Annotated in this window: 52 protein-coding genes (1 of these 52 cut by a window edge); 11 read left to right on the top strand and 41 right to left on the bottom strand. The window is 54.5% G+C overall.

The window, feature by feature from the left end; genetic code table 11:
• The first annotated feature begins 249 nt into the window (after positions 1-249).
• From MKY74_RS17340 to MKY74_RS17330, 3 genes are all read left to right on the top strand, one after another.
• Positions 250-1,299 (top strand): permease, encoded by a 1,050-nt coding sequence (locus MKY74_RS17340; protein ID WP_076167328.1) that lies wholly within the window; start codon positions 250-252, stop codon positions 1,297-1,299.
• A 245-nt stretch (positions 1,300-1,544) separates the two neighbouring features.
• Positions 1,545-2,426: a haloalkane dehalogenase gene (locus MKY74_RS17335; protein ID WP_076167331.1), complete on the top strand. Its 882-nt coding sequence runs from the start codon at positions 1,545-1,547 to the stop codon at positions 2,424-2,426.
• A 42-nt stretch (positions 2,427-2,468) separates the two neighbouring features.
• Positions 2,469-2,819 (top strand): luciferase domain-containing protein, encoded by a 351-nt coding sequence (locus tag MKY74_RS17330; protein ID WP_432206590.1) that lies wholly within the window; start codon positions 2,469-2,471, stop codon positions 2,817-2,819.
• Between the two features lie 81 nt (positions 2,820-2,900).
• Here the strand turns inward: MKY74_RS17330 and MKY74_RS17325 are convergent, their stop codons facing one another.
• From MKY74_RS17325 to MKY74_RS17305, 5 genes are all read right to left on the bottom strand, one after another.
• Positions 2,901-3,665, bottom strand: coding sequence for a glucose 1-dehydrogenase (locus MKY74_RS17325; RefSeq protein ID WP_076167334.1), 765 nt, complete (start codon positions 3,663-3,665; stop codon positions 2,901-2,903).
• A 112-nt stretch (positions 3,666-3,777) separates the two neighbouring features.
• Positions 3,778-4,617 carry a MerR family transcriptional regulator gene (locus MKY74_RS17320; RefSeq protein ID WP_076169443.1) on the bottom strand — a complete coding sequence of 280 codons (840 nt, stop codon included), beginning with the start codon at positions 4,615-4,617 and terminating at the stop codon, positions 3,778-3,780.
• 180 nt (positions 4,618-4,797) lie between these two features.
• Positions 4,798-6,315 (bottom strand): MDR family MFS transporter, encoded by a 1,518-nt coding sequence (locus tag MKY74_RS17315; RefSeq protein WP_244169231.1) that lies wholly within the window; start codon positions 6,313-6,315, stop codon positions 4,798-4,800.
• Between the two features lie 142 nt (positions 6,316-6,457).
• The gene (locus MKY74_RS17310; protein ID WP_076169444.1) at positions 6,458-7,378 is read right to left on the bottom strand and encodes a helix-turn-helix transcriptional regulator; all 921 of its coding nucleotides are present in this window, start codon (positions 7,376-7,378) and stop codon (positions 6,458-6,460) included.
• A gap of 138 nt (positions 7,379-7,516) precedes the next feature.
• The gene (locus MKY74_RS17305) at positions 7,517-8,722 is read right to left on the bottom strand and encodes a YhgE/Pip domain-containing protein (RefSeq protein ID WP_076169445.1); all 1,206 of its coding nucleotides are present in this window, start codon (positions 8,720-8,722) and stop codon (positions 7,517-7,519) included.
• A gap of 186 nt (positions 8,723-8,908) precedes the next feature.
• On the opposite strand from MKY74_RS17305, the gene MKY74_RS17300 reads away from it, so the two are divergent.
• Complete coding sequence (locus MKY74_RS17300; protein WP_076167339.1) at positions 8,909-9,529, top strand: TetR/AcrR family transcriptional regulator; 621 nt, start codon at positions 8,909-8,911, stop codon at positions 9,527-9,529.
• Here MKY74_RS17300 and MKY74_RS17295 read toward each other — a convergent pair.
• From MKY74_RS17295 to MKY74_RS17265, 7 genes are all read right to left on the bottom strand, one after another.
• Positions 9,519-10,337: a methyltransferase domain-containing protein gene (locus MKY74_RS17295; RefSeq protein ID WP_076167341.1), complete on the bottom strand. Its 819-nt coding sequence runs from the start codon at positions 10,335-10,337 to the stop codon at positions 9,519-9,521. The two genes, MKY74_RS17300 and MKY74_RS17295, sit on opposite strands and share 11 nt — an antisense overlap.
• A 281-nt stretch (positions 10,338-10,618) precedes the next feature.
• A complete protein-coding gene (locus tag MKY74_RS17290; RefSeq protein ID WP_076167343.1) occupies positions 10,619-11,143 on the bottom strand; it encodes a cysteine hydrolase family protein in 525 nt (174 codons plus the stop codon).
• Between the two features lie 108 nt (positions 11,144-11,251).
• Positions 11,252-12,220: an acetylxylan esterase gene (locus tag MKY74_RS17285; protein WP_076167345.1), complete on the bottom strand. Its 969-nt coding sequence runs from the start codon at positions 12,218-12,220 to the stop codon at positions 11,252-11,254.
• Between the two features lie 251 nt (positions 12,221-12,471).
• Positions 12,472-12,774, bottom strand: a complete 303-nt coding sequence (locus MKY74_RS17280) for a YciI family protein (protein ID WP_076167347.1) — start codon at positions 12,772-12,774, stop codon at positions 12,472-12,474.
• A gap of 83 nt (positions 12,775-12,857) precedes the next feature.
• On the bottom strand, positions 12,858-13,340 hold the full coding sequence (locus tag MKY74_RS17275; RefSeq protein WP_076169448.1) for a DinB family protein: 483 nt from the start codon (positions 13,338-13,340) through the stop codon (positions 12,858-12,860).
• Positions 13,341-13,516: 176 nt separating this feature from the next.
• Positions 13,517-14,026 (bottom strand): hypothetical protein, encoded by a 510-nt coding sequence (locus tag MKY74_RS17270; protein ID WP_076167350.1) that lies wholly within the window; start codon positions 14,024-14,026, stop codon positions 13,517-13,519.
• A 77-nt stretch (positions 14,027-14,103) separates the two neighbouring features.
• Positions 14,104-14,385 (bottom strand): hypothetical protein, encoded by a 282-nt coding sequence (locus tag MKY74_RS17265; RefSeq protein WP_076167353.1) that lies wholly within the window; start codon positions 14,383-14,385, stop codon positions 14,104-14,106.
• Positions 14,386-14,739: 354 nt separating this feature from the next.
• Between MKY74_RS17265 and MKY74_RS17260 the strand changes: the two genes are divergently transcribed.
• On the top strand, positions 14,740-16,176 hold the full coding sequence (locus tag MKY74_RS17260) for an MFS transporter (RefSeq protein WP_076167355.1): 1,437 nt from the start codon (positions 14,740-14,742) through the stop codon (positions 16,174-16,176).
• A 59-nt stretch (positions 16,177-16,235) separates the two neighbouring features.
• Here MKY74_RS17260 and MKY74_RS17255 read toward each other — a convergent pair whose 3' ends face one another.
• The 17 genes from MKY74_RS17255 to MKY74_RS17175 all read right to left on the bottom strand — a co-directional run bounded on the left by MKY74_RS17255 (position 16,236) and on the right by MKY74_RS17175 (position 36,270).
• Positions 16,236-17,504 (bottom strand): S8 family peptidase, encoded by a 1,269-nt coding sequence (locus MKY74_RS17255; protein WP_076167358.1) that lies wholly within the window; start codon positions 17,502-17,504, stop codon positions 16,236-16,238.
• A 389-nt stretch (positions 17,505-17,893) separates the two neighbouring features.
• Positions 17,894-18,817, bottom strand: a complete 924-nt coding sequence (rbsB, locus tag MKY74_RS17250) for a ribose ABC transporter substrate-binding protein RbsB (RefSeq protein ID WP_076167360.1) — start codon at positions 18,815-18,817, stop codon at positions 17,894-17,896.
• Positions 18,818-18,833: 16 nt separating this feature from the next.
• Positions 18,834-19,802: a ribose ABC transporter permease RbsC gene (rbsC, locus tag MKY74_RS17245; protein WP_076167363.1), complete on the bottom strand. Its 969-nt coding sequence runs from the start codon at positions 19,800-19,802 to the stop codon at positions 18,834-18,836.
• Position 19,803: 1 nt separating this feature from the next.
• A complete protein-coding gene (locus MKY74_RS17240) occupies positions 19,804-21,285 on the bottom strand; it encodes a sugar ABC transporter ATP-binding protein (RefSeq protein WP_076167366.1) in 1,482 nt (493 codons plus the stop codon).
• A 15-nt stretch (positions 21,286-21,300) separates the two neighbouring features.
• The gene (gene rbsD, locus MKY74_RS17235; protein ID WP_076167369.1) at positions 21,301-21,699 is read right to left on the bottom strand and encodes a D-ribose pyranase; all 399 of its coding nucleotides are present in this window, start codon (positions 21,697-21,699) and stop codon (positions 21,301-21,303) included.
• The gene (rbsK, locus tag MKY74_RS17230) at positions 21,699-22,577 is read right to left on the bottom strand and encodes a ribokinase (protein WP_076167372.1); all 879 of its coding nucleotides are present in this window, start codon (positions 22,575-22,577) and stop codon (positions 21,699-21,701) included. Before rbsK ends, rbsD begins: the two co-directional genes overlap by 1 nt.
• A 1-nt stretch (position 22,578) precedes the next feature.
• Positions 22,579-23,559: a LacI family DNA-binding transcriptional regulator gene (locus tag MKY74_RS17225; RefSeq protein ID WP_076167374.1), complete on the bottom strand. Its 981-nt coding sequence runs from the start codon at positions 23,557-23,559 to the stop codon at positions 22,579-22,581.
• 529 nt (positions 23,560-24,088) lie between these two features.
• Positions 24,089-24,988: a YitT family protein gene (locus MKY74_RS17220; RefSeq protein ID WP_076169451.1), complete on the bottom strand. Its 900-nt coding sequence runs from the start codon at positions 24,986-24,988 to the stop codon at positions 24,089-24,091.
• Positions 24,989-25,151: 163 nt separating this feature from the next.
• Positions 25,152-26,378 (bottom strand): cation:proton antiporter, encoded by a 1,227-nt coding sequence (locus MKY74_RS17215; RefSeq protein ID WP_076167377.1) that lies wholly within the window; start codon positions 26,376-26,378, stop codon positions 25,152-25,154.
• A gap of 4 nt (positions 26,379-26,382) precedes the next feature.
• Positions 26,383-26,877, bottom strand: coding sequence for a cation:proton antiporter regulatory subunit (locus tag MKY74_RS17210; RefSeq protein WP_076167379.1), 495 nt, complete (start codon positions 26,875-26,877; stop codon positions 26,383-26,385).
• A 540-nt stretch (positions 26,878-27,417) separates the two neighbouring features.
• Positions 27,418-27,777 (bottom strand): hypothetical protein, encoded by a 360-nt coding sequence (locus tag MKY74_RS17205; protein ID WP_076167381.1) that lies wholly within the window; start codon positions 27,775-27,777, stop codon positions 27,418-27,420.
• Positions 27,778-28,049: 272 nt separating this feature from the next.
• On the bottom strand, positions 28,050-30,248 hold the full coding sequence (locus MKY74_RS17200) for a hypothetical protein (RefSeq protein WP_084203740.1): 2,199 nt from the start codon (positions 30,246-30,248) through the stop codon (positions 28,050-28,052).
• Between the two features lie 14 nt (positions 30,249-30,262).
• Positions 30,263-31,921, bottom strand: coding sequence for an extracellular solute-binding protein (locus tag MKY74_RS17195; RefSeq protein ID WP_076167383.1), 1,659 nt, complete (start codon positions 31,919-31,921; stop codon positions 30,263-30,265).
• A 61-nt stretch (positions 31,922-31,982) separates the two neighbouring features.
• On the bottom strand, positions 31,983-32,879 hold the full coding sequence (locus tag MKY74_RS17190; RefSeq protein ID WP_076167385.1) for a carbohydrate ABC transporter permease: 897 nt from the start codon (positions 32,877-32,879) through the stop codon (positions 31,983-31,985).
• 13 nt (positions 32,880-32,892) lie between these two features.
• Positions 32,893-33,804: an ABC transporter permease gene (locus MKY74_RS17185; protein WP_076167387.1), complete on the bottom strand. Its 912-nt coding sequence runs from the start codon at positions 33,802-33,804 to the stop codon at positions 32,893-32,895.
• 286 nt (positions 33,805-34,090) lie between these two features.
• Entirely contained in the window at positions 34,091-35,254 is a 1,164-nt protein-coding gene (locus tag MKY74_RS17180) for a GntR family transcriptional regulator (protein ID WP_432206591.1), read from the bottom strand.
• Between the two features lie 239 nt (positions 35,255-35,493).
• Positions 35,494-36,270 carry a phytanoyl-CoA dioxygenase family protein gene (locus MKY74_RS17175; RefSeq protein WP_076167391.1) on the bottom strand — a complete coding sequence of 259 codons (777 nt, stop codon included), beginning with the start codon at positions 36,268-36,270 and terminating at the stop codon, positions 35,494-35,496.
• 140 nt (positions 36,271-36,410) lie between these two features.
• Here MKY74_RS17175 and MKY74_RS17170 point away from each other — a divergent pair, with 140 nt between their 5' ends.
• Entirely contained in the window at positions 36,411-37,310 is a 900-nt protein-coding gene (locus tag MKY74_RS17170) for an AraC family transcriptional regulator (protein WP_076167393.1), read from the top strand.
• 50 nt (positions 37,311-37,360) lie between these two features.
• Here the strand turns inward: MKY74_RS17170 and MKY74_RS17165 are convergent, their stop codons facing one another.
• A complete protein-coding gene (locus tag MKY74_RS17165) occupies positions 37,361-38,803 on the bottom strand; it encodes a serine hydrolase domain-containing protein (protein ID WP_076167396.1) in 1,443 nt (480 codons plus the stop codon).
• A 161-nt stretch (positions 38,804-38,964) separates the two neighbouring features.
• Between MKY74_RS17165 and MKY74_RS17160 the strand changes: the two genes are divergently transcribed.
• Positions 38,965-39,942: an aldo/keto reductase gene (locus MKY74_RS17160; RefSeq protein ID WP_076167398.1), complete on the top strand. Its 978-nt coding sequence runs from the start codon at positions 38,965-38,967 to the stop codon at positions 39,940-39,942.
• 198 nt (positions 39,943-40,140) lie between these two features.
• On the opposite strand, the gene MKY74_RS17155 is transcribed toward MKY74_RS17160, so the two are convergent.
• Positions 40,141-40,665 carry a PCYCGC motif-containing (lipo)protein gene (locus MKY74_RS17155; RefSeq protein WP_432206592.1) on the bottom strand — a complete coding sequence of 175 codons (525 nt, stop codon included), beginning with the start codon at positions 40,663-40,665 and terminating at the stop codon, positions 40,141-40,143.
• A 227-nt stretch (positions 40,666-40,892) separates the two neighbouring features.
• Between MKY74_RS17155 and MKY74_RS17150 the strand changes: the two genes are divergently transcribed.
• Positions 40,893-41,264, top strand: coding sequence for an ArsR/SmtB family transcription factor (locus MKY74_RS17150; protein WP_076167400.1), 372 nt, complete (start codon positions 40,893-40,895; stop codon positions 41,262-41,264).
• A 181-nt stretch (positions 41,265-41,445) separates the two neighbouring features.
• Positions 41,446-42,321, top strand: a complete 876-nt coding sequence (locus MKY74_RS17145; protein WP_076167402.1) for a hypothetical protein — start codon at positions 41,446-41,448, stop codon at positions 42,319-42,321.
• An 85-nt stretch (positions 42,322-42,406) separates the two neighbouring features.
• Here MKY74_RS17145 and MKY74_RS17140 read toward each other — a convergent pair whose 3' ends face one another.
• The 8 genes from MKY74_RS17140 to MKY74_RS17105 form a co-directional block, all read right to left on the bottom strand.
• Complete coding sequence (locus MKY74_RS17140; RefSeq protein ID WP_076167405.1) at positions 42,407-44,656, bottom strand: heavy metal translocating P-type ATPase; 2,250 nt, start codon at positions 44,654-44,656, stop codon at positions 42,407-42,409.
• Positions 44,657-44,833: 177 nt separating this feature from the next.
• Positions 44,834-47,224 carry a helix-turn-helix domain-containing protein gene (locus tag MKY74_RS17135; RefSeq protein ID WP_244169185.1) on the bottom strand — a complete coding sequence of 797 codons (2,391 nt, stop codon included), beginning with the start codon at positions 47,222-47,224 and terminating at the stop codon, positions 44,834-44,836.
• 99 nt (positions 47,225-47,323) lie between these two features.
• Complete coding sequence (locus MKY74_RS17130) at positions 47,324-48,202, bottom strand: carbohydrate ABC transporter permease (RefSeq protein ID WP_076167408.1); 879 nt, start codon at positions 48,200-48,202, stop codon at positions 47,324-47,326.
• Between the two features lie 13 nt (positions 48,203-48,215).
• Positions 48,216-49,160 carry an ABC transporter permease gene (locus tag MKY74_RS17125; protein WP_076169462.1) on the bottom strand — a complete coding sequence of 315 codons (945 nt, stop codon included), beginning with the start codon at positions 49,158-49,160 and terminating at the stop codon, positions 48,216-48,218.
• Between the two features lie 128 nt (positions 49,161-49,288).
• Positions 49,289-50,914 carry an extracellular solute-binding protein gene (locus MKY74_RS17120; RefSeq protein ID WP_076167410.1) on the bottom strand — a complete coding sequence of 542 codons (1,626 nt, stop codon included), beginning with the start codon at positions 50,912-50,914 and terminating at the stop codon, positions 49,289-49,291.
• A 186-nt stretch (positions 50,915-51,100) separates the two neighbouring features.
• Positions 51,101-52,834: an alpha-L-fucosidase gene (locus MKY74_RS17115; RefSeq protein WP_076167413.1), complete on the bottom strand. Its 1,734-nt coding sequence runs from the start codon at positions 52,832-52,834 to the stop codon at positions 51,101-51,103.
• 15 nt (positions 52,835-52,849) lie between these two features.
• Positions 52,850-54,037, bottom strand: a complete 1,188-nt coding sequence (locus MKY74_RS17110) for a glycoside hydrolase family 88 protein (protein WP_076167416.1) — start codon at positions 54,035-54,037, stop codon at positions 52,850-52,852.
• Positions 54,038-54,338: 301 nt separating this feature from the next.
• Positions 54,339-55,028, bottom strand: a complete 690-nt coding sequence (locus MKY74_RS17105) for an ArsR/SmtB family transcription factor (protein ID WP_076167418.1) — start codon at positions 55,026-55,028, stop codon at positions 54,339-54,341.
• 96 nt (positions 55,029-55,124) lie between these two features.
• On the opposite strand from MKY74_RS17105, the gene MKY74_RS17100 reads away from it, so the two are divergent.
• The gene (locus MKY74_RS17100) at positions 55,125-55,739 is read left to right on the top strand and encodes a flavin reductase family protein (RefSeq protein WP_076167420.1); all 615 of its coding nucleotides are present in this window, start codon (positions 55,125-55,127) and stop codon (positions 55,737-55,739) included.
• 129 nt (positions 55,740-55,868) lie between these two features.
• Here the strand turns inward: MKY74_RS17100 and MKY74_RS17095 are convergent, their stop codons facing one another.
• Positions 55,869-56,282, bottom strand: coding sequence for a rhodanese-like domain-containing protein (locus tag MKY74_RS17095; protein WP_076167422.1), 414 nt, complete (start codon positions 56,280-56,282; stop codon positions 55,869-55,871).
• 180 nt (positions 56,283-56,462) lie between these two features.
• On the bottom strand, positions 56,463-57,296 hold the full coding sequence (locus MKY74_RS17090; protein WP_076167425.1) for an AraC family transcriptional regulator: 834 nt from the start codon (positions 57,294-57,296) through the stop codon (positions 56,463-56,465).
• A gap of 148 nt (positions 57,297-57,444) precedes the next feature.
• Here MKY74_RS17090 and MKY74_RS17085 point away from each other — a divergent pair, with 148 nt between their 5' ends.
• A protein-coding gene (locus MKY74_RS17085; RefSeq protein ID WP_084203741.1) for a glycoside hydrolase family 88/105 protein crosses the window boundary here: on the top strand, positions 57,445-57,671 show its 5' end (the start). It continues 901 nt past the right edge of the window; 227 of the gene's 1,128 nt are visible here — the first part of the coding sequence; it begins with the start codon at positions 57,445-57,447; the stop codon falls past the right edge of the window.

Here is a 57,671-nt window from a genome sequence, read left to right as displayed (position 1 = left end):
GCATACTCAAAAAACTTACTTTTTTCGATAAAATTCTCGCTTTTTCCCCTGAACAATAATTCAGCAAAAACAGTCCACATCCTTCTTCGGTTCCCCTTCGGGATGATAAATGTCCTCCGTCCGGCCAAACCCGCGGACCTTTACCCCGTTTTGTCCTGTTTTATGATATAATGGATTGCTTGCAACTTAGGTTGATATGCAGGAATGGCTTCATCTCACATTTTAAATACGCTTGGAGGATAGATCGCCATGTCACCCGCTAGTCCAAATATTCATCGTCAGAATCACAGAAAAACGATTTGGCTCGTGGTTCTGTTTATTCTTATCGCCGCCATCGGCTTGTCTTATGTCAAATGGTGGCCGTACTATCAAAAAGCATTTAAAGCCGCAGCCGAGCACAGCATCGGATCGTCCATTCTAGGAGCGGGCGGATCGGCGCCTTCCTGGCACTCGGCGGTTTCCTATGCGGAGACGTACTTCAAGTCGGTGTGGAAAGCGGCCGTTCTCGGCATTCTGCTTGGTTCGCTGGTCCAGGTGCTGCTGCCCGTCCAGTGGCTATATAAGCTGCTTGGCAAAACGACGTTTAAGAGCACCCTGATCGGCGGGGTCGCCTCCCTGCCCGGCATGATGTGCACCTGCTGTGCCGCCCCGATTGCGAGCGGCCTGCGCAAGCGCAACGTGTCCGTCGGGGCGGCGCTCGCTTTCTGGCTCGGCAACCCGCTGCTGAATCCGGCAACGCTTATCTTCATGGCTTTCGTGCTGTCCTGGAAATTCACATTGCTGCGCATTGTTCTGGGACTGGCCCTGACGTTCGGCGTGAGCTACTTCGCGAACCGCTTTGCCGGTTCCTCCGATGTACCGGAACCGCTTGAGGAAGCAACGGCCGTCAAGGAAACGGACCGCGGACCTTTCCTCGTCCGCTGGGCCAAGAGCCTCGGCTTGATGATTTTGAGCGTCGTTCCTGCATACCTGATTGCCGTCCTGCTGCTGGGTGCTTTCCAGTCCACCCTGTTCCCGGTATGGGTAGGCGGCGGGATCGCTGCTATTATCCTGTTCGCCGTCGTCGGCACGCTGTTTGTCATTCCGACGGCTGCCGAAATTCCGATCATCCAGTCCTTTCTGTCCCTGGGCGTCGGTTCGGGCCCAGCCGCAGCGCTCCTCGTGACGCTCCCGGCAGTCAGCCTGCCGTCCATGCTGATCGTGGCCAAGTCGTTCCCGCGGAAAGTGATGCTGTTCGTGTTCGGTGCGGTCATCGTGACCGGACTAATCAGCGGCCTGCTGGGCGCTTGGCTGCTGTAATTGCGGTGATACGCATATAAAATCAAAGCAATCCATCCACAGGAATTTCGTGGATGGATTGCTTTTTTTCTTTGGGCTGGATAAATGAATGGGAGGCAAAGAAAAATATAGGCGATTTTTAGTTGACTACTCAACTTAATTGCGTTATCATTTTCGTAGATTAAGTTTACAAGTCAACTAAATAAAAATCAAAACGCACACTCGTTGCCCAACAGCAGCGGTGTGAGCAGAAGGGTGAGATACGTATGGTTAGCGGAGCATTTCCTTACGAAAAAAAGCGTCAACGGGTTTTTGATTTAGAGATGGCCTATGTAGAGGTCGGCAGTGGTGATCCGATCGTTTTCCTGCATGGTAACCCTTCCTCCTCTTATCTATGGCGCAACATTATTCCTTACGCACAAAACGCCGGGCGCTGCATTGCCCCCGATTTAGTCGGGATGGGAGATTCCGATAAACTGCCGGTTAGTGGTCCGGACGCCTACACCTTCACCCAGCACCGGGAATACCTCGACGAGCTTCTTAACAAACTTGGGATTTATGAGAAGATCACCTTCGTCGTACACGACTGGGGCTCTGCTTTGGGATTTGATTGGGCGCGGCGGCATCCTGGCGCTGTGGACGGTATCGTGTATATGGAAGCGATTATCAAACCCAGCAGCTGGAGCGAAATGCCGGAACAGGGGCGTAAAATATTTCAAGCGCTGCGGTCTGAAGAAGGTGAACAGATGATACTGGAACAAAACTCATTCCTGAATGTCAATCTCCCCGTTAATGTCATCCGTCAGTTAACGAAGGAAGAGCAGGAGGAGTATCACCGCCCCTTTGTCGAACCAGGGGAAGGTCGTCGTCCGATGCTCTCCTGGGCCAGGCAGCTTCCTTTTGACGACGGGTCAACGGCGGAGGTGAATGAAATTGTCGCGGCTTATGGCCACTGGCTGGCACACAGCCCCGTCCCCAAATTATTCATCCATGCCGAACCGGGAAGGACTTCGCCATCCCAATTGGATTTTTGCCGCAGTTGGCCCGAGCAGACCGAAGTGACGGTGCCAGGGCTTCATTACCCGATGGAAGATGCCCCCGATATGGTTGGGGAGGCCCTTGCCTCTTGGTTGAAAAGGCTGAAATAGAGCTTGGACCAAATCTGCTTGTGGAGAGGAGAACTTGATCAGATGACCATTTCTCGAAGGGAAGTCCTATCGGATGAATTGCTGTCATGGACAGGTGTAACGGTTAGCCCCCACCGATTCGGTGGAATTGAGTTTCTTTATGGGGGAAAAGAAATAGGTCATATACATGGGGACCATCTGGTTGATCTGCTCTTGCCCAAATCGAAACGGGATGACGTGGTAGCCACCGGTTTTGCCAACCCGCATCATATGTTCCCTCATTCGGGTTGGGTATCTATTCATTTGAAGTCTGAAAGGGACATGACCAACGCAGTTGAACTTTTGCGCTTCAAGTATGAATATTTGGTGAACAAGATAGATAGCATCCGTTCGGAAAAAGGAACAAGCGGCTAAAATCCAGCCGCTTGTTTTTTTGATGTTCTGGGTTGTTTGTGGCAACCATGGTCCGAACGGAGAACGATGACCGCGGGTCACTTATAAATGCGAACCTCCGGTCGCATCGAGCATTTGCCCCGTCACCCAGCGGCCGTCCGGTGAAGCCAGGAAAGCGACGGCATCCGCAACATCCGCGGCCTCTCCGATTCGTCCAAGAGCGGACATTTCCGCCGCTCCCTGACGGGCTTCCGGCGTGTTCAGCCAAGAGGCGTTCACATCGGTGTCGATAATGCCGGGGAGCACGGCGTTGACGGTAATGCTGCGCGGACCCAGCAGCTTCGCAAGGTGCAGCGTAAAGGTATTCACCGCCCCCTTGGTCATGTTGTAGGACATGATATGCGGAAATGCGATTCGGGTCACACCTGAAGAAATATTGATAATCCGTCCTCCGTCCCGCAGCCGATCCATCGACTGCTGCACGAGAAAGAACGGCGCTTTCACATTCACGGCAAACACCTCGTCAAAGTCTGCCTCCGTTGTTTCTTCCATCGTTTTCGATGTTCCGATACCGGCATTGTTCACCAGAATGTCATACTGGCGGCTGCCTGTCCGCCGGGTCAGTTCGGCATCCAGTGATTCAAGCAGACGATGGACACCTTGGATATCCTGAAGATCGGCACCGATGGCAAACGCCCGGCCTCCCTGTTCCTCAATCATCTGTACGACCTCGTCCGCTGCATCCCTGCGGCTGCCGTAGTGGACCGCAACAAGCGCACCTTCAGAGGCAAGACGCAGTGCAATGCCCCTTCCTATTCCCCGGCTGCCTCCGGTCACGAGAGCTGTTTTTCCTTCCAATCTTTTCATCCCTGCTCACTCCTTCTTCTCTTCTGTGGTTTGTAAACCCACTGTACACCCTCCCCTTAAGGGGAGAGTCAACACTTGGAGTGAGCTTTTTCTAAAAATAATGAATCAAGAGCTAAAGAGTACCGCGCAGCGGGAGGAAGACTTCGGACCTGCGGAATTTTCCGTACATGTCTCGTTCGGCGGCAATATAGACTTCACGGACCGGCTCACCGGGTAACGGTTCATATCCCTGCGAAGCGGCCCATTCCATGACATGCGCTGCTGCAGGACAGTGGGCGGCATAGGGGTTGCAGTCATGAATCAGAGATGCGGCGGTTTCATAGCCGGGCAGTTCTACAATGCGGACGCGACCGCGCTCTGGCGTCGGTTCCTCAAGAGGAAATGCCACTTCGATGTCAATGACTTCCCTTTCGCCGTTCCCGCCCGCGTCATGCCAGAGAAGAATCAACGGTCCGTCCGCTGTTCCGCAGCCGTTAGCCATGACATAGTCCCTGACCTCATTAACCAGCAGGCAGAGGTCCTGCCGCGGGATCGTATCCCTGACCGAGGCGGCCCATTGCGGCTGCAGCTCGCGGAGCGTTACGGCTTCGGATCCATCCACCGCAGCCGCCCCGACTTGTTCCAGCCGCTGCATTCTCCGGTCGATTTCTTCCAGCTGACGCTGTGCTTCCTCGATGGCGGTCTCCAGATCAGCCCGCTTCATAGCGAGCGTATCCGCAGCCGTACCGGGCGTTCCCTCCTCCTGAAGCAGCGGAGCGATCTGCTCCAGTGTCAGCCCAAGCTCTTTAAAAGCTCGAATGCGTTCCACCGTCAGCAAATGATCGGCGGAATAATACCGATAGCCGGAGCTCTCGTCCACAGCGGACGGTTTCAGAATCCCCAGCTCATCGTAATAACGCAGCGTTTTGATCGATATCCCGCTCATTTTGGCAAAAGCGCTGATTTTAAACATGCTCTTCCGTTCCCTTCCCTGGTAATATCCTAGCTTCATTGTATGGAGGTACTGCAGCTGCGTCAATTGGGGACTGGCAAACACCTAACCATGCTGCACTCCCAAAAAATAAGACTGCAGTCCAGGGCATCCATAATGCCTCCAGATTGCAGCCGTGGTGATCTTAGCTCAATTTTTTACTTAGTGAACCGGAGAATATTCCTTCCCTTCGCCGCCTGCGGGAGCAACCTCCGCTGTATGATCCAGCTTCTTACTGCCCATAAACAGTGCCGCAAGCAGGGCCAGAATCGCAGGCACGCAGGCCCATGCGAACGTCTGGACGATTGAAGAAGCGAGCATCTCGGAAATGTTATGCAGCACTTCAGGCGGAATGAGCGAGCGTGTCTCCGGAGCCAGCAGCGCATGCGGGTCCTTGATATCGAGCCCCGCCGGCATTGCCGCTGCTCCTCCCGCGTTTGCTGCGCCAGCCCCCGCAGAGCCGAACCTTTTCGTCATTTCATGTGTAAACGAGTGGCTCTGAATCAATCCGAAAGTCGTGATCCCGATGGTCATGCCGAGCGAGCGCAGGAAGTTCAGCGTCGAGCTCGCCGTACCCCTTTGCCGGTAGTCCAAACCATGAATGGCTGCGTTTCCGAGCACCGAAAACGACGCGCCGATTCCAAGCCCGATCAGAATCATATAGATCGTCACGATCAGCCGGGTCGAGTTCACCGATAAGGTGGCGACCAAGGCCGTGCCGACCAGGAATAACAGCAGCGTCGGAATCAAAATGTTCCGGTACGGCATTTTGTTCATCAGACTGCCGCCCAGCGTCGCCGTGACGACCGAGCCGACCATCATCGGCAGCAGCACCAGCCCCGAATTAGTGGCCGAACCGCCCAGCACACCCTGGATAAAAATCGGGATATACACCGAAGCCGCAATAAATGCCGCGCCGCTGAACAGGCCGACCAGGACGCTGGTAGCGTACAACCGGTTTTTAAACAATCCGAACGAAATAACCGGCTCTTTCGCTTTGGTCTCGGCATACAGGAAGGCGATCAGCAGCACCGCAAATCCTCCGAACAAGGAGAGGATCTCCCAGGAATCCCAGGCGATTTCCTTGCCGCCCAGCTCCAGGGCGAACATGAGGCAGATCACCGCTCCCAGCAGCGTAAAGGCACCGAACCAGTCGATCGGCTGCTTGGAATGCTCATGCGACTCCTTGTAGAAAAACGCCACCATGATGAAGGCGATGACGCCCAGCGGCAGGTTGATGTAGAAAATCCACTCCCAGGCGATATGATCCGTTATGTACGCCCCGAGAAGCGGTCCGAAAATGCTGGACATGCCGAACACGGCGCCGAACAAACCGCCGAGGCTGCCGCGCTTCTCCAGCGGGACCGCATCGAACATGATCGTAAACGCGATCGGGACCAGCGCTCCGCCGCCAATACCCTGAACCGCCCGGTACAAGGCCAGTTCCGTGATCGTGGTCGCCGTGCCGCACAGCGCGGACCCCAGCATGAACAGAATAATCCCGAAGACAAAAAACTTTTTGCGGCCGTACATATCCGACAGCTTTCCGAAGATCGGCATCCCGGCCATTTCCGCCACCATGTAGGCCGAGGTGACCCATACAAACTTATCCATGCCGCCGAGCTCACCCACGATATTTCCCATGGCCGTGGCGACGATGGTGTTATCCATCGAGGCCATCAGGATGCCCAGCAGCAGGCCGGCGATGACGACCGGAAGACTGCTTTTTTGTGCAGGTTTCACGTTCTCAAACACTCCTTTAAATTTCTGATTTCTCTGTAACCGATTCTGAGTGTAAACAAAAAAGTATGACAACTGTATGTCATACTTCTGAGTATTTCTGAATCATTTTTTTTAATTTGGCGTGGACAGCCTCCCGAAGCTCCGGGGGCTCCTTCACCTCGGCCCCGTCACCGAAGCTGAGCAGCATCGGGATGAGCCACTGCGTTCGCTCCATATGCTCCAGGGTAATGCTAAGCAGGAACGAGCCGTCGTCGAGATACGTTTTCTCCGCTCCATAGAAATAGTCCATCGCTCTCGCCAAGCAGTCGGCGGAAAAATGAATTACCGCATGCACCGGGTTTCCTTGGTTGTGCAGCTGCTTAAACGTCACTTCCTCGGGAGCCGCATGCTTGTGCTTCGTAAAATGCTCGCCCATCGCCTGCAGGTCGGCCATCCGGGACAGCCGGAATTTCCGGTAATCCTGGCGGTCCCGGCAGTAGGCGAACAGGTACCAGACGTCGTACTCGTAAATCAGCCGCACCGGTTCTACGACGCGCTCGGTCTTCTCGTTTCTGGCGTTGATATATTTGAAGCGCACGACACAGCATTCCGTGATCGCCGCCCGCAGCAGCCGCAGAGAGTCATTATACAGCTGCCGGCTCGCTAGATTCATCGACAACACCGGCGAATCCTTTTCGTGCTGGATGGTCTTCAACTTTTGAATCGTTTCGGCCGCCTTTTCGTCCTCGAACACGGTCGACATGCTGGAGAGGAGCGTCACGAGCGACCCGACGTCATACGAACCGAGCAGGCTTTTTTCCATTTTATAATCCTTGATGATACCGAAACCGCCCTTGACCCCTTGGTAAGACACCACAGGAATGCCAGCCGCGCAGATGACATCGATATCCCGGTATATGGTCCGCTGCGAAACGTTGTACTTCTCGGCCAGCGCCGATGCGGTAATAATTTCGTGATTCAGCAGCATGTAAATCATCGATATGATGCGTTCGAGCTTCAATGCGTTTTCCTCCTGCACCTGTTCGCCGCCGTTCTTCAAACGGTTAGCAGTTCTCTACGCCTCATTATAATTTACAGTACTTCTTCAGCGCAAAACTATTTAGCAGGATGAGCGCGATTTTGGCATGGGCCGCCTTCTTTACGCCTCCACGGTCTGCGGCTCGACGTTACCTCTTGCCGTTTGCCGGTTTTGCCGAGCCTTCAGAGCCGAGCCAAGCAGAACAACCAGACTAACCGCGGCAATACCGGTTAACACGGCTGTCGAATGATTCCAATCCAGGCCCCGGCCGAAGAAGAACATTTCACGCAGCCCTTCCACCATAAACCGCATCGGCAGCCAAGGGAACACGTAGTCGCGGTAGAACGATCCCATCATCTCGGCTGGAAGGCTCAGCAGGGGAGCCCCGAAGAAGAGCAGCAAGACAAACAGCACCATCGACTTGAGCCCTGCCCAGGACAGCACGGCGGAGATCATCAGGAAAAAGGCAAAGTAGCATAGTGACAAAAATATCGCAGTAGCCGTTCCGTCCGGAATATGGAGTCCCCAGCTCCCGGCAAACCAGGTCAGACCGAACCCGGCAATAAGTGCCAGAACAGCTCCCGCGACGGTCTGGACTACTCGGGCAGCGAGCAGAGACCGGCGGTAAGCGAAGTTCAGCTTGCTGATGACGAGATAGAATATAACCCCGCCCAAGATGCTGCCCATCCAGATCGGCTGGAATAACGACACCGGCGCGTTGCCGTTCGCCGTATGGGTGCCTGTCTCATGGACATTTTTTACGTCCTTCGCAATAGGCGCCGCCAGCACGGATGCCTGCTGCACCGTAACCTTGCCGCTCTGCTTACCGGCTGCAGCCAGCAGGTCAGCGCGGATCTTCGCATTCATCGTGTCGACGATTTGGTTGAGCACCTGACCGGCCATGGTGGAAGCCGAAGCGCTCATGCCTTGGTTCACGTAAATGCGCAGCTGAGGCTGCACCGGTTTATCCGTGAGCAGCGTCGCTTGATTCTGGCTGAAATCGGCCGGAACCACCAGCGCGGCATAATATTTCTGTTCATCCAAACCGGACATCGCTTCCTTTTCCGTGTTTACATGAACCCATTCAATCGCCGGTCCATCTGCTGAAGCCGTGGATGAAGTCTGCTGTTTAATCATACCGGTCAGCGTTTCTCCCATATTTGTCGCGGTTCCGTTCGGCAGCGTCACGCCTTGATCCTCGCTGACCAATGCGATCGGCAGGCGGACCGGGGTCGGATTTATGGTCGGAATCATCGCCAAACTAAACACAAATATAACGGCGGCTACGATCAGCGGCAGTACCCACACCAGCTTTTGCTTCATCAAAGTCATTTCACTCATCACTCCTATGCCTTTATAGTTTGTTCAAGATAATGAACATCGCGTTGATTATCTCGGGCAAACTCATTATAATAAGAGCGCATAGACGGTTCAATAAACAATAATCCGGAATGTGCGCATTACTCGACACATTCTTTTAAAGTGTCTACCTCGGATTCAAGGAGTGATCACATGGACGGAAACACAGACCGGCGGATCGTGCGGACGCGGCTGGTCATCCGCGATGCGCTGACGGAGCTGATTGAGGAGAAGGGCTTTGAAGCCGTATCTGTAAAGGATATTACGACTCGGGCGAATATTAACCGGGGAACGTTTTATTTGCATTACCGTGACAAATTCGACCTGCTCGAGCAGAGCGAAGCCGAAGTGATTGAGGGGATCATCGCGATCATTACGAAGGCAACGTCAGAGGATCTGGAAACGTACCGGGAAACCGGCATTTCGGTCTCCCTGATCGTTACCGTGTTCGAATATATTGAGGAGCATGCGGCTTTTCTCAAAGCCATATTGGGGCCAAAGGGAGACGTGTCTTTCCAATCGCAGCTGAAAGCGATGTTCCGGAAAAATCTGCTGGAGAAAAATTTATCGCCGCTGATCCGCAAAGAGAACCTGCAGGTCCCTGCCGAATACTTCCTGTCATATGTGTCTTCCGCCCATCTCGGCATTATCCAGCAGTGGCTGATGAGCGGAAGACAGGAAACGCCGGCAGAGATGGCACGCATTCTGTCGCTGCTCACGTTCCGGGGTCCTTTCTTTGCCGCAGGCATAGCCGTATCGGATCCTAAGGCTTGATGCCAACGACGGTAAGCATGTACATCGTTATGGATTCAGCCTCAGACTGAACCCATTGGCGGTACTCCCGCTCCGCGCGCTCATATTCCCCGCGTGTTATGAATCCATCGCGTTCCATCTGCGGCCCCCGGCTGGAAGCGGTATCCGCCCACAGGCCGGACCGCTGCGCATAATCGGGATCATCCCGTCGCACCTCTTCATGGCAGGGCGTGGCCTTGACCTGTGCAAGTCCTGCCTGCCGCAATAAGTCCAGGAGATCGTCCGCAATCCGGTTGTTCAGGCCGGCATCCTCACGCCAGTTCAGATATGCGGAATAGAACGCGAGCATGCTGGCAGGCGGCTGCGGCGACCAGGCGATTTTCTCGTGATTATAGTCGGCAATGACAACCCTTCCGCCGGGCTTTACCGCCTTGACTATTGCATTAAGCGCCGTTAACGGATCGGGGAGCCAGACCATGAGCCTTGAGCAGGTGACGATATCAAACCCAGGACAATCCTCCATTGCTTCCTCAAGCGAATAGATATCGCCTTCCGTAAACGATAGCCCGGGAACTTTTCCATGCGCTTGCTGCGCCTGCTTAATCAAACGGGGGTTTTGATCCACCCCGACTACGCTGCCTTCCGGACCTACGGCTTCCGCGATGCCGCGGGTAATAGCTCCCGTGCCGCATCCAACATCAAGGACCGACATGCCCTTCGTTAACATTCCTTGCAGGATGGGATGCGATAATGCCAGCGTTCTGGCCTGAAGAACATTCGTCAGTTTGCCGGATAATTCGGTACGCCGGGTCATCGGCTCATTATTCATTTGCTGCCGCCTCCTTTTAACCGGATGATTGGGTTCTGATTAAGCTTACACAAAGGACTGTTATAGTTCTAATATATAAATCGTATAGTTATAATAGATTTTACCTATAAAAACCGTCATCCACGGCATCCAATCAGGAAAGCTGGAGGCTTCCCTTCCCCATTATTCATGCGCCGCAACAGAAAAAAGAGCCTCGTTGTCATCAACGTGGGCTCCTTCCCAACCATACCCTAAACTTTATAAGTGCTGACTGTTTCATTCCAGCCGGGATCCGGACTTCCTTAGAACGCAATGGCTGCCGCTGGCTGAACCTTCGCAAAATCACGGAACATCCCGTTGTATTCCTCGATAATCTCCCGGGCGGTCCTGCCGCCTTGGTCATACGTCGTGTGGGCGTCTTCAACGACAACCACTTCGTAGCCCAGCTGTCCAGCGCGCTTGCTGGTAGCTTCAACGCACAAGTCGGTTTGAATTCCGGACACGATCAGCCTCTGCACGCCAAGCGAATTCAGCTTCTCCTGCAGGTCCGTCTCGTGAAACCCGTCGGGCGTAAATTTCTGTACGACGATCTCCCCTTCGGCAGGTGCGATCCGGGACTGGATCTGCCATGCAAAGCTGTTCGGCTCCAGCTGCTCGCCCGGTTCTTCGTTATGCTGAATGTACACGACAGGTACACCGCTTGAGCGCGCGTCCGTGACAAGACCCCGGATCTTGTCCAACAAAGCTTCGCCGTCGAAAACGGGATATTCCGGTACGAACATGCCTTCCTGCACGTCAATGACCAATAATGCGGTACCGCTGCTCATTTTTGCTTTCTCCTTCCAGAATGGAATTCATTGGTTCTGTGTTCATTCCGCATGCTGTCTTGAAATCATCATATCGGAACATACGTTCCTGGTCAATGCGAAATTATGCTATGCCGTGAACCACTCCGGGTAATGCTCCCGCAAATACCGCAGCTTAACCTCGGTCTGGCCTGCCCCGCCGCCTTCATGTCCGTTGAACGGATAGATGACGATGTCCTTGTCGCTTTGGATCCGGTTATAAGTCGCGAAATACATCTGGGGCGGACAGGTTTCGTCCTTGAGTCCAACGCTGGCCAGTACCCGGCACGCGATAAGATCGGCCATATTCATCGTGTCAAAATAGCTCAGGTTGTCCATTACAAGATCCGTCTGCTCCGGGTGGCGGTTTAAGTACTCGGCTACCGCTGCGAAAGCCCCGTGGTTGCCTTCGATCCGGCAAACAAGATTGCTGTTGCTCGGCACGTCAACCATTGCCAGCACAGGACGGTCGTCCAGGGCAGATACCGCCGTCCCGAGCGCACCGCCTTGGCTGCCGCCCTCGATCACGATTTTTGAAGCGTCGATATCCGCTTGAGCGCAGGCAAAATCGATCGCCTTCAGCGCATCCATGTATGCATACCGGTAATAATATTCCCATTTGTTATGTACGCCTTTGCTGGCCACGTTCGCCACATATCCGTGCGAGTATGAAGCGCTGTTGCCGGTCCGCCCGCCTTGGTCACGGCAGTCTACCGACAATACGGCCATCCCCATCATCACCCAGTGCATCAGCTCGGAAGGCTTGCCCCTGCTGCCGGTAAAACCATGGTAATGAATCAGGCAGGGATATTTCTCTTTGTTGTCAAAAGCGGGAACGATCAGCCAGCCGTAAATTCTCGTCTCATCCATTCCGCAATACGAAACGTCGTATACCTTCACGTGCCGCGCCGGATATTCGATCAGCGTACGCTCCGGGTCCAGCGGGACCTCCTTGGCCTGCCTGATGGTCGTCTCCCAAAACTCGTCGAAATCGTCTTTCTTGGTGAGAGGGGGAAGGTAACTGTACAGTTCCTTCGACACCTCGTCTGTGTAGCCCATCGGTTCCATCCTCCTTCATAACAAGCAGTATACCGGATATGCCCCGTTTTTGCACCGGTATTTGCCTCGGTCCTCTGATAAGAATATTGGCAACTCCGGGCGATCCCAAAGGTCAGAATCAGCTTCTGCTCCACATACCCTGGGGACGTTGTTTAGGCACGTCAAATTCCCCGCAACACGAAAAAACCGTGAATTCTACCGTCCTACGCGGATAGAAACACGGTTTGCCCGCACGCTCTCCAGCTTACTTGTCATGCCTCTGGCTCGCCCATCAGCCAGCGGTTTGACTCATTCGCTTCCGTAAACTCCTTAATGTCGTAGGAGGCATAGTAACGCTCCTTAATAAAAGGATCCTGCATGACCCAGTCCTCAACCTCTTCGGCGCTGCGTCCGCTGAAGACCATCACCGCACCGTCCCCGTCTGTAAAAGGTCCGCATAACCGCAGACAGCCTAACCGGCTCATCGCCTCAAGATGCTGAACATGCTGCTCTAATAAATCCTCGCGGAGACTCCCGGTTTGTTTATTCCCTAATAACACCAGAAAGCTTCTCATGAGAAACCCTCCATCCGAATGTACGTTCTCATTCTATTATAACGGATGGTGACGAGGGATCCATAGTTTGTAGAAAGCGGCAGTTATGCTTGACGATTCATCAAGCCCCGGCCGATCAAATTGGCGGAGACGGGCTTGAGCCCGAGTTCCCTGGACCAGACGGACAGCTGCCCGACATGGTGAATCTCGTGAGCGATCATATGCCGGATCACTTCGCCCCATTTGTCCTCAACGGGGTGGCCGTCCGGATGGACATCGCGGAATACGTTGTATTCCCAAGCATCATTCCAGGAATAAACAAACTCCTCTACTTCCGGCTTGAACGCTTCCTGCAGTTTCAGCACCTTGTCCAGACTGCGGTATCCGTCAAAGCTCTCCTGAAAATCAGGCTTTCCCTGCAGGCAGCGAACCCAGCTCCATTCCACATCGACGATATGAAACAGGGTGTGCAGAATTCCGCCTACTCCGCCTGTGCGGGTGCGAAGCAGCTCCTCCTCCGGCACGCTCTCACACCAGCGGAACCAATCTTCACGAACCTGCCAATTATATTGGAATAACGTTTTAATGAGCAATCTCCTCTTTCGTATCGGAATCGGTCTTTGTCATTCATGCCTAAACGGCTATTTCATTTACTCATATAGCGCGCGGGAGCACAATGGAAAATTAAAATATACCCGTTTTATACCGCTGCCTTTCAAGTAGAACAAAAGTTTATATTTTTGAAGAGGTGTGGAACCACGGGTCACTGCTGCCCGGGCTTGTCATGTACCTCGATGACGATGCTTCCACTTGCTTTCCCGTCGATGTAGGCGTCCAGCTTCCATAATCCTTTGGCCGGCAGATTCAGATAGCCAACAGACTCGACGTACTCCCGCGGCTCCTTCACAGGATCGTCATTCTGGATTTGCGTCTTCCCTTCAAAAGCCGTCACCTGCTCTCCCGTCTCCCGGCTTGTTCCGATGACTTTCACATCTTTATCCAGCAGCCGCCCGGTTTCTTCCGGCGTGTCACACCAAAAGTGGAGGAGCTGCTTGTTGCTCGAATTCGCTTGTACTAAGCCGTCTACGATGGCAAATTTGTCTTTGCTTCCCTTAAGCCCGTACGGCACCGGATTCCCATCAGGTCCGGATTTGGAAATCGTAAACGAGGGGCTCTGCTGCCAATCTTCGTATCCCCCTACTGTTTCTTTCTTAACTTCGCTGCAGCCGGACAGCAGGAAGACTAACAGGAACGTTGCCCATATCAATCGCAAAATGCACTCCTCCTTTTTTTGAGTCAGGGGCTGGATAAAGGTTTTTTTTTCGTAAACCTCCTGCCCGCCGCTTCATTTTAACCGGATATTTTTTTCTCCAGCGACCGGACATGGTCTTTTAGTTCCCGAATCTCCCGGTATAAGTCCTTGTAAGCGGAATAAACGAAGGATCCGATCACCATCAGCAGTAAGCCTGCGGTGGGAAGGAGAAGTTTCAGGCAGTACCAAACAATATAATACGCATCGGGCGTATCCGATCTCGTCGTTCTGGGGATCCAAAGTGCCAGTCCCGAGAGAAGGAGGATCAGCCCCGCGGTCATGGAACAGACATAGAGGATCCAGTACTTACTAGTTTCCATTCCACTGCTCCTTTCACAGCTCCATCCCTTAACTATATACCATATTTTTCAAGTAAAGTCCCGAGATCGGAGACGCTGATTGAATAATTTGTTTCAAATTTTCATTCTTGACCTTTTAGTCCGGAATGAATACAATGTGTTCAGGAGGTGATTCTGACATCACGGAAATGGTCTGAGCCCAGGATTATCCGTGCTTCACCCATATCAGCGAAAATAGCGCATCTAAATATGCGTTTCTTTTTCGGTTATTCCAGACTATTTGGTCTATTATTTTTTTGCCATTTCCAGACTATCCAGTCTAATTAAAAGCAATACTTCTACGAACTTCACTCCAACGAGAAAGAAGGATGAATCATGAAAACACGTTATTCATTCAAGAGCTTGGCTATTTTTGTTCTGGCGATCGCCCAGCTGATGCTGGCGCTCGATTACACGATCATTTATGTGACGCTGCCGTCCATCGGCCAGGATCTTCATTTTACCGCGTCTTCCCTGCAGTGGGTGGTCAGCGCTTATTCGCTCATCTTCGGCGGATTTCTGTTGATCGGTGGGCGAATGTCCGACGTACTCGGCAGAAGGAGAATGTTTATGATTGCGATGGCACTGTTTGGGCTGGGATCACTGGCCGGCGGATTTGCACCGAACGGCATGACCCTGATTCTTGCCAGGGGGCTGCAAGGACTTGGAGGCGCGCTTCTCTCCCCCGCTACCCTGTCACTCATTATGTCCAACTTTGAAGAAGGTCCCGAGCGTAACCGGGCTTTGGGAATCTGGTCCACAATGGGAGGCGTGGGCATGTCGCTCGGTCTGCTTTTAGGAGGCTTTTTGACTAGCTATTCTGGTTGGGCCGCAACGTTCTATGTGAACGTACCGGTTGCCGTCATCGTCTTAATCTTGACACCTTTCGTCCTGGCTGAGAGCAGAATATCGTCTTCACAGCAACGGCATTTTGATTTGTCTGGAGCAATATCGGTTACGGCCGGTATGATTCTGGTCGTCTATTATCTAATCCAAGGTCCGGAGGAAGGCTGGACGGCTGCATCAACGCTCATTCCTGGCATTGCCGGTGTAATACTGCTTGTGCTGTTCGCAATCATTGAACGGCGCACCGCCAATCCGCTTATGCCATTCAAGCTGCTCAAAAACCGCAGTTTCAGCGGAGCTGTAATGACGGCAGTTATCTTTTCCGCATCATTCGGTTCGCTGTATTATTTTCTGACCATCTACTTGCAGCAGGTGCTTCATTATACGGCGATCCAATCCGGTCTCAGCTTCCTGCCGCTGACGATCAGCGCATTTCTCGGGGCAAAGCTCGTAAACCGACTCTTGAGCGTCACCGGAATGGCCGGGACGATTGGAATCGGAATGGCGCTGGGTGCCGCCGGATTCCTGCTGTTGATGCCAATATCGGCGAACGGTTCCTTCTGGGGCATCATGCCGGGAATCATTCTGGCGGGCCTCGGACAGGCCATCGTCTTCACCACGATGTTTATCGCCGCAGGAACGGGAATGGAGCCCGCGTATCAAGGCGTGGCTTCGGCTCTTGTCTCCACCGGGCAGCAGATTGGAGGATCCATCGGCCTTGCTGTCATTCTGGCGGTAATAACCGCCGGCCTCGGACCGGGCCACGGTATGGATGCCGGGAGCCCCGCCGACTTGAACCATGCGCTGCACTGGGCATTCGGCATGAACATGGTGCTTGCCCTGGCCGGCATTGTGGTATCCGTTGTATGGTTTAACAAAAGGAGAGCGTCCTCTCCCGCCGCGTTAATTCAGATGAATGAACGTTAATCTTTCCATATCCCATCGGTGGTCGATGAAAAAGGAGCAGGCATCTCGCCTGCTCCTTCTTACCGTTTGCTCCGGCCGGAAGGGATTAACAGCACCGGCCGGGACGCAGACTTTGCCTTCTTCAAGCGCCGCGTCTTGCTTGGGAATCGGCTCCCTGAAGCAACCGCCGCGGGTATGACCGCCGCGGGTGCGACCTGCAGCAGTCCGGCGCCTACCGCCTGCCGGCCTCCCGGAATCTGAAGCGCGCTGGCTTCAAAACGGCGCTTAATTTCGGCCGGTCTCATCCTTGGGAACAGCGCCCTCAGCAACGCGGCTCCCCCCGTCACATGAGGGGCTGCCATCGAAGTTCCCGACATCTTGCCGTACGTGCCTCCGGGCAGGGTCGACAAAATATCGACGCCCGGCGCCGCGACGGAAATGCCGTTCCCCCGGCTCGAAAAATCGGCAACCCGGTTCGCTCGATCCGTGGCTGCAACAGCGATGGTCTCGGGATAGCGGGCCGGGGCGTCGATCAGCGGGCTGAACATCGTCCCCTCGTTTCCCGCGGACGCCGAAATGACGGCCCCCTGCTTGGCTGCACGTTTAATGGCGTCCTGCAGCGCCTTGTTATTGCCTGATCCGGTCAGCCCGAAGCTCATGTTCATTACTTTGATTCCCCGTTTGAGGCACCAGTCGATCCCTTCCACAATGTCGGAAACAAAACCGTTTCCGTTTTGGTCCAGCACCTTGACGGCGAACAGCTTGACTTTGGGCGCATTGCCGAAAATTTTTTGCCGTCCGGTGGCTGCCGCGATTCCGGCCACATGTGTGCCGTGGCCGTTGTCATCCTGAAACGATCCGCCGGTAATCGTATTTACACCGCCCGCGATACACAGATCCGGATGTTTGGCGATGCCCGTGTCGATAATGGCCACCTTGACTCCTCGGCCCTTCGTCCGGTTCCACAGCTCGGGCGACTTCACCCTGCTGACATTCCAGGGAATTTTGGCCGTGTCCACCAATGCGCTTTTCTTGGTGGCCTTGTTCGCACTGCCGCGTTTGGCGGCAGCAGCAGGCTTGATCGCGTGCGCCTTCACTTTCGCGTCCCGCTGGACATAGGCGACAAGGGGATGCTGTTTTATTTTTTTCATATCCGTGGAGCGATGAAAATGGCAGCAGATCAGCCGGTGGCTGTCCACGGCCTTCACCGGTTTGATTCCATTTGCGTTGAGTATATCAAGGCACTGCCGGTAATCCTGCTGCGTTTTGAACACGACGATCTGACGACTTGTTGTTTTGCTCGGGCGGCTGACGGCCGTTTTCTTCAATAACTTCTCCAGCTGCTTCACTGTATGCACCTCATTTGGAGGATGTATTCCTGATAGAATATGTGACATCGCCCGCATTGGTGTGCCTTTGCCGTGCTGCCTCAGCGTTAGCCCAGGAATAACCCAAACCGCAGGGAGAGTCATTAAACCAAATGGTGCAGATACGCTGATATGGGTGCACTCTGTGCCATGTTGGTAGATGTCGGCGGGCTAAGCGATGTATTATCCACCTTGTCAGCCCATCTCTCCAGCAACCGTTGAGCATAAAAAAAGCCCCCGTCCTTCCTACGCGGCATTGGCGTAAGACAGACTGAGGGGCGTCACCGTTCTTAGATGCTTTGTTCTATCATTTGAATATAAAAATCTATCTCTTTGCTGATCTGCTTATTCGTTACCTCTTCGCTGCGATCTTACTGCTGATCCTTCGTCACCAGCTTCAGCGGAGCCGGGATCGACTTGTCGACCGTTTTGCCCTGCAGCACGTCCTTCGCCGCCTGCACGGCCATCTGGCCGATCAGCTCAGGCTGCTGCGCCACAGTGGCGGTCAGCTTGCCGGCTTTGATCGAGTTCAGCGCGTCCTCGTTGCCGTCGAATCCGATGACCGGGATATTTTTGCCGGAGCTTTGGATCGCTTCGATCGCGCCGAGCGCCATCTCGTCGTTGTGGGCAAAGACGGCTTGCACGTCCGGGTTGCCCTGCAGCAGGTTTTCCATGACGTTCAGACCTTTGGTCCGGTCAAAATCGGCCGCCTGCTTAGCAATCACGTTCAGATCAGTGTCGGCCACTTCGTGGAAGCCTTTGCCGCGTTCGCGGGTTGCGGATGCCCCCGGCACGCCTTCCAGCTCGATGACTTTGGCGCCTTTGCCGAGCATCTTCACGATGTATTCGGCCGCCATTTTACCGCCCTTGACGTTATCCGATGCAACCAGCGCTTTGACGTCCCCTTTGTCCGAGGAACGGTCCAGCGTAATAACCGGAATCCCCAAATCGTTGGCGTTCTGCACGACCGTGGAAATCGCGGCGGAATCCGTCGGGTTGATCAGGAGCACGTTGACCCCTTTTTGGATCAGGTCGTCTACGTCATTGCTCTGCTTGGCCGAGTCATTCTGGGCGTCGACGACGATCGTTTCCATACCCTGCTTCTTGGCTTCGGCCACCACGCCGTCCTTCAGCGAGACGAAGAACGGATTGTTGAGCGTGGAGACGGACAAGCCGATTTTCATTTCCTTAATATCGCCGCCCGTTTTGGGCTTGGCCCATTCCGGCGGTTCCAGCGAACAGCCTGTGGTCAGAATCAACAAGAGTGCAGCTGCGATTAGCGTTAATTTTTTCATGATGATCTACTCCTTCTTATGCGGATTTCTTCCGGTCGATCAGGACGGCGATCAGAATGACGATCCCTTTGACGACCATTTGGTAAAAGGAAGAAACGCCGAGCAAATTCAGACCGTTGTTCAGTGTACCGATGATAAGCGCGCCGATCAGGGTGCCGACGATGCGTCCGCGTCCGCCGGACAAGCTCGTGCCGCCAAGGACGACCGCCGCGATGGCATCAAGCTCATAGGATGTGCCCGCCGTCGGCTGCGCCGAATTCAGGCGGGAGGTCAGGATGGCGCCGGCCAGAGCCGACAGCAGTCCTGCCAGGGAATAGATCATGATTTTTACGCGCGGTACCTTGATACCGGATACGATCGATGCTTTTTCGTTGCCGCCGATGGCATAGGTTTTACGGCCAAATGGCGTTTTATTAAGAATGACCCACAGAATGACAAAGGTAATGATCATGGTGATCGCCGGTACCGGGATACCGAGCTCGTATCCGCGCCCGAACAGCTGGAACAGCCGGCTGTCGCCAAGTCCTGTAATCGGGTTACCGTCCGTGTACACCATCGTCAAGCCTCTGAATACCGTCATGGTCGCCAGTGTAGCAATAAACGGCGCCATTTTACCTTTTGTAATGAGCAGGCCGTTCACCATACCCATCACGCCGCCGAGAAGACAGCCGATAATGATCGCCAGGATCGGATCAAACCCCGACACCAGCATATTGGCGACAAACGCACTGGACAATGCGAGAATCGAACCGACAGACAAATCGATGCCGCCTGTCAAGATGACGAAGGTCATGCCAAACGCGATAAGCGCGTTGATCGACACCTGGCGAAGCAGGTTCAGAATGTTAAGCGGTTCCAAAAAGCTCGGATTCAGCACCGACACGATGATGATCAGGATGATCAGCCCCAGCAGCGGGCCCAGCTTTTGCGTCACTTGCGATAGTTGGAAACCTTTTGGTTTTTTAGCGTCTTGAATGGTTGTCATGTTACTGTCCCCCTGTTGCTAACGTCATTATTTTTTCCTGCGTGGCTTCTTCGCTGCTCAGTTCCCCGCTGATTTCGCCTTCATGGACGACCAGGATCCGGTCGCTCATGCCCAGCACCTCGGGCAGCTCGGAGGAAACCATAATAATCGCAACGCCGCGTTCGGTTAATTCGTTCATCAGTTGGTAAATTTCCCGCTTCGCCCCAACGTCGACCCCGCGTGTCGGCTCATCCAGGATCAGCACTTTCGGACCGATGCCAACCCATTTGGCGATGACGACCTTTTGCTGGTTACCGCCCGACAGGTCGCCTGCCGCGGTTTCCGCAGACTGCGTTTTGATCTGCAGCCGTTTGACCAGCAGGTCAACGAAGTCTTTTTCCCGTTTCCCGTTAATAAAGCCTTTGGACGTAAAGCCGGACAAGCTTGGCAGCACCATATTTTCCCGGATCGAAAAATCGAGCAGCAGCCCTTCATCCTTCCGGTCCTCGGTAATAAAACCGATGCCGCGTTTGACCGCATCGTCAGGCTTGCGGATATGGGCTTTTTTGCCCTTAATCCATATTTCGCCGCTGTCCAAGTGATCGAGCCCGAACAGGGCGCGCATGATCTCGGTCCGCCCCGAACCCATCAGGCCGGAGAAGCCGACGATCTCGCCGGAACGCACTTGAAAGCTGACGTTCTCAAACAATCCCTTGCGGGTGGCGTTCTTCACTTCGAGCACCACATCGCCGGGCGACGGGTTCCGCTGCGGGTAACGCTCGGTCAGCTCGCGGCCGACCATTTTTTTCACGACTTCGTCAAAGTTGGTATGCGGTATGTCCTTCGTATCCACCGTTTTACCGTCGCGCATGACGGTGATCCGGTCGCAGATTTCAAATATTTCTTCCATCCGGTGAGAAATATAGACGATGGAAACGCCTTCCTTTTTCAAGGCGGCAATGACGTCGAACAGCTTGCGGATCTCCCGCTCAGTCAGCGCGGCCGTCGGCTCGTCCATGACGATGACTTTGGCGTCGGTCATGAGCGCCTTGGCGATCTCGATCATCTGCTGCTGGCCTACCGAGCACTCCCCGGCTTCACGCTGGAAGGGGATGTCTACCGACAGCTTGTCGAATTGGGCCTTTGCCAGCGTTTTCATTTGTTTGGTGCTGAGCAGTCCCCACTTCGTGGTCATTTCCTTGCCGATAAACAGGTTTTCAAGGACGGTCATGTCAGGCCAAATGTTCAATTCCTGGTGGATAAAAGCGATGCCCGCTTTTTCCGCTTCCTTCGGGTTTGGGAAATACGTCTCCTTGCCGTCGATCCGGATGACGCCCTCATCCCGCTGATGCAGACCAATGAGAATGTTCATCAGGGTGGACTTGCCGGCACCGTTCTCCCCCATCAAGGCGTGAACTTCGCCTTCCCGAAGCTCAAAATCCACACCGCTCAGCACGTGGTTGGTGCCAAAGGATTTATAAATGCCTTGCATTTGTATGTGCATAAGGGTTCCTCCTCTTTATCCAAAATGGACGCCGGATTGCAGAATGCAGTTGGCGAACGGCTTGGCTTCTCCGGTCCGGATGACCGCCTTGGCTGTGCGGGTCAAAGCTTTAAACTGTTCGTGAGGCACGTCCTCAATCGGGCAATCCGCAAATGTATGGTCAATGTAAGCTTGCGCTTCCGGGTTATCCGTTTTCATTTCCGCGGCGACGATGACCTTTTCGATTTCCATGTCCTCCGCGATGGAACTCACGACCTCCTCAAAGCTCGGATTCCCAAGCCTCAGGGCGAGGTCGATTTTGGTGACCCCTTCGGGGATGGGAAGGCCCACATCGGCCACGACGATCGTGTCGGTATGGCCGAGGTCGGCGAGGACTTTGGCAATGTGACTGTTCAGCATCCCATGTTTTTTCATTACAGGTTCTCCTCCACTTCTTGACGTGTCGGCATGCCGCCCTGCGCGCCGAACTTCATGACCGACAGCGAAGCGGCACGGTTGGCGAACCGGACACTGTCCGCAATCGGCTTGCCTTCAGCCAGCGCTACGGCAAAAGCCGCGTTAAAGGTGTCACCGGCGCCGGTCGTATCGACGGCTTCGACTTTGTAGGAAGGAATCACAACCTCTTCCTGTCCGTCAAAATAACGTACACCGCTGCTGCCTTCGGTAATGAACAGCTTGTTCGGATACCGGCGCAGCGCTTCGGATACCCGGCCTTCGCCGAACATGATCGCAGCTTCGTGCTGATTCGGCGTGATGTACGCCGCGTTCTCGATCACTTCGTCCTTGACCGGACGCGCCGGCGCCGGATTCAGCAGCAGCGGGACGCCGTGCTCGGCACAGATCCGACTTACGTGCTCCACCGTTTCTTCGGGAATTTCCTGCTGGATCAGCACCATATCGGCCGCGGTGATCGCTTGTACAGCCTGGTCGATATAGGCCGGCGTGACCTCATCATTAGCTGCTTTAACAACAACGATACTGTTGTCCCCTTCGGCAAGCACGATGTGAGCCGTTCCGCTTTCCATATCTGTAACCGGTTCCACATAGTCTACAGAAACCTGATTAGCTCGGAAATTGTTCAAAATGGCTTCGCCAAAGTGGTCGTCTCCCACCCGGCCGATCATGCTGACGCTCGCCCCGAGTCGGGCGGCTGCCACCGCCTGGTTGGCTCCCTTGCCTCCAGGCACGGTTTTAAAGCTCTCGCCGAGAACGGTCTCCCCCGCTCCCGGACGTTTGGACGATGTCACTACCAGGTCCATCGAGCTGCTTCCGATTACGCAAATGTTAGCCATCTTAATCCACCTTTCTGGTCGTATCCCGCTCTACAAAAGATACGGGCAGTTGTATATTTCGATTGTCCACGTTTCCCTGCTCGATCAGGCGGATCAGCAGCAGCGCCGCTTCCTTGCCCATATCGTAGGCCGGCTGCCGGATCGTTGACAGCGACGGGGAGAGCAGGCTGCTGAGCGGGATATCGTCAAAACCGATCACCTGCACATCCTCCGGCACGCGCTTGCCGAGGCGCTGAGCCTCATGCAAAACGGCGGTTGCCACGATATCGTTGCTGGCGATGACCCCGTCGGTGTCGAGATGTTTGGCGAACAGCTCTTTGGCCCAGCTTTCCGCTTCCGCAAAGGAAAAGGACGAAGTCTGAATGATGTTGTAGTCGATACCCGCTTCCTCAAGTACCTCCACGGCGCCTTGGAACCGGTCCTGGGCGGGACGGATATGTACGGGTCCGCGCAGGACCGTGATCCGCTTGCTGCCGCGGGCGATCATTTCTTGTGCGGCCAGCCGTCCGCCCTTGCGTCCGTCCGAGTACACTGACGGGCTGTCGCTGGACGTACGGTCCAGAAACACGACCGGGATGTTCAGCTTGGCGTATATATCCGAATCCGGACGGTTGGTTGAAGAGATGACGCCGACCACGTTATTTTGAATGAAGGTCTGGATGTATTCCTGTTCCTTCTGCTCGTTCTCGTCACTATTGCCGAAAATGATGCGGAATTCATTAGCCTGCATGCCGTCCTCCACGCCCCGCGCCAACTGCGGGAAATAGGGGTTCGTAATGTCAGGCAGCAAAAGTCCGATCAGCCTCGACTTGCGTTTGTATAATGATCTTGCAACCTCGTTTGGCGCATAATTCAACGCTCGAACCGCGTCTTCCACTTTCTTGCGGGTATCGGCATGTACGTATCCTGTTTCATTAATGCACCGGGATACGGTCGCAACCGAAACCCCTGCATGGCGTGCTACATCTTTAATCGTTACCATCTGAAATTATCACCTCGAAATGTGGAACCGGTTACACACATAAAGTAACACATCACTTTGCGTTTGACAATAGCGCTTTCAAAATTTTTTGATTGGATAATTTTTGCAGATGGTATAAAATGCAGGCGCGGTGCGGAAAAATAAGCACATTGTGCTTGGTGTCCTCAGTGCAGTATAGGACGTAAAAGTAACAGCTATTTTGTGACCGCTACTTCCGCCCGGTCATCAATAGATGCAAAAAACAGCAAAGAGCAATTATTTGCAGTCAAAAAATCTGCTTTGGCGAACAACGGAAAAAGTGCAGTTCATTTCCGATTCACTGGCTTGCGGCCGTTTCACCGGAAATGAACTGCACTTACGCATGCACTTCTGCAACTAGTTAGCTTGTAATGCTCTGTTTTGCCAAACAAGAGTAAATTTCAGATACTTCGAGGCACTATGCCCCTTGCCACTTAAACTTTCTTCATTCGTGCTTCATGCCTGCTTCATGCCTGCTTCATGCCTGCTGTATTCCTGCTTCGTTCCTGCCTTATTCCTGCTTCATTCCGGACCGCTCCACCCATACGATCTCCGCCTGCGGATCGGCTTTGCGAACTACCGCCTTGAAGCGCGGCACATCCAGCAGATGCACACTGTATATCAATCGAGTCTGAGCGGAAACCCGCGCGTAGTCGCTGTCACGATCAATCTCACGAGCACGGTCATGGCCGATCCCGGCATCATTCCACGCGAGTCCTTCGAGCCGCAGCCGGCTTTTCATTTCGGCTTCCACCTGCCGGGGATTCGCCGTCGTCACGCCGGCCAATCGGCGAAACCCGAATATGACGATCCCGGCGGTTTCATATGCCGCCAGGCAGGCGAACGCGGAGTACAGCGTCCGCTCCCACCCCAAAGCCGCGCCGGCGGTGACCAGCACCAGGGCGTGGCAGAGCAATAGCAGCCGTTCCACGGAGATGGCCGGGCGGGTGCCCGCCTGAATCCCGGCCGATCGGATGCGGTCGGTTTTTTCAAGGCCAAGCGCGTCCAGCAGGCCGCCTGATTTGACGGCCAGCCCGCCGCCAAAGCCAAGGCACAGGCCGCCTGCCAGCGCGGCAATGACCGGCTCACCGCTGACGGCTGGCAGCGGCGCCAGCAGGAACGCCGACCCGGCAAATGCAAGCAGCCCCGGGAGCACCTGGAGTAATATTTTTTTTCGGCCCAGAAGTGAATAAAAGAACAGCAGCGGCAAATTAAACAGCACCAGCAGCATCCCGAAATGATTATCGGTGTGAAACGACACCAGGCCGGAAATCCCGGTGACGCCGCCGGCGATCAGCTCGTGCGGATGCAGAAACAGCTCAACGCCGACCGAGGCGGCGATGCCGCCGATCACCGATTTGAGAATGGCATGCTTGCTGTTTCTGCCGGAAGCCCCAAATGTTTTTCTCATGACCATACGGCCTGCTTGATCGGATCATGCATAACCTTCCCTCCCTAAACTGAAATGGAAGTCCATTGGATGGGATCGCATTTACCCAAACATTCGTTAGTCTTATCCAGCCACTTCACCCTCGCGAACAATGGAACTAGCCTTGCAGCATTCTTTCGGCTTTTTACAGCGCCTCTTCCTTCTGAATCCCCGGTTTTCGGTCCTTAAATTTGATCCAGCGGTTCAAGAAGGTAAAAATCGATTTCGACTGCTTCGTCAGCAGCGGACCCAGGATGGCCAGGATCAGCACGTAGATCGCCGAGAACGGCTGGAGGATTTCCATCAGGCCGCCGTCTTTGCCCAGGTTGGCCATAATGATCGAAAATTCGCCCCGCGAGACGATCGTCAGCCCGATGTTGGCCGATGCTTTGGGAGACAGCGAAGCCGTTCGCCCGGCCAGCATGCCTGCGCTAAAGTTCCCGATCAGCGTCACAATGACCGCTGCCAGTGCAAGCCATATGGCACTTCCGCCCAAGGACATCGGATCAATGGACAGGCCGAAGCTGAAGAAAAAGATCGCCCCGAAAAAATCCCGGAACGGCATGATCAAATGCTCGATCCGCTTGGCGTGTTCCGTTTCGGCCAGCACCAGCCCGACCAGCAGCGCCCCGATCGCCTCGGCCACGTGGATCGTTTCGGAAAAGCCGGCGACCAGAAACAGCGCACCGAAAATGACCAGGGCAAACAGCTCGTTGGAACGGATTCGCAGCCATTTGTTCAGATAAGGCACCGCTTTGCGCCCGAGAATAATGACGGCGAGCATAAACCCGAGTGACACGAGTGCCGACAGCAGCACGCCGCCGATCGAGCTGGAGTCGCTGAGCACAAACCCGGACAGTATCGAGATATACACAGCGAGGAAGACGTCCTCGAACATGATGATGCCGAGAATCATTTCGGTTTCTGCATTGGCGGTCCGTTTCAGGTCCACCAGCACCTTCGCTACGATCGCGCTGGACGAAATCGTCGTAATTCCCGCGATAATCAGCGTCTCGGCGAGCGGAAACCCGCTGAAAAATCCGAGCATCAGCCCAAGCGTAAAATTAATGCCGATATATATTGAACCGCCTACGGCGATCGACCGACCCGACTTGATCAGCCGGCCGACGGAGAATTCGAGCCCGAGGTAGAACAGCAGGAACAAAACGCCGATCCGGCCCATAAAATCGATAAACGGCGCGCTGTCGATAAACCGGAAATCGAAATGCCACAGCTCCATCGCATGCGGACCTACCGCCATGCCGATCAGGATATAGAAAGGGATCACCGAAAACCGCAGCTTTGCCGAGATCAGTCCCCCCAGTGCAATGAGGACTAGCGCTAAACCAATTTCAAAGACCAAATGCTCCATCCTTTCACCCGCTTCCGTTCATCAGAATTTGTTTGAACCGCTTTTGCTGCTCCCGCTCTCCGATGGCGACAACCGTCGCCTCCGCGTTCAGCACGGCTTCCGGGCCGGGATTCACTTGTTTGCCGTTACGTTTATCCAGCAGCGCGATCACCGAAACCCCGGCATTTTGTCGGATGTTCAGCTCACCGATCGTTTTTCCCGTGCATCCATAATGGGGCTCGATCCGGTACCACTCGATCGTCAGCTCGTCAAACGCCATTTCCACCCGTTCGAGCTGCTTCGGTTTGTACGTCATACCGCCGACAAGAGCGGCCAGCTGCCGCGCCTCCGGGTCTTCCAGGGTCACCATCGAGATGCTTTGGTCCAAATCCTCGTACGAAAAATGGTACAGTTCACGCCGGCCGTCATCATGAATGACCACGACCATCCGGTCGCCGCTGGCGGTATCCATTACATATTTCATCCCGATTCCGGGCAATACAGACTCACGAATATCCATGAGAATAGCCTCCTGTAATTACATGTTTATATTTGAGAAACATTTCACATATTATTGGGTTGCTGCAAGTGGCAGAATGCCGCGTTTTTTCGAAAAGGCTCAAGGCAACCGCAACAAAACACACTCAGACTAAATGCTGCGCCGTAACAAAGGTATACCATTTGCCATCAAAGCCATTGCAATCCGCAGCCAATCCAGCACTGCATCAAAGCCCAAAAAGCCTGGCTGATCCACTATAAAAAACATTGAAATATGCCTAACCGATTTACTTTCAAACTAAATCCAGCCATGGCAGAAAAAACAAACGATCAACATAAAACGTGACAAAAATATCAATAACGAAATTCTTCACACGTCAGCCAACACAACGGCATTGCCACACGCAGCGAACAGCAGCTGTCACAGAGCCAAGCCATCCTGCGGTCTTTCATCCATTTTTGGGTACACGAAACGAACCGTCCCGCTATCGGCTTTTTTACAATCCAGGTTCGAGAATGCCCCGGCGCATGCCAATAAGGAACCGCTTATTCAGGAAGGAGATTAAGCCACATAACTCGAGGTAAATTTTATCGGAAGCAGCAGTAAATATTTTTTACGGAGAAAAACACACGGAACAAAGGGTAGCCGCGGTTTCGGAATACGCAGCACAAGCAGCAGCGGCAGCACAAAACAGAGAGGAAGCGCTGACGCCAGCATGATCAGTCTCTGCATGAGGGTTGGCGTTTTCCGTACGAGCGGTTTGCTTGGAGGATCGATCCGGCTGTACACCGTCTCGGTTTCCGTCGAACTTGCAGGGGAGGTAAACACTTCTTCTTCCAGGGAAACGGGAAAGGTTGCCATCTGAATGACACCCAGAACGACAATGAACATCATCCGAAGTCTATTCATCCATGCTGCCATCCTATCCCCCCTCTTGTGAAAAATTCATATATGATTATTCTAACACAAATTAGAGGATGTCTTCAAACTGATGGACAAGCTGAGACAAGCTGTGAACACTCTGATAAAAATTTTTGATCGATTTTGAAGGGCTGACGCAAGCGGCTGCCTCGATACCAGAACTCCAGAGGTGATGACAGAGACAGCAATAGCAGTAGGACCAAAAAACCGGCGGAACCAAGGGGCTCCACCGGTTTTCTTCACAATCTCACCAAAAAAACTTGCAGATAAGCTTATTCCGCCCAATTCACCGCGATCTCAATCCCTTCCGGTACGCCGGGGTATCGGATCAAGACCGTTTTTGAACCGGGATCATAGGCACAGGCTGCCGGCTGTCCCCCTGCCGTCACGGCCGACGGTTCTGCCGGAACGCGAATACGCGTGCTGACCTTCATTTCGGAAGGGGACTCGGAGACGAATGTCAGCTTGCCTTCGAGGTACTGCTCCTCGCGAATCCGGGATGCGCTGACAAGAATGACCGGCTGGTCCTGCAACTGTGCCGCCGGATGGTCCAGATCATACAGAAGGCGGTCATCACCGGGCTGAAGCTCCACGCGGCTCAGCACGGGCAGCTCCGGATCAAAGAGATCGACGAACGCCCCTTCGAGCTGTGCCGCCGGCTCCGCGGCATCGCGCTCGTCGAGCGCATGCGCGATTACATACGGACCGCGCCGGATGTGAAGCAGGCCGCTCTCAAGGTACGCGTCCTGCTCCCCGCGGAACTGAAGCGCCTGATGCACGCTGCTCCGCACCTGCTCGGCGCCTTCCTCCGAGCGGGACAATTCCGCAGGATGCTGCCGGTAGTACAGCACGGCCCCATCGCCGACCCGGTGCTCTCCTTCGCCCGGGTTACGCCCCAGCCCCATCGACTCGAACAGATGCTCTTCCGGCCGGTCATAGGCGCGGCCGGCGTCGCGGTTCCACCATTCCTGCACGTTGTGGAAAGGATCGCTCCCGTCGCCGTAATAGATCAATACGCCTCCCTCGCGGACCCACTGCCCGAGAACCTGATGAATGCCGGGATGCTCCGGCTTCATCAGCTCATAGCTCAGCAGCAGCACGCGGTAATCCGCCAAATATCCGGGAAAGGTCAGGATATTGTCCAGCTGGACCGGCCGCAGCGGAATGCCAGCTTTGACGAGTGGCAGCGCCATCCCGTAAAAGGCGGACCAATCCAGCAGCTCCTGCTGCGCTTCGCTCAGCTCTTCCGTACCGGAGGTGCCGTCGTACTTAAACTCCTGTTTGCGTCCGTCTTCGTCCGGATCGACGTCGCCCCGCTGATACATCGCGGAGTTCGCCAGCAGGACGCCGACGCCGGTCGTCGCCTTGCCTTCCTGCACATCCCCGTCATACCGGTGAATGTCCCGCAGCACGTTCATGACGGTAAGCAGGGACGTTTTATAGCCTGCCGGAATAACTTCCTTGCCGCTGCCGCCCTCTTTCGGATACCCCAGTTCGAACACCCGCCAAGGCCAAGGACATACCTCGTATTGGGAAACGCCCGGATGCAGCAGCGAGGCCACGACGGTCGAGCGGTAATTGTACGCGTAATCCTTCCAAGTATAACGCGGATTGTCCTCGATCGGGTCGTGGAGGAACCACATTTCGCGGCCTGTGCCGCGGGTCAGCTCCTGCATGACGCCATACTCCAAGAATGCCGTTTCAAAAGTACGTTCCTTACGGACACCCTTATAGACGTTTGCGGTCCGTGCAGTTCCCGTCCAGATCTGGGCGATGAAGCCGTCGCAGGCCGGCATGTTCACAAGCAGCGCTTCCGGGCTGATGATCCGCCACTGCGTGTAGTTGATCAGGCTGTGCGTCGGGACATAGAATCGGACTGTGCGGCCATAGTGAACAAGCGCATACTCCTTCATCTGGCTGCAGATCCGGTCCAGCGCCCGGTAGTACACATACGCTTTCAGCTTGGAAGCGCGGTATTGGGCGTCGGGCGACGAGTGCGGAGGAATCCAATCCTCACCGTAGTAGTTCCGCCACTCCCGCTTGAAGGCTTCGGAGTAACCCGAAGCTGCCCAGAATTCCGGCTCCTCCATATGGATGGCCTCGACGCCGCTGTCGATCGCCCGCTTGATATGAGTCGCCAAATACTCGGCGAACGAGACGGTCGGCACCATGTACGGGACGTCCTTGCCGTGGCTTACCTGATCCCCCGCCCGGTTGACCTGGGCTTCGTCCCAGTGATTGCGCCCGTCGAAGCGGCCGTACAAATAATCCTGGTACTCCCCCCATGATACGCCGGTCATCAGATGAATCGTGTATCCTGCCTGCTTCCAGCCTTGAATGCGCTCCGGTAAATCATCCGATATGCCGTAGACCATAACGAAATCCGTGCGGAGATCATACTTCGGCCCGTAAGGACGGGATTCCTGAAATCCTGTCCACTCCGGTCCTTTGCTTCCCAATCGGCTGCTCAAGGGTGAACCCTCCTTTAGTTAGGCATCGACAATTTGACGACTTCTTTCCCTTTCAGTTCTTCGTTGACATACTTCATGGCGTCATCGTAACCCGTGTTCTTGATTTGCTCGCGAAGGTCGTTGATCACCTTCAGGGCCGCATCATCCGACTTGGCGAAGATCGCCTGCTTCCATACGTCGCCGATTTGGTCCATGGACGGCTTCAGCGTTTCCCATTGCGGCGATTTGGTGATCACATCCCCCGGATTGAAGGCGGAAATGACGCTGATACCGTTCGGACGCAAAATTTTACGCGCGTTGTCCATCGCTTTCAGCCGTTCCTGGTCTGCCCAAATGTCTCCGCCGCCGACCGAATTAATACGGTCCATGCCGGTCATATTTTCCAGACCGATGCTGATGCCTTCGTTCTTCTTCGCCTTGCCCGTCGTGTCCGCCGTAAACTTGTCGAACCATTCCTGCTTGGCGGCCGGTTTGCCGTCAACCATATCCCAATGCGTCCCCTGAATACCGTAATGCACCAGCATGAAGCCTTCGTCGGAAGCGAGGAAATCGAGCAGCTTCAGCGCGGCGTCGACGTTTTTGGCTTTTTTCGTGATGACGGTAACGTTATTTCCTTGAATGTTCAGGTCGACCGGACGGTTCGGTTCTGCCCCGGCCCGCTCGAGAGGTCCGACAGGGACGTAATCGCTGCCCGGATGCGCTTTCACATATTCCTTGGAAGCGTCCAGAATGGCTGGGTAGTGCGCCGACAATACCGCGATGCGCCCTTGCTTGATTTTCTCGTTCGCGATCGGGTCTGTCTGCGTAAAAGCATCCGGATCCAGCAGTCCTTCGGATATCAGCTTGCGGTAATACAGCGTGTAATCCTCGTAAGCCTTCGTGAAGAACACATGCTCCAGCGTGCCGTCGCCTTTATCCTGGTAATCGGCCCCGTAGAACATTGTATTCCCGATACCTACCGCCCATCCGTCATGGAAGCCGCCGAGCGGAATGACCGGTGCGCCGTTTTCGCTCAGATTGGCGTCCTTGATCTTTTTCAGGAAATTGTAGAAATCGTCCTTGGTCTTCACGGACTGCGGATCGACTCCGATCTTATCGGCAATGTCCTTCCGCACGTAAAATCCGTACAGCCAGTCGTTGACGTCCTTGTCGGTGGCCGGCTGGTTCTGGTACAGCATGTACTTCTTGCCGTCAATCCCGCCGATTGCTTTTTCGTACAGCGCCGGCGGCACGTTTTCCTTGGCGATCGCCTTGGCCAGGTTCGGATACTGGTCGATTTTATCCGTCAAATCCACAAGCTGGCCTTCTTTAGCTGCCTTGATGATACCGTCCAGCTCGCCGCCCCAGGCAGGTCCGGTATAAATGTCCGGCAGGTCCTGCGTCGCAAAAATCGTGTTCACTTTCTCGGCCTCGCTGCCTTTCGTGTAGTCGATTTTTACCTTGATTCCGGTTTTCTCCTCGATCGCTTTGAGTACAGGGTTCGTTTCCGAATCGGAGCCTGAGGAACCGTTCCAGTTATTCAGCACCGTGAGCGTAACCGTTTTGGAGTCCGCGCCTTTGTCTCCCCCGTCCGCACTGTCGCCGCTGCCGCTGCTGCTGCAGCCGTACAGCATGCCGGATATCAGGGTAAACGCCATCAGAGAAGCTGCCAATTTAAACCGCTTTTTTCTCATATGAACCCTCCCAATTTGAATGAATGTATATGATATAGTCCCGCAATCAGGACGTCTATCCTTACCCTTTGACGGATCCGATCATCGTTCCCTTGACAAAATAGCGCTGCAGGAACGGATAGATACACAGGATCGGAAACACGGTAATGACGAGCAGTGCCATCCGGAGCGATTCCGGCGTAGCCCCCGCCGCGCTGACATTGACGGTTTGTCCACCCTGCTGCGCAGCCCGCTGCATCGAGGACGACAGCGCCTCCGCTTCGGTCAGCATTTGCTGAAGCAGGGTCTGCACCGGGATGAGGCTTTTGTTGGACACGTAATAGGTGCCGGTGAACCAGTCGTTCCAGTGCATCACGCCGACGAACAGCGAAATGGTCGCCAGTACCGGACCGGACAGCGGCAGTATGATGCGCATGAAGATTTGGAAATCGCCCAAGCCGTCAATCCGGGCGGCTTCTTCGAGCTCTTCCGGGATGCCTTGTATAAACGTCCGGATGATGACGATATGCATAAAGTTGAACAGGAACGGAATGACATACACCCAGAAGTTGTTGATCAGGTGAAGCTTCTGCAACGTAATGAAATAAGGGATAAAGCCTGCGCTGAAAATCGTGGGCAGAAAAATGTAAAAGGTGAAAAACGTGCGCCCGGGCAGCGTTTTTTTGGCCAACGCATAGGCCATCAGCGTACTGAGCAGCACGCTAAGCACCGTGCCGAGCAGCGTCCGTAAAATCGTGATTTTGTAAGCCTGCCAAATCTGCGGATTATCGAACACCTGGGCGTAATTGTCCAGCGTGAATTTCCGCGGAAAGAAATACAGAGCCCCCATCATGGAATCTTTACCGTCATTCAGCGAGTACACAAGCACGTAAATGAACGGATAAATCATGGAAAAGGCGAACAGCGTAAGCAGGAAATAATTCAATACGGTAAACCAGGAAAACGATCGTTTCTCCACGTAGGTCTCCTCCTTAGAACAGTGATACGTCGCTGACCTTCCGCGCAATCCTGTTGACAGTGACGATCAGGACCAGCGCAATCAGGCTCTGGAACAAGCCGACAGCCGCCGCATAGCTTAGCCGGCCCTGCTGGATGCCCTGAGTGATGACATGGACGTCGAGCACGCTGCCAATGGCTGCGGTGGAAGGACCGTTCAGAAGCAGAAGCTGTTCGAAGCCCGCGCTCATCAGGCTTCCCGTTGCCAGAATGAACAGAATGACCGCAACGTTTCGGATGCCCGGCAGGGTAACGTGCCAAATCAGGCGGAAACGGCCGGCGCCGTCGATTTTCGCTGCCTCATACAGCTGCTGGTCAATGCCCGCAATGGCCGCCATGTAGATGATCGAGTTCCAGCCGATGTTCTTCCAAACATCCGAGCCGATAATGACTTCATAGAACCACGAAGTGTTGTACAGAAATTGGATCGGCTCTACGCTCATCGACGACAGCAGGTCGTTGACCGGCCCGCCATAGGTAGCGAAGAGGCGCTGCATCAAGGTGACGACAACGATCCAGGAAATGAAATAAGGCAAATAGGATAAAGTTTGAACGGTCTTCTTGAATTTCAGATTTCGGATTTCATTGAGGAGGATCGCAAGGATGATGGGCATCGGAAATCCGATGATCAGTTTCATCAGGCTGATGATGATGGTGTTGCGGATAATGTCTGTCGACTGGTAATAATCGAAAAACTGCTTGAAGTATTTCAATCCCGCCCATGGGCTGCCTGTAAAACCGCCCACGAACGTATAGTCGCGGAAGGCGACCTGAATCCCGTAAAGCGGAACGTAGGAGAACAGAAAAAACCAGATGATCCCCGGAAGCATGAACAAGTAAAACAACTTATGCTTCCAGATCCGCTTCCACAGTGTTGACGAACTCATAAGCTCCACCTCTGTTTTCGGATAGTTTGAACGTTCCAGGTTTCGGCAAAGCGCTTATTTCTCAGTCATCCTCCCCTCAACTAAATGTAAGCGATTACACAATGTATTCAGCTGTTCTTTTATCTACTTGACCTCCCTTGAAACGATGTCGATTCATGGAAGCTCTTGGATTAACCATAATATAATATAAATATTTAACATATTCAATATGTTAATAAAATAAAAAAGACCTTTTCGTAGTGAAAAGGTCTTTTTTCTATACGGCATCGCTTATTCCGATGGAAAATTAACGCGGTTTTACGGGGCCGGTCGTCTGTCCGACGACCAGCTCGGGAACGAGCAGCGTCTTCGTGTAGCCGCCGCTCCGGTCCGCCCCCTTCCCAATGATGTCTACCAGCGTTTCCGCCGCGCGTAAGCCCATTTCATATTCAAACTGCTTGATATGCGTAAAAACGCTGAGCTCTTCCACGACGGAGGTCGGGTCGTCGAAGCTGACGATCGAGAGGTCGCCTGGGATGGACAGCCCGTTTCTCTTCGCCATTTGCTGGATCTGCACGCCAAGCTTGCCGTTCAGCGTGATATAGGCGGTCGCCAGACCGCTGCGGATATACCGGTACAGCGGGTGCTTCTCCGGCTCATCTGAAGCATGAATCCGAAAGCCGGTAATGATATGGGCCGGGTTAATCAGCGCGCCCTTGTCCTTCAATGCGTCCATATAGCCTTCGATGCGCTCCTGGACGGTGACGGTCTGCAGCGGAGAATCGGAGCAAATGGCGATTTCACGGTGGCCCAGCTCCCACAAATGCTCTACGGCAAGCCGCGTCCCCAGCCGCCCGTCAGCCGCGATGTAATTGGTTTCGACACCCGGCAGAAACCGGTCGATCAAGACGAATGGAAAGCCGGAAAACTTCAGGTTCAAAATTTCGTCGTTGTAATGCTCCTCGTCCACCGGGAACACCAGAATTCCTTCCGCACCGATCTGTTTCAAGGTTTTGATCGCTTCCTTTTCGTGCTCCAAATCCCCCTCGGACAGCAGAATCATGGTCCGGTATCCTTTGCTGCTTAGGCCTCTGCGGACACCGTCGATCAGCCGGACGGCAAAATAATCGTAAATCGAAGGCATCACGAGCCCGATGAGCCCCGTTTTCGGCTTCACCTCTTCCGGAGCCCGGCCAAAGACCGGACGCGGTACCTCAGCTTCTTCCGCGGCCGCCGGCTCGCTGACAAAGCTGCCTTTTCCGGGGACCCGGCTGATGACGTTTTCGTTCGCGAGGCCGGTCAGCGCTTTCACAACCGTAATTTTGCTTACATCAAAGCGTTCCATGAGTTCCTTCTCCGTCGGGATGCGATCACCGGACTTCAGGCCTTCCGACTCGATCAGTTCCCGGATGTACTGCTGTATTTTTTGATACAGCGGGGTCCGTGCGGTAATATTCAACAGGATCACCATACTTTAATTTGAGATTTTGTTATATATATTATCGGCTGGAACATGGGTTCGCAACATTCATCCTGACTAAAAAAATGGTCTATTCGTATGATTCCTTAATTTGATATATTATATATGTTATATTGAATAACGGATTTTGTATAGCGGGGTATTGTAAAAATGTCGCAATAACGCAAAAAAAGACGGCCGCAATGCGGCAGCCTTTTTTGAGTCCATGCCTTTTCGAAATCGGACTGAGCTTACACATTCAGCTCCAGCTTGGCATGATATTGACGGTACTGCGGGTCCTCGCCCGCGACCATCATGCCCATGCCCCAATCGATATGAGTCTCCCGGCTAGGCGGATCGGCAGGATCGCGGTATTGGAACAGGACGTTTCTGCGCGGCCGGCTGCTCTTGTTGCGGTCGGACCCGTGAATCGTCAGGTAGTTGAAGAACAGCACATCGCCTGCGCTTGCCGGGCATGGTGTGCCCATGCTCACCGGGTAATCGCGGTGATCGAGGTAGTACCTGCCAACATGGGGAAGCGGTCCCTGCTTATGGGATCCGGGAACGACGCACAGGCAGCCGTTTTCCATATCCGCATCGTCGAGATGAACGCTGGCGGCAAGCATCGTATGGCGATCATGAGGGAAATACGGATAGTCCTGGTGCATCGGAAAAGCGGCGCCCTGCTCCGGCGGCTTCACCAGCATTTTGGTATGATGGAGCTGGACGTTGGGACCGATCAGCTGCGTCAGAACGCCCGTCATACGCGGATGCGCTACGGCTCGGGTGAAGCAAGCGTCGTGAAACTGCAGATCGTGAAAGCCTTTGAGCACCAGCTTCTTCAATTCGTCCTGGGGAATGTAATCCCCCTGCCAAGTATGGTTGGCGTCCTGCTTGGCTGCAGCCGCCTTGGCAATCGTACGCTCCACCGCATACTGCATCTCCTTGACTTCCTCTGTGCTGAACACACCGCGGACGAGCAAATAACCGTTTTCGTTATAAAATTCGACGTCTTCTCTGCTAATCATCTTCCCGTTCCCTCCCGTAACATTTGAATGACAAATCGTGAATACGCCTTCATTATAGGGATAACAGACACCTGACGTCTTTGCCGGATTGGAACCTGTTTTTGTCGGATTCGGACACGAATGGATGAGGAGGACTTGAAATGGATCATCTCGTCTGGGGAGCCGCCCTGTCTAAACTGCATTCAACCATCGGAGAGCTGACCGAAGAGGATTTATGCATCCGCATACATTATTGGGGAGCCCTTGCGGAGCACCGGAGCAACTTAGAGCATAAGCATTCTTTTTTTGAAATGTGTTATGTCGCAGGCGGTGAAGGAACGTATGTGGATGAAGGGCGGATCCATCCGTTAGCCAAAGGAACGCTGTTCATTTCCAATCCCTACCGCATGCACTGTATTGAAAGCACAGGGATGCAGCTCATATGGCTCGCCTTCGATGTGGATGCCGGGCGCACCTCAGCGCCCTGGAACGGTCAATTTGCGCGGCTGGCGCAGTCGGACTGCTATATTCTTCACGGCGCTGAAAACAGCCCGGCCGTCCTGCTCTGGAAAGCGATTATGCAAGCGGCCGCCGAACTGGATACCGCCCGGTTTCCGCTGGACCGGCTGGTCCTTGCGCTTGTGGCTGCGCTGCCGCAAACCTTTACGCCGGACCGCCAGCAGCACAAGCCGACGCTGCCACCGCCCCGCTCCGCTTCTCTGAGGCAGGCGCTCCAATTCATCCGTGATAACCTGGAGTCACCGCTAAAGCTGGAAGATGTGGCGCGGTATTTTCATCTATCGGGAAGACATCTGGCCCGTTTGTTCCAGAAGGAGCTCAAAATGACCTTCACGGCATTCGTCCGCCAGGAAAGGATCCGGCTTGCGGCGTACCTTCTGCGCGAGACGGACCACTCCGTCAAGGAAATCGCCGACCTAACGGGTTTTGGCTCCGTTCACTATTTTACCAGGATGTTCTCGGCTGCCGTCGGCATTCCCCCGGCCGCCTACCGGATCGCGCCACAGCAAAAAGGCATGCCCTTCGAAGAGGAGCATGCCTGATTTCAAAATGTGTTCTTAGGCGTAACAGTTGTACGATTTCAATGCGGGCTTCAAGCTCTCCCGGTAATGGGCGGAGCCTCATTGGGACCAAAAGATACATTGATCCGATGATCCAGCACGACGGCGTCTTCCGTTTCAAACCGGATTTCCGTCGTAATATGAAACGGCGTCTCAATGAAGCGGATGCTCAGCTCCAGCGTATCCGGGGACTTCCATGTAAAGCTTGACACCGTTGAGGTCTGCCGGGGCATGATCAGATCAGACGTGCCTTCCAGCCATTTCCCGCGACCCAAAGGCAATGCAAAGTGCTTCCCGCCGGTCTCATACAGGTCAACCACCGCCTGATCGGCCTCGAAACGGACCGAAATCCGGCTCCAGTTCATGTCGTTGTCGTCCAGCACATAGTTTTTGCCGTTGACGGCGGATTCCAGTTCCGGTTGAATGCTGTACGCGAGCGGAGCAAGCTGCAGGCTGCGGATCCGTTCCTGCAATCGGTCCTGCGTTTCTTCGTCCAGCGGGAGCTTCTCTCCGGCCATCGCTGGCAGCAGTCGCTCCCAGACGGCGTTCATCACTTCCTGCATCTGGTTCGTTCCGCTGGTGACGGCAAGCACCGCCTCCTGCTCCGGCATGACGATGCAGAACTGGCCGAAGGCTCCGTCTCCGCGGTAGGCGCCGTGCCGGCATCTCCAGAATTGGTAGCCGTATCCCTGCGCCCAGTCGCTTTCCCCGCCGTCTCCGTTGGAGATCTGTTTCGAGGTCGCCTCCTCTACCCACGCTTCCGGAATCAGCTGGCTGCCGTTCCATGCTCCTCGCTGCAAAAACAGCTGGCCGAACTTGGCGATGTCTTCTGTCGTGATGCTCAGTCCGAAACCTCCAGTGTTGATTCCCCGCGGACAGGACTCCCAGGTGGGGTTGTGAATGCCCAGCGGCTCAAACAGCCGCTTCTGCAAAAATTGAAGCAGCGTCTGCCCGGTCACGGATTGCAGAATGGCCGACAGCATATAGGTTGCACCCGTGTTGTACACAAAATGAGTGCCGGGCGTATGCTCCACCGGAGCTGAGAGAAAGGCCTTGGCCCAATTCCCGTCCGTGCAGCGGTCAATGGCCCCCATCGTATCCTGGTCATTCCCCGTGCCCATCATCAGCAGATGCCGGATGTTCATGGCAGCCAAATTCGGGCTGACTTCCTCCGGCAGGTCGTCCGGGAAGAACGTAACGACCTTGTCTTCCAAAGACAGCAGACCCTCGTGCACCGCGAGACCGATGGCTGTGGAAGTAAAGCTCTTACTCAGCGAAAACAGCATGTGCGGCAGCTCCGGGGCATAAGGCCCCCACCAGCCTTCCGCAGCCACCTGTCCGCGGCGAAGCAGCATAAAGCTGTGCAGCTCAATGCCCTTGGCCTGTACCTCGTCCAGAAAATCAAGAATGGCCGCCCCGGGAATGCCCAGCGCTTCCGGTCTGCTTCTTGGTAATTGCAGGCTTGTATTTTCCATGGTTTCACACCCCTTTCGTTACAAACGTACCGCAGCCACATAGCAATTTCAAGCATTTTGTTTCCGCTTACAATCGGATTCCTTTATCGCCTTGCGTTGACCCTGTCCTGCTGTGCTATTATAATCCCTGATACCAAATCAAGATGGGAGGCTGACATGTCATGAAGTACCGCAAATTGGGCGGCACAGGCTTGGAAGTATCTAATCTTTGCCTGGGCACGATGGCTTTTGGAAGATGGATCGATGAGGAAGCGTCGGTGCAGATCCTGGATCACGCGATCGACCAGGGAATCAACTTTATCGACACCGCCAACTATTACGGCAAAGGGCAGGATGCCGACGTTCCGCACGGAACAGGCGAAAGCGAGGACATTATCGGCCGTGCCCTGAAGGGCAGACGGGATCAGGTCGTTCTGGCGACGAAAGTGGGCATCCGGTCGGGGTTCGGGAAAAATGACAGCGGCCTGTCGCGGACCCATATTTTGCGCGAAGTCGATAAGTCGCTGCAGCGCCTTCAGACGGATTATATCGACCTGTACCAGGTACATATTTTCGACCCGCACACGCCGCTGGAAGAAACGCTTCGGGCTCTGGACGACCTTGTTCGCCAGGGAAAAGTAAGGTATATCGGCTGCTCCAACTATGCCGCCTGGCAGATTGCCAAAGCGCATGCGATCAGCGAGCGGATGAACCTCGAAAAGTTCATTTCCGTGCAGCCGCAGTACAACCTGCTCTCCCGGGAAATCGAACAGGAGCTTCTGCCGTTCTGCGCCTCGGAGGACGTCGGCGTCATGGTATACAGTCCGATGGCCCGCGGGATGCTCTCCGGCAAGTACAAAGCGCCAGGGGATGCCCCGCCGGAGAGCCGCGCCGCCAGCGGGGAGAAGCCGCTGCAGCAGTATTTTACCGAGCGGAATTACGAGCTTGTCAAAAAATACGCGGTGCTTGCCGGTCAATACGAAGTCAGCCTTTCCCAATACGCGCTGTCGTGGGTGCTTAATCAGCCCGCGGTCACAGCCGCCATCATCGGTGCCAGCAAAGTGCATCACGTGACGGATGCCGCGCAGATCAGCGACTGGTCCTGGACGCCGGAAATGCTGCGGGAAGCAAGTGATGTCCGCAGTTCTACAGATGAATAACAGCCTCATTAAAAAACAGTCCCGGCCGATATCTTGGCCGGGACTGTTTATTATCATCCTCACTCGCGCGCCAGTCAACGGATGGCGATTATAACTAGGCACGTTCGGGCTCCCATTCGGCATTCAGCACAAATGTTGCCCGTATTTCGGTATGATGGTCCGGATCCGGCGCTGCCGGAATCCAGATCCCTATCCCCGCTATACTTCCGGCGTTGGCGTCGGCGCCGCGTATTTCCCGTTGGAATACGTCTGGTCGATGATGCCGCGGATCTCTTTCACGCTTTTACCCTCTTTAACCAGCGAAGCTGCCGTAAGCGCCGTCTCGACGCACACGCCGCAGCGGGTGCCGTGATCATCCCATACTACGCTTCCGTCCGGGTTGACTTCTTTAATAAAGCAGTTCAAATTGCTTTTGTGGCCTGCACTTTCCCCGCATCCGCAGTAACATGGAATTTGGCTGAGCACTTCCTTTACCCCGGCTGCCGCCATATAGGCCGTTCTGACGGTATCGTTCGCCGGCTGCAGAAACGAAGGAAGCTGCTCCTTCCCGCCGGTCGTCTCCTGCAGATCGCCGTTTGCGGCCATCTGCTGGTGTGCGCCGTGATCGTGCTGCATCGTCTGCTCCGCCGAATCCGGGCTGCCCTTATCCGAGCAGCCGGATATCAGCAGCCCGCCCAGGACGATTCCGAGCACAGACAGCCTTGCCTTACTGCCCATCATCATGTATCTCTCCTTTGATTGTTGTCCATTTTACATAGTATACCATGCCGCTTGCCGGATATATAAATTCGGATGACTTCGCAGCCGGTTACGGTTCCTGATCATGTCTGACCCGAGTGCCGGCGGGGCATGGACATTTTCTTAACAGTAATTATTCCGTTTAAGATGCCGTTTTGATATAATACAGGTATCTAGCCTTTATTTCGGATTTTCACAGAAAGGTGATTGCCATGGAACAGTCCATCCATCCGTCCCAGGAATGCGACGCAACCTGCACGGGCTCAGACAATGAATTGGGCAAAATTAAAGAAGCGCTGATCGATGATCAAGCTGCCTCGCAGGTCGCCGATTGGTTTAAAGCCTTTAGTGATCCCACGCGGGTCAAGCTGATCGACGCGCTGCTGCAAAGAGAACTGTGCGTGCATGACCTGACCACCCTGCTCGGCATGGGCCAATCCGCGGTGTCCCACCAGCTGAGGTATTTGCGCAATTTGCGGATCGTCAAACGCCGCAAGGAAGGCAAAACGGCCTATTACTCGCTTGACGATACGCACATCGAACAGATTTTCCTGCAGACGCTGCAGCATACCCAGCATGGATAAATATTTCTAACCCAAGACCCTCTGCCTTTGGCGGAAGGGTCTTTTCTTTTTTTGCTTTCGCGGCCAACCGAACCATCCGACGTCCCTCTTTATTTTTTCCTGAGAAGAAACCAAGGGTTGCCGGCTCCAATAAAGGTCAATGCTGATAACAAGTAATCCTTTGATCAGGAGGCAGCTCCATATGAACAGAACGAACAGATGCCTGCTATCCGCTTTTCTCTTTCTCTCGGTATCCTTATATGCCGGATGGAGCTTTGTATGGCCTGCAGGAGTGGCTGATGCAGAACGTGCCGATACGTTCTTCGGCCATGATTCTATTCAACAACCTAAGGTTGTTAACGGCAGCGACGGCCAAACCGGGCGGGACCCTTCCCTGGATCCGTCCCTTTTATCGGCAATGCTGCTGGCAAAGGATCCCGTACAAGCCGCGGTGCAGTTTTCCAGAACCCAATGGCTGGACGGAAGCATGAATAACAGCCCGGACGTCGTCATTCTGGCTGATCCCCAGGATAAACCAGGCGCACTTGCGGCAAGCCGTCTTCTGCTTTTTTCAAAGAATGGAACGATGCTGTTTACAGGCAAATATGTAACACCGGAGGCCACCCTAATCGAGCTTGTCCGGCTTCGTCCTTCCGGTCTTGCTTCGCAAAGCGGAGTGCAGGTGATTGCAGCGGGCGACATACATCAGCGGGTTATCGATCAGCTCCGCAGGCTGGGCCTTCGCACCGAGCGAATTCATGCTGCGGCGCCCGAAGCTCTGGCGGGAGCGGTGGATGCTTATACGGCACAGCTGTCCGGCAAACATAACCGAGCCGTGATCATGCTCCCCTTGGATCAAAAGCCATTCTCCTCCTCTATGCTCCACCTTTTGCAGGAAAAAGAGGGCTCCCTCCTTTTCGTCAAGCGGTTTTTCATTCCAAGGGAAACCCTTCAGGCGTTAGAACAGCGAGACGGCGGTTCAAATATCTACATTCCAGCTTCGCTGGAAGCGGTCTCCAGACAGGTGGAGCGTAGGCTGCAGCGTTACGGAGAGGTGACAAGAATATCGGGGGACTAGCAGGAGCTTCCCAAACGGCAGCGGGCGGCACCGCATACAGCGGACCGCCCGTTATTTTGTACACCACAGTTTTGGAATCGTTTCATTATTTCAGCTTCAGCACCCGCATCGCATTTAGGACGGCCAGCAGGGTAACACCGACATCGGAGAAGACGGCTTCCCACATCGTTGCGATGCCAAAGGCTCCAAGCAGCAGGAAGATCCCTTTGACTGCCAGCGCAAAAACGATGTTCTGCCATACGATTTGGCGCGTACGCCCCGCAATGCCAAGCGCGGTGACGATCTTGGACGGCTCATCGGTCATAATGACGATATCCGCCGCCTCGATGGCAGCGTCCGATCCCAGGCCGCCCATCGCGATCCCCACGTCGGCTCTCGCCAGCACCGGCGTATCGTTCATGCCGTCCCCGACAAAAGCGATTTTTTCCTTGGGCTGCTTCAGCCGGCTCAGCCGTTCCATATGCTCTACCTTATCCTGTGGAAGAAGCTCGGCATGCACCTCGCTCACGCCAAGCAGCTTCCCGACCTTATCCGCCACCGGGCGCGCATCGCCTGTCAGCATAACCGTCTGTTTGCCCCGCTGTTGAAGCGCGCCGACCGCCTGAGCCGCATCTTCCTTCACCTCGTCCGAGATGAGCAGATAACCGGCGTATTCTCCGTTCACGGCCACATACACGACGGTGCCCGGCGCATCCGGCTGCTGAGCCGCAATGCCTTCCTCCTTGAGCAGCTTTGCGTTGCCGGCCAATACTTCCACGCCGTCCAATTTCACGTGAACGCCGTGTCCCGCAGCTTCATTGTAGTCCTGTATGCGTGACGCATCTAATTCTTTCCCGTAGGCTTCTCTGATCGATTCGGCAATGGGATGGCTCGAATGAAGTTCGGCAAAGGCTGCATATTCCAGCAGCTGTTCAGGGCTGATTCCGACGTGGGCCGGACGGGTTTCGGTCACCCGGAACGTCCCCTTGGTCAGCGTGCCGGTCTTGTCGAATACAACATATTTCACATCATTCAAGGCTTCCAGGTAATTGCTCCCCTTGACCAGGATGCCCGCTTTGGAAGCGGCGCCGATCCCTCCGAAAAATCCGAGCGGAATCGATACGACCAGCGCGCAGGGACACGAAATGACGAGAAAGATCAGCGCCCGGTAGATCCAGTCGGAGAATGTCGCGCCGCTCACCACGAGCGGGGGTACGAGCGCAAGAAGCAGGGCGACGATGACGACGACCGGCGTATACAAACGGGCGAACTTCGTGATGAAGTTCTCGGTAGGAGCCTTGTTGCTGCTGGCGTTTTGGACGAGGTCCAAAATTTTGGCCGCGGTGGACTCCCCGTAAATCTTGGTCACCTCGATCGTAAGGACGCCATTTTTATTGATGAATCCGCTCAGCACCTCATCGCCCGCTTCCAGCTCACGCGGTACGGACTCGCCGGTCAGCGCTGAAGTGTCCGCCATCGACCGGCCCTCGGTCACTTTGCCGTCGAGCGGGATCTTCTCTCCCGGTTTGACGATAATCAAATCGCCGACCTGGACTTCCTCGGGCGTCACTTGTTTCGTTCCGTCCCCTGTCTTCAGGTTCGCATAATCCGGCCGGAGATCCATCATGGCGCTGATGGACTTGCGCGAGCGGTTAACTGCGATGCCCTGGAACATTTCACCGATCTGGTAGAAGAGCATGACGGCAACCCCTTCGGGATACTGTCCTACGCAGAACGCCCCAATCGTCGCAACCGACATCAGGAAGTACTCGTCAAACACCTGGCCCCTAAGGATGTTGCGGAGCGCCTGCAGGACGATGTCGCCTCCGGTAATGAGATAGGCCACCAGAAACATGGCAAGCTCGGCCCACCCTGTGACCGGCAGCAGCATCGCGGCCGCCGTGATCACCGCCCCTGCAGCCAGGCGGATCGACATGACCCGGATGCCGGAGCTGCCGTGATCATGCGAATGACCGTGATCATGGCCGTGGGCATGATCACGTGAATGACCGCCCGCTCCGTGGTCATGACCTTCGTGGGAATGACCGTGATCATGCGCGTGCCCATCATGATGATGGCCGCGGGACCTTTGCGGATGATTTCCTGCCGCTTTCGGAGCCAACTCGCGCACGCTGACATGCGGCTCTAATTTTTTGACTTTCTTCGTAATCTCCGATATCAATTGGCCTTGATCTTCTGAGGATTCAAAAGTCAGCGTCTGCTTGACGAAATTTACGGAGCAGGAAGAAACCCCGTCCATCTTCCGGACCCCATCCTCGATCTTCATGGCACAGTTTGCACAATCCAAGCCCTCGAGCAGCAGCTCGCGCTTCACCTTAGAGACGGCTTCAGTCATCAAAATGCCTCCGATCCAATCACGAATATAATATGAGCATATATTCATATATAAACTTGTTAAGCACATTATATTCAGGGATGGAGAAGAATGTCAATCAGCTTTTCCGGGCTTTTCCACCAAAGATGGAAAAAACGAAAAAAAGGCAGAGGCTGTTCCCCTGCCTTTTCTTGCAGCTCAACCGGTCTCATCCGAGACGCACGACATCATCAGCTCCCGGTATTTCCCCGGCGTCACGCCCTCGATCTTTTTAAAAGCCCGGATAAAGACAACGTCGCTCGTATATCCGACCAATTGCGCGATTTGGGCATTTGTGAATTCCTTGTCTGCCATATGGCGTTTGGCAAGCTCAATCCGTTTCTTGGCGATATGGTCGCTGAGATTGATCCCGCTCTGTTTCTTGTAAAAGGTCGAGACGTACTGCGGCGTCATGTCGAAGTGATCCGCCACCATGCCAAGCCCCATGTTCGAATCGGTGAAATGCTCATCCACGAACTGATCCATGTCCTGCAGAAGCTGGGCGCTGTGGCCGCTCTTGTCCGCAACCATGCTCTCCGCCAAAATTTCATACAGCCGCTTCATCCGTTTGTGCATTCCTTCGGCCGTTTCATAGGAGAAGATGTCCTTCACCAGATCGATATCGGGTCCGAGAATGTCATTCTGGTCCACGCCCGTGGCGTTCATAATTTTTAAATATGTACTGGTGATGTTAAAGAACAGGCATTTCCCGTATTCCGGCGTAATGCTGCCCGATTCGAAATTCATCGCGTAAATCGTGTCCAGCAGCTGCAGGGCATGGTCGGCGTCACCGCTCCTTACGAAATTAATCAGCTGTACCTCAATATCGACCGGGTAGTAATAATGGGAGTGCACATCTGTAATGTCCTGAAAATAAATGATCGTCCTGCCGCCCTTAACAATCCGGAATTCTAGGGCAGACGCCGCTTCCGCATAGCTCTCGCTGATGCTCTTCGCACCGCTGTGAGGCAGGCCCACCGCTACGGTAACATCGATCTTGAAGCGTTCCTCGATCATGCCTTTGAGCGCTGTGGCCAGCTCACGGGTCACCCTCTCGCCGCCCTCGGCCTGTTCCGCGGCAAAGTTGCACACGATCGCTACCCGGTCCCGGTCCAGCTCAACGGCAAACGCCTTGTGCGGATACTCGATCAGATCCGTGCCGATATTGGATACGATAAAGCGGGCAAGCGCCCACTGCTCCTCGCTCGGCTCCGCGTTGAACCTTGCGATGCTGTCCAATTGGACGACCATGACCGAGAAATCGTCACTGACGAACGTAATATCCATAAACCGCAACGACTGGCCGCCTTCCCGGGACGCGTCGACATCCATCTGCCCCCGGAGCAGGCGCAGCAGGAAGTTGGAGCGGATGACGGGCGTCTGCTGGGCGAGCAGGCTGCGTAAATTTTTTTCGGTATGCAGGGAGCCTTCAATAGACTGCAGGATCAGCTCGTATTCGTTGACCTGCGGCCTTCCGCTCCATTCATTGCCCCTGAGAATGGCATTGACCGTTTTACGCAGCGGACTGTAATTTCGGTAAGCGAAGATGAAGGCTGCGGTCAGTCCCACGGCCAGACAAAGGGCGAACAGGATCAGCGCCCACTGCTTGATCAGAATGATCTGCTGCATGAAGACGCTTTTGGGCGTAACGAGCACGTATTTCCATCCTTCCTTTTCGGATGAGGTATACGATACCATTTTCTGATCGCCATTAATCGTTTGATTGAACAACCCGCCGGTCCCCGTGATCCGGGACAACAATTCGCCCGGCAGCGGCTGGCGGTCTGTCGCCATGATCGTGCGTCCGTCCGAATTTACGATGTAGATCGAGCTGTCGCTCGCGGATTCAATCTGGGCAAACATTTCCTTAATCTGACTCTCGTCGATCAGAATGACGAAGGTTCCCGTAATATCGCGCCGGTCCCGCCCCGGAAGCGACTGGGCGAAGGTGATGACGTTCAGCGGCGTTTTCTCGATGCTCTGCATCGGATCATACTCGGCGGTCCGCAGCAGCGTGGCCGATGGAAGATAATCCATCGTATGGAAGCTTGTGAGCATGCTTTCCCGCCAGCGGTCGTAACTCATGCCCTGATAGCTGTAATACATATCGTAAAATTTGTGCGAATCGGTGAGAAGCCCGGGCCTCAGCACCAGATCGCTGTTGCGGAAATAGACATAGTAATCCAGGATAAAGTTCGTCAGGCTCCCCTGCCTTGACATCGTGTTCCGCATAAATTCGATGAACTGGTACCGGTCGGGACCGCCTGCATCCTGGTCCAGTTTGAGCAAATACTCCAGCTTCGGATCGAAAATGATCTGCTGGGCCAGCTTTTGCACTTCGCTTAATTTGCTGTCCAGGGACAGCTTGAGCTGCTCCAGCATCGCTTGATTGGAACGGTTGGCACCGCTTTCCAAACTTGCTTCGACTTTGGTGTACAAGAAGGCTCCCATCGAGACCGGGATGAGCAGCAAAACCAGATTGGAAATCAGCATCGTCATCCACACGCTTCGCAGATGACCGATTCCAAGCGGACGAAGCAGCCGTTTCACCAAGCATTCCCCCTACCTTGTTCATGTATCGACCGACATGCGCATCAATGAAACTTGTATGTTCATTATAATGCAAGGGACAGGGCTCCGGGCAGTTTTTTATTCCTTGATGGCGCCGATCAGCACCCCTTTGACGAAATATTTCTGCAGGAATGGATACAGGCAGATAATCGGCAGGGTCGAGACGATGATGGTGGCGTATTTGATCGTTTCGCCGATCGCATACTTGTCGTCCGCAGCCACGCCGGTGGACATGGAATCGGTGGAATTGGCGATGAGGATTTCGCGCAAAACGAGCTGCAGCGGGTACATCGTCCAGTCACGCAAATACACCAGCGCCGAAAAATACGAGTTCCAATGCCCAACCGCATACCAAAGAATCATGACTGCGATGACCGGCATCGACAGCGGAATGACGATTCGGAACAAAATGGTCATCTCGCCGGCTCCGTCGATTTTGGCCGATTCTTCGAGCGACACGGGTACGCCCTGGAACGCCGTCCGCATAATGATCAGGTTAAACGTGGAGATCGCTCCCGGGATCAGCAGCGCCCATGGCGTATTCATCATGCCGAGCTTGCCGACAAGGATGTACGTCGGGATCAGTCCGCCGCTGAACACCATCGTCAGGACGATCGCAAACATCATCAGGTTTTTAAAATACAGGTTCCGGCGCGACAGCACATAAGCCCCCAGAGCCGTCATAAACAGGTTAATGGCCGTTCCTGCGGCTACGTAAAACAGCGTATTCCGGTACCCGCTTGTGATCATCGGGTTCTTGAAGACGGCTTTGTAAGCCTCGAAGTTAAATCCGAGCGGGCGCAGGAGGATGCCCCGGTGCTGGATAAAGCTCGCCGCATCGCTCAATGAAGCGAATAATACATACAGGAACGGGTACAGTGTAACGAAGCAGAGCAGCAGCATTAGCAGCGTATTGATCACGCCGAATACCTTTTCGCCGTTCGTTTGTGCAATCATCGGACGATCCCTCCTACCACAGTTTGTTTTCGGACACGCGCTTGCTGATGGCATTTGCCGACACGATCAGAATCAGGCTGATGACGGAATTGAACAGGCCGACCGCCGCGGTAAAGCTGTAGCTCGCCTCCAAAATCCCTTTTCGGTATACATAAGTGGAAATGACATCGGCCGTTTCGTAAGTCAGCGGATTGTACAGCAGAAGCACCTTCTCGCTGCCTACCGACAGCATGTGCCCCATATTCAGAATGAGCATGATGACAATCGTGGGCATGATGCCCGGTATGGTGATATGGAACGTTTGTCTCCAGCGGCTTGCGCCGTCGATTTTGGCCGCCTCATACAGCGTTGGGTCGATATTGGCGATCGATGCCAAATAGATGATGGAGCCCCAGCCGATGCCCTGCCAGATGCCGGACGATACGAAAATAAAGCGGAACCAGCCGGCCTCCTTCAGAAAATCGATCGGATCGACGCCGATGAACCCCAGCAGTTGATTGATCAATCCGTCACGGCTTAGGAAGTCAAACATCATCCCCGCGACCACGACAATCGAAATGAAATGCGGTAAATAGGAGATCGTCTGCACGAATCGCTTGAACGCCATTTTGCGGATCTCGTTCAGCAGCAGTGCCAGCAGGATCGCCGCCGGAAAACCAAACAGCAGATCATAGACATTGATGAGGACCGTATTGCGGATGAGCCTCCAGAAATAAATGCCGTTAAAAAAGCTGTCAAAATGCTTGAAGCCGACCCATGGGCTTCCCCAGATCCCTTGTGCCGGCGAGTAATCCTTAAAGGCGATCAGGAGACCGTACATCGGTCCGTAATGAAAGATCAAGTAATACGCAATGACGGGGAGCGCCATGAGATAAATGATCCAATTGCGGCGGAGATCCTTACGGATGATTTGCCCCGTGGTTAGATCGGTCCGGCTGCGCAGCGGTCGCTTCTTCATCAGTTTCTTATCGGTTACCTGCCACATGTAACCCCCTGCCTTTCCTGCGGAATGTGGTGTTGGAACAAGGGGCGAGCCGGGAAGCGGACATCCCCTGCCCGGCATCTTCGCCGCCTTATGCTTTTTGATTAACGCTTATTGAACCGGTCAAGGGCGGACTGCTGGATTTTGATCGCGTCGTTAATGCCCATCGCCTCGATTTTCTTCACGTACTTATCGAAGTTGTCGATCGGCTCCGCACCCATGATGAATTTGAGGAACATCTCGTCCTTATACGTGTTGATGTCCGTCATGATCGAAGCGAATTGGGAGCTCTCGTCCTTGGTCGGCGTCACGAGCGGCATTTTGCGTTCCCCGGTCGGCTGGGACCATACGGTCAAGGCATCCTTCTGGTTCGGGAGGGCCAAATACTGCATCTGGAATTCATCGCTGAGCACGAACGGAGCGCTCCACGTCGAACGGTTATGCTTTGCAAAGGATTGCTGGAGACTGACGCCGCTAGGCGGGTTCAGCACCTCCGGCAGGAAGACCGGTTTGCCGTCCTTCAGCGTGTAGGCTTCTCCTTCTTTGCCGTAGTTGAACAGGAGATCGCCCTGTTCTCCGTAGGCATAGTCCAGCCACTTGACCGTTTCGGTCGGGTTCGTATTGCTGGTCGAGATGGCGGCGCCGATGCCGTTCGTGGCGAAATCCTTTTGCCCCCAAATCGGCTTATCGCCTTTGTTCAGTACCGGATACGGAGCGGCCACCAGGTTGAATTTCGGATCCTTATCCTTCATCAGGTTGGCGTATTTGCCGATGCCGCCGCCGTTATACGTTGGAGCGGCGCCCAGCTGGTTGCCGGTCATTTTGGCATCGAACAGCTTGTCGTTCGGAGCGGCGAAATCCTTGTCGAGCAGCCCTTCCTTATACCATTGGTTCATCGTAGCCAGGAATTCCTTGTACTCGGGCTGGATCGGTCCGTATTTGACGCTGTTGTCGATCTGGTAGAAACCATAGTTGATGCCCCATGCGCCAAGGAAAGGCGCATCCGTGCCGATATCGTCCTTCGTAAAATACAGCGGAATTTCATCGGCTTTCCCGTTGCCGTTCGGATCCTTCTCCTTAAACGCCTTGAGGACTTCATGCCATTCGTCGATCGTCGTCGGCATCTGAAGGCCCAGCTTATCGAGCCAATCCTTGCGGATCGACGGGCCGTAGAAGACACGGACCTTATCGCCGCCGCGGAAGAACGGGAACATATAGAGGCTTCCGTCGTCAGTGGTCACCTGCTTTTTCCAGTCGGGATGCTCATCCAGCAGTTTTTTCAAATTCGGTGCATATTGGTCGATCAAATCGTTCAGCTTAATAATTTTGTTGTCCTGGATCGCCTTCTCCGGTCCCCCCGGATACCCGATCCATGAAGTTTCGATCACGTCCGGCAGTTTCTCGGAGACCATCATGAGGTTGAACTGCTCCTGAGCCTGGGTGGAGTCGGTCGGCGGATGCTGGAAGTCCACTTTAACGCCAGTGATCCGTTCCAGTTCCTTATACATGCCCATCTCCGCGTACGTTTTCATTTGGGCGGCTGCAGCGGGATGCATGCTGACCCAATAGGTCAGGTGGGTTAATTTTTCCGGTTCGGCTGTTTTTCCGCTAGTGGACGCCTCCCCTTTCGCCTGATCGTTCCCCGAGGTGCCGCCGCAGGCCGCTAGCGACAGAACCAGGGCGGCTGCAAGCACCGCAGTGCCCCATTTTTTAGCTGCTTTTTTTCTCATGTAAGCGCCTCCTTTTTGAAATAAATCCAGTTGACCGGACTCTTGTTTATGTGAAGCTGCCGGTACCCAAAGTATAGGGAACCTGCCTGTTCCCGCGATACTGCCGCTTTGAAAGGAGCGCAGTATTTTCGTAAGATGACGGACTGATTTTTTTAATGCTGCCTTAACTTTTCTTCATCCGGGCGGCTAATCCTGGACCCGCACAAGCCTTACGGCACGCAGCTTTACCGCGTCGGCATGCCAGATTTCCGTGAATTTGGGAGACGGGTCCTTCAGCTTGGAAGAACGGAGCGTCAGCCTATGGATTCCCGGTTCCAGCCACGTCACTTGTCCCAATCGGGACCGTATCGGGATGTAGGGATGCTGGCATGATGGAGAATCCGGATCCTCCCCGTCTTCCGCCGGATCGGTAACCAGGCAGCTGCCATCCGTCTCCAAAACGACCGGTTCCGGATACAGCCCGGGCCAATCCTGATCGTGCCGCTTGAAGCTGATCAGCATCAGTTCATAGGTGCCCGGCTGAACGAGCTTGAAGGTCCACTCCGCCTGCCGCAGCGCCGGAATCCCCGCTGCCTCGTCATCCTCCCTGACAAGGGTTACGCTGGCTAGGGGGACATCCAGCTGCAGCCGGCCGCTGTCAAGCTGCGTTAACGTCCGGTCGAAATCAGGCTCTTCGGCCATTTCCAGGGCAATAACCGTCACATGCTCGTCAGCCGGTTCGGCTGGAAGCTCCACTTTGAGGACATGCAGATCGAGCGCCTCATCAACGGTCTGCCGGAACGCCAGTTCTTTTTTCTTCGGGTCGGCCAGGCAGTATATACGCGATACCTCGCCACGAATGCCGTACATCACCAAGCCGTCCGCAGGCCATTTGTCGTTATGAACGTGCACATATACTCGTCCCGGGCGGGTTGTCACGGCTCCAAATTCCAGCTCGGCCGGAAACGGGCTGCCTTCGGTGCCGTAAATGGCGTCGCTATTCCGCCGTATCCATTCACCGACCTCCCGCAGACGCTCCGCGGACAGCTCCGGAATCGTCCCTTCCGGCGTTGGACCGACGTTCAAGAGCAGGTTACCGCCCTTGCCGATGACATTCACCAGCTTCTTGATCACCGCCTCCGCCGTCTTCCATACCTGGTCGCGGGTCGTATATCCCCATGACTGGTTCAGGGTCATCGGCGTTTCCCACGGCCGCTGATCTTCACCGCTCATCCCGATCTCGTTATCGCCCTTGGAGACATAATCGCCCATGCCGATGAAGTGCGACACCCTGGAATTAATGAGGCAGTCCGGCTGCAGACCTTTCACAAAGGCCACGATATCGCGGCTGTCCGCTTCCGATAACCCGCCCGCCGTATCAAACCAGAGCAGGCCGACCGGCCCGTAGGAAGTGAGCAGCTCCTTCAGCTGCGGCTTCGCCTTGCCTTCCCAGTATTCGGGGAAGTGCTTCTCCGCCAGATTGTAATCCCAGGTGTTGTTATGTTCTTTGTGCAGCGAATGGGGATGGTGCCAGTCAATCACATGCGAATAGTAAAAGCAGAGTACGATTCCCGCCTCGCGGCAAGCCTCGGCAAGCTCCTTCATCGGATCGCGCCCAAATGGCGTCGCGTCCACGATGTTGAAGGGATCGGCTTTGGAGTGGAACATCGCAAACCCGTCATGATGCTTGGCCGTGATAACGATATATTTCATCCCTGCGTCTTTGGCCAGCTGTACCCAGGCTGCCGCGTCAAACTGCTGCGGATTAAAATCCCCGGCCAGCTTCTCGTACTCGCGGACGGGGATCTTGTCGGCATACATGACCCATTCGCCCTTGGCCAGCGCTGCGTACAGTCCCCAGTGGATGAACATGCCAAACCTCGCATCCGTCCACCATGCCGTGGCCGGATCGCTTCGCTTGTGCACTTCTTGCTCTCCCATACGTGTTGCCCCCTTCTACCAATACGGCTTCCAGTCCCGGGTTACGCGAACCAGTGCCTCGTACATGTAATAGTCGCCCCAGATGCAGCACTCGTCGACGCCGTTTCCGCCAGGCTTGCTGTATACCGCATGCAGCAGAATGCCGTTCGACTCCGGCACGTGCCAGGTCATATAATGATCGATCAGGGATTTCAACATCCGCAGCGCGGCATTTTCGTACAGCCGTTTCAGCGGGTCGGTCAGCGGCAGATGCGCCGCGGTCTCGATCAGGCCGCAGACCGCAATCGCCGCAGCGGAGCTGTCCCGCTCTTCATCTCCTTCTGTAAATACGAGATCCCAGTAGCATACCTCGTCCTGCGGAAGCCGGTTAAGGAAGTAATTCGCCAGCCTGGACGTCAACTGCAGGTACCTGTCATCGCCGGTGTAGCGGTAGGAGAGCGGGAAGCCGTAAATCCCCCACGCCTGTCCGCGCGACCAGCATGAATCGTCCGCATGCCCCTGCGCGGTGGAGCCGTACTTCGGCTGTCCCGATGCGATATCCATATAAAAGGTGTGATAACTGGATGCATCCTCCCGAATGAGATGCTCCGCCGATTTCCGGGCGTGCGACTCGGCCGCAGCCTTATATTTGGGGTTACCGGTGACGTCCGATGCCCAGTACAGCAGCGGCAGATTCATGAGGCAGTCAATGATGATCCTCCCCTGCTGCCTGGGATCCTGGAGATTTCCCCAAGCCTGGATGATCCCCGCCTTGTCCCAGTAACGCTCCATCAGGAGATCCGCTGCCTGAACGGCGAGCGTCTTGGCCTCTTCGCTGCCGGTCAGCTTGTAGGCTGCCACGCAGGACAGCGTATAGAGAAATCCTAAATCATGCGTGTCCGTATAGCGACGTTCCTCCACTCTCCTACGGTAGCTGTCCAGCTGGCCCTCCGCGGCGGCGCGGTACTTGGCATCGCCGGTCGTTTCGTAAGCGAGCCACAGCATCCCGGTCCAGAATGCCGGCGTCCACTCCGTGTTTCCGGTCTGCCGGTATACCAGATTCGTGCTGGCCTCCGACGGAAACGTGTCCTGAAATGTCTGGAGATTCCGGTCCACCTGGCGCCGAATAAATTCCATAGCCTCCAGGCACCTTTCCCGCGTAAGCCCGGAGTCCTCCTTATACCTCCCTGAATTCTTGATGTCCTCGTCCTTCACCTGCTTCATCGCTGCCACCCTCCATGATTGTTGATTTTGGCGTTCGTCATGAACTGAATTGTAAACAGGCCATGCACGCTTCACAATCGCCGTTATTCGTGGTAACACTGCCGTTTTTTCTGGTTGCAGCAGGATATGAAAATTCGTTGGTCTCCAAAAAAAACGTCAGGAAGGTCTTCAGTCCGGGATCGAAACCGATGTCTACAAGGTCAACAAGCTTGCAGCGGCATCGAGCCGAGCACGAAAAAAACGACCCGGCTGCGGCGGCTCGTGAAAGCTCTGCAATACACGGATCGTTTGAAGTTCAGGGTCAGGGGATCTCGATATGAAAAGTTTCCCGCAATCCGCGGGACCCTTCGTCGGTAATGTGCAGCGCCCGCGTTCCTTCCATGCGCCGCAGCCATCGCAGCTCGAGCAGCCGCTCAAGCATCGCGCTGCCCAAGGAGCCGGCCAAATGCGGCGTGCGCTCGCTCCAATCGAGGCATTTGCTGCAGAAGCTGCGCCGCTTTTTCCGGACCGCTTCCACATCGATGCCCATATGTTCGAAGAAGGCGCCCCCTTCCCCGGTAACAGCAAAGGCGTCCGCTTCCTCGCGGATGACGCCGGCTTCGATCATCGCGTCCCTCAGGCGGATGCCCAGGTCCCCGGCGACATGATCGTAACAGGTTCTCGCCCGACGCAGGTGGCGGTTTTCCTCGGATTGCCTCAGCGACTTGATCTCAACCGGCGGCGCAAGCAATAGCAGCGTCTCCACCACGGCGGCCACATCATGGCTCTTCAAACCGTAATACCGGTGTCTTCCCTGCTTGTGCATGGCGATCATCCCCGCTTCTTCCAGCTTGGCCAAATGGTAACTCGCCGTCTGCGGGGTGATTCCCGCCATATAGGCCAGCTCGCTCGCCGGATGGAACCGTCCGTCCATCATGGCGGTCAGCATCGCCGCACGCGATGGATCGCTGATCATGGCCGCGGGATGAGCCGCAACCGGTCCTGCCTTCATCCTGCCCCCTCCTTTGCATTCCACATTTCGATGAACATTGTAATATGAACCGGTTACAATGTTCAAGTACATATCAACAAGGAGGCGTTTTGCCATATGACTGCAGCAGACCCGCAAACCCGTGCCATCACCCCGAAAATTTTATATTACGGCATGCCTGTCATCCTGATCACCACGCGTAACGAAGACCACACAACCAATATCAGCCCGATCTCTTCTTCCTTTGCGCTGGGGGACAACATCGTCCTGGGCATTTCAACGAGCAGTAAAGCTTATGATAATTTGAACCTTCACCCGGAATGCGTCATCAATCTTCCTTCCGCCCCGCTGTGGGAGAACGTGGAGCGAATCGCCCCTTATACCGGGAGAACCGTTGTCCCTGAGTTCAAGGAAGCCATGGGGTTTACGCACGAAAAGGATAAGTTCGCCGCAGGCGGATTCACCCCCGCCGATTCCGAGGCCGTGCAGCCATCGCGCATATCCGAATGCCCGATCCAGATTGAAGCACAGGTTCAGCGAATGACGGTGCCGGAATACGATCCGTTCTTCGCGATCGTGGAAACCCGTGCCGTCCGGGTCCATGCCCATGGTGACATCCTTATTGGAGATCATCATATCGACCCGCGGCGCTGGAATCCGCTCATTTACAATTTCCGTCACTACTTCGGTCTGGGAGATCAGCTGGGAGCAACCTTCCGGTCGGAAACGTAAGCCCTATTTGCCACCAAGTTTATTCAGCCGGGTATCTCTAAACAAAAAAAGACCCTCAAAGACGCACTGTCTTTGAGGGCCTTCCGGCCGAAATTCTAACGTATGCCAGCGTTTATTGCTTATTTCCTGTCAGCGGCAGCAATCGGAGCAGCATACCGCCGTCCCCGTCTGGCCCTGGCGGTTCTTCCGTCCCGGCTCATCCTTGATGATATACAGCTGACGGAAGCCGACCCGTTTCAAGAATCGGGCCGCCTGTTTGCTCTGCCGACTGCTGCCGCCCAGAATCACAACCGGCTCAGAGGTGGAGAGCTCCTTTTTCCACAGATACGGCAGCCGGCCAAGTGAAATATTGACCGTACCGTTCTCATGCTCCCGCAAATAATCCACCGGATCTCTCACGTCCAGCATTTTGATGTCTTCCTGATCCCTGGCGATGACCTTCAAATCGTCGGGATGGATGGGCGTAAGACCATGGACAGGCAGGATATTCCGGAGCAGCCATACTCCAATGACGATAACGGCTGCCAGCAACAACCAAATCATCCGCTTTCCTCCCTGGTTATATTGTAGCGAGGGATCATGTCCTTAGCCGCTTCACAGCAGCATAGTGCTGCCACACAGCAAAAAGGCGCTAATCGGACAAGCATCCATTAACATTTTCTATAAGTCATTAACAAATTTGATTATAACCCCGGGAAGGAAATTGTCAATGCAGCATCATGTCTATTTTCCCTTTCTATAATATAAAGGCGCATGTCCCGTAACCGATTTGAACACCCGGCCAAAATGCGTAACGCTCCCGAAACCCACCTTCCTGGCAATGAGATTTACCTTCAAAGTCGTCTGCTCGAGCAGATGTTTGGCTTCCTTGATTCGGACGCTGTTCACATACTCCACGAAGGTAAAACCTGTAGCAACCTTAAAAAACCTGCTCAAATAATAGGGGCTGGTATAAAATCTCTCCGCTAACCCATGAAGCGACAGATCCTGCATATAATGCTGGTTGATATAATGCACGACTTCCGAGATCCGTTCATGCATGGGGCTTGGCGCTTCCGGTCTCTCCGGAAGCGCTTGGCCCGCATGCCTGCAGCAAAGGATGAGCAGCTGCAGCACCAAGGCCTGTGCGTACATGTCGAAGCCCGGTCGCTGGTCCTGCACCTCCTGGATAATGCCCCGTGAAATCGCCTCAACGGAGGACCGGCTATAGGGAGAGCATTTGACAATGACGTATTCCTGATCGAACAGCGGCTGCAATATGTCCTTATAGTCGCCGTTCAGTGCCATAAAGCATTCATGAATGTTGACGACGAGGCGTTCATGCCTGGGCATCGCCGCATTGGTCGTCCGATGCAGAATGTTGGGAGGAACGATGACGACATCCCCTTCGCTGACCACCATTGTCCGGTCCTTAATGAAAAATTCGCGGCTGCCTGACATCAAATAATAAACTTCGTATGTACTGTGAAAATGGCTGGCCGGCATATGATGGCTTAACGCCTTCCGGTAGGACACCGAGAAGGTCCCCTCTGCGTTTTCATAGTTAACCTCACTCAATTTATATCCAACCTCTCCACCGGTTTGCCTATATTATACGCTCCTTCCGAATTGGCGCAAGATATAAGAAGAATTTGCGTATTCAAGCAAAAACCGTACATTTTCCTGTGCTAATCTAGGCATAAGCACAAAGAGGAGGAATGAGACCGTGAACACGTCAGAACTTCAATCCAAGCAGCAGCTGCAGGAGGAAAGTACGCCCATTCAATGGGCCGAACAAGCCTGCGAAGCATTAATGGCCAAATTCGAACCCGAACAGCTTCCGCCGGACCGTTTCCATTATCACCAGGGGGTCTTTCTGTCGGGCATGGAGAAATGCTGGAGGCAAACCGGTAAAGATCAATATTTTGACTACATTAAACGTTGGGTGGACAG

It is taken from the genome of Paenibacillus sp. FSL R5-0378 (assembly GCF_038009285.1).
Lineage (GTDB): Bacteria > Bacillota > Bacilli > Paenibacillales > Paenibacillaceae > Paenibacillus_AQ > Paenibacillus_AQ favisporus.
This window is presented reverse-complemented; position numbering and strand designations above follow the sequence as displayed.

Excerpts from the sequence above, each read along its gene's own strand:
- MKY74_RS17120 (WP_076167410.1), bottom strand. The coding sequence starts at position 50,914 with ATGAGAAAAAAAGCAGCTAAAAAATGGGGCACTGCGGTGCTTGCAGCC.
- MKY74_RS17260 (WP_076167355.1), top strand. The coding sequence starts at position 14,740 with ATGAAAACACGTTATTCATTCAAGAGCTTGGCTATTTTTGTTCTGGCG.
- MKY74_RS17280 (WP_076167347.1), bottom strand. The coding sequence starts at position 12,774 with ATGAGAAGCTTTCTGGTGTTATTAGGGAATAAACAAACCGGGAGTCTC.
- MKY74_RS17205 (WP_076167381.1), bottom strand. The coding sequence starts at position 27,777 with ATGGCAGCATGGATGAATAGACTTCGGATGATGTTCATTGTCGTTCTG.
- MKY74_RS17100 (WP_076167420.1), top strand. The coding sequence starts at position 55,125 with ATGACTGCAGCAGACCCGCAAACCCGTGCCATCACCCCGAAAATTTTA.
- MKY74_RS17180 (WP_432206591.1), bottom strand. The coding sequence starts at position 35,254 with ATGGTGATCCTGTTGAATATTACCGCACGGACCCCGCTGTATCAAAAA.
- MKY74_RS17195 (WP_076167383.1), bottom strand. The coding sequence starts at position 31,921 with ATGAGAAAAAAGCGGTTTAAATTGGCAGCTTCTCTGATGGCGTTTACC.
- MKY74_RS17220 (WP_076169451.1), bottom strand. The coding sequence starts at position 24,988 with ATGAGAAAAACATTTGGGGCTTCCGGCAGAAACAGCAAGCATGCCATT.
- MKY74_RS17330 (WP_432206590.1), top strand. The coding sequence starts at position 2,469 with ATGACCATTTCTCGAAGGGAAGTCCTATCGGATGAATTGCTGTCATGG.
- MKY74_RS17325 (WP_076167334.1), bottom strand. The coding sequence starts at position 3,665 with ATGAAAAGATTGGAAGGAAAAACAGCTCTCGTGACCGGAGGCAGCCGG.
- MKY74_RS17300 (WP_076167339.1), top strand. The coding sequence starts at position 8,909 with ATGGACGGAAACACAGACCGGCGGATCGTGCGGACGCGGCTGGTCATC.
- MKY74_RS17155 (WP_432206592.1), bottom strand. The coding sequence starts at position 40,665 with ATGATGATGGGCAGTAAGGCAAGGCTGTCTGTGCTCGGAATCGTCCTG.
- MKY74_RS17295 (WP_076167341.1), bottom strand. The coding sequence starts at position 10,337 with ATGAATAATGAGCCGATGACCCGGCGTACCGAATTATCCGGCAAACTG.
- MKY74_RS17290 (WP_076167343.1), bottom strand. The coding sequence starts at position 11,143 with ATGAGCAGCGGTACCGCATTATTGGTCATTGACGTGCAGGAAGGCATG.
- MKY74_RS17315 (WP_244169231.1), bottom strand. The coding sequence starts at position 6,315 with ATGGCCTCGATGGATAACACCATCGTCGCCACGGCCATGGGAAATATC.
- MKY74_RS17320 (WP_076169443.1), bottom strand. The coding sequence starts at position 4,617 with ATGTTTAAAATCAGCGCTTTTGCCAAAATGAGCGGGATATCGATCAAA.
- MKY74_RS17265 (WP_076167353.1), bottom strand. The coding sequence starts at position 14,385 with ATGGAAACTAGTAAGTACTGGATCCTCTATGTCTGTTCCATGACCGCG.
- MKY74_RS17240 (WP_076167366.1), bottom strand. The coding sequence starts at position 21,285 with ATGCACATACAAATGCAAGGCATTTATAAATCCTTTGGCACCAACCAC.
- rbsD (WP_076167369.1), bottom strand. The coding sequence starts at position 21,699 with ATGAAAAAACATGGGATGCTGAACAGTCACATTGCCAAAGTCCTCGCC.
- MKY74_RS17165 (WP_076167396.1), bottom strand. The coding sequence starts at position 38,803 with ATGGAAAATACAAGCCTGCAATTACCAAGAAGCAGACCGGAAGCGCTG.
- MKY74_RS17185 (WP_076167387.1), bottom strand. The coding sequence starts at position 33,804 with ATGAGTTCGTCAACACTGTGGAAGCGGATCTGGAAGCATAAGTTGTTT.
- MKY74_RS17210 (WP_076167379.1), bottom strand. The coding sequence starts at position 26,877 with ATGGATATTCGTGAGTCTGTATTGCCCGGAATCGGGATGAAATATGTA.
- MKY74_RS17160 (WP_076167398.1), top strand. The coding sequence starts at position 38,965 with ATGAAGTACCGCAAATTGGGCGGCACAGGCTTGGAAGTATCTAATCTT.
- rbsC (WP_076167363.1), bottom strand. The coding sequence starts at position 19,802 with ATGACAACCATTCAAGACGCTAAAAAACCAAAAGGTTTCCAACTATCG.
- MKY74_RS17110 (WP_076167416.1), bottom strand. The coding sequence starts at position 54,037 with ATGAAGCAGGTGAAGGACGAGGACATCAAGAATTCAGGGAGGTATAAG.
- MKY74_RS17225 (WP_076167374.1), bottom strand. The coding sequence starts at position 23,559 with ATGGTAACGATTAAAGATGTAGCACGCCATGCAGGGGTTTCGGTTGCG.
- MKY74_RS17340 (WP_076167328.1), top strand. The coding sequence starts at position 250 with ATGTCACCCGCTAGTCCAAATATTCATCGTCAGAATCACAGAAAAACG.
- MKY74_RS17150 (WP_076167400.1), top strand. The coding sequence starts at position 40,893 with ATGGAACAGTCCATCCATCCGTCCCAGGAATGCGACGCAACCTGCACG.
- MKY74_RS17335 (WP_076167331.1), top strand. The coding sequence starts at position 1,545 with ATGGTTAGCGGAGCATTTCCTTACGAAAAAAAGCGTCAACGGGTTTTT.
- rbsK (WP_076167372.1), bottom strand. The coding sequence starts at position 22,577 with ATGGCTAACATTTGCGTAATCGGAAGCAGCTCGATGGACCTGGTAGTG.
- MKY74_RS17140 (WP_076167405.1), bottom strand. The coding sequence starts at position 44,656 with ATGACTGAAGCCGTCTCTAAGGTGAAGCGCGAGCTGCTGCTCGAGGGC.
- MKY74_RS17215 (WP_076167377.1), bottom strand. The coding sequence starts at position 26,378 with ATGGAGCATTTGGTCTTTGAAATTGGTTTAGCGCTAGTCCTCATTGCA.
- MKY74_RS17170 (WP_076167393.1), top strand. The coding sequence starts at position 36,411 with ATGGATCATCTCGTCTGGGGAGCCGCCCTGTCTAAACTGCATTCAACC.
- MKY74_RS17105 (WP_076167418.1), bottom strand. The coding sequence starts at position 55,028 with ATGAAGGCAGGACCGGTTGCGGCTCATCCCGCGGCCATGATCAGCGAT.
- MKY74_RS17095 (WP_076167422.1), bottom strand. The coding sequence starts at position 56,282 with ATGATTTGGTTGTTGCTGGCAGCCGTTATCGTCATTGGAGTATGGCTG.
- MKY74_RS17145 (WP_076167402.1), top strand. The coding sequence starts at position 41,446 with ATGAACAGAACGAACAGATGCCTGCTATCCGCTTTTCTCTTTCTCTCG.
- MKY74_RS17130 (WP_076167408.1), bottom strand. The coding sequence starts at position 48,202 with ATGATTGCACAAACGAACGGCGAAAAGGTATTCGGCGTGATCAATACG.
- MKY74_RS17285 (WP_076167345.1), bottom strand. The coding sequence starts at position 12,220 with ATGGGCTACACAGACGAGGTGTCGAAGGAACTGTACAGTTACCTTCCC.
- MKY74_RS17115 (WP_076167413.1), bottom strand. The coding sequence starts at position 52,834 with ATGGGAGAGCAAGAAGTGCACAAGCGAAGCGATCCGGCCACGGCATGG.
- MKY74_RS17125 (WP_076169462.1), bottom strand. The coding sequence starts at position 49,160 with ATGAAGAAGCGACCGCTGCGCAGCCGGACCGATCTAACCACGGGGCAA.
- rbsB (WP_076167360.1), bottom strand. The coding sequence starts at position 18,817 with ATGAAAAAATTAACGCTAATCGCAGCTGCACTCTTGTTGATTCTGACC.
- MKY74_RS17175 (WP_076167391.1), bottom strand. The coding sequence starts at position 36,270 with ATGATTAGCAGAGAAGACGTCGAATTTTATAACGAAAACGGTTATTTG.